Consider the following 56,505-nt stretch of genomic DNA (forward strand, 5'->3'; position numbering starts at 1 on the left):
GAGGCGTGCACCAGGTCGGCGCCGGCGACACCGCCGGGGTACCCGGCGGGCCCGGAGGCCGGCAGCCCGTCGAGGACGGCGAGCGCCTGCAGCAGCGCGGGCCCCTGCGACCACGGCCCGGCCTTGGCCAGCGTCCAGCCGCGCCAGTCCAGCGTGACCGGCGCCTCGTACCGAGGCGTCCAGGCGGCCATGTCCTGCCCGGTGAGGAACCCGGCGTGCTCGCTGCCCGAGTCGTCCATCACCGGCTCCCGGCAGAACGCGTCGACCGCCTCGGCGACGAAGCCGGAGTACCAGGCCGCCAGCGCCGCGTCGATCTGCGCCTCCCGGGAGGGACCGCGGGCCTCCTCCAGCAGCCGCCGGTAGGTCGCGGCGAGGGCCGGGTTGCGGAACAGCGCGCCGCCGGCCGGGGGTGTGCCGTCGCCGGCGAGCCAGGTCGCCGCCGAGGTGGGCCAGTGGGCGCGGAAGTGGTCGGCGACCGAGGCGACCGTCGCGGCGGCCCGCGGGACCATCGGGTGGCCGTCCTCCGCGTAGCCGATGGCGAAGCGCAGGACGGCGTCCAGCGGCATCGTGCCGTGGTCGCGCAGCAGGGTGAGCCAGCCGCCCACCGCGCCGGGGACGGTCGCGGCCAGCAGACCGGTGCCGGGGACCAGCGGCAGCCCGAGGTCGGTGAACGCCTCGATGCTCGCCGCGGCCGGGGCGACCCCCTGCGCGGACAGCACGACCGGCCGGCCGGCGTCGGTCCCCTCCGCGCGGGCGAACAGCACCGGCACCTCGCCGCCGGGGCCGTTGAGGTGCGGCTCGACGACCTGGAGGGTGAACCCGGCCGCGACGGCCGCGTCGAAGGCGTTCCCCCCGGCCTCGAGGGTCGCCATCCCCGCGGCACTGGCCAGCCAGTGCGTGGAGGCCACCATGCCGAAGGTGCCGGTCAGCTCCGGTCGGGTCGTGAACACAGGGCTACCACCTGGGGGATCGGGCCGACGGGCTGCCGGCGGGGACGGGCTGCCGGTCCGACGCCCACCGGCCGGGCAGGGGACCGCCCGGGGGCCGCTGGGAGCCGTCCGGCGGGGGCTCAGGGGGCGCCGAGGCGGCGTCGACCTGCCCGGTCCACGAGTATCGCCCGGGACGATCGAGCTCGCCGGGCGACGTCGCCGACCGGGACGGTGGCCCGGTCCCACCCGCCCTCGACGAGCACCTCGATCACCGGGTGGCCGGAGGCGCCGTCCGGAGCGACCGGCGTCCGCCGGCCGGTCTGCACCTCTCCCGCGCCGTCGGTCGCCCGTGCCGCGATCCGGTGGACGCCCGGCGTGGCGTCCCAGGGCAGCACCCACTGGCGCCAGACGTCGACGTCGTGGGGCGCGGCCAGCTCGGCCTCCTGCCACGGCCCGTCATCGACGCGCACCTCGACCCGCTCGATGCCGCGGGTGGGCGCCCAGGCCGCCCCGGCGATCGGCGTCCGCCGCGGCGGGTCGGTCGCGCCCGCGGCCGGGACGTCGATCCGGGACTGCGTCCTGACCGGCCCCTCCTCGCCCCAGCCGCGCGGGATCCGGTACCCGTCGACGTCCCAGGTCGTGAGCTCGATGGCCGCGAGCCACGTGGTGGCCGAGACGTAGCCGTACAGCCCGGGCACGACCAGCCGGGCAGGGTAGCCGTGCTCGGCCGGCAGCGGCTCCCCGTTCATCCCCACCGCGACCATCGCCTCCCCGAGGTCGAGCGCGGTGATCGTGGGGAACCCGGCGGTGAGGCCGTCGACGGAGCGGCCGACGAGCCGGGTCGCACCCTCCTGCACACCGGCCCGCTCCAGCAGCGCCCGCAGCGACACCGCCCTGCCAGCGGGCGTTGCCCACCAGGTCGCCGCCCACCTCGTTGGAGACGCACACCAGCGTGATGTCCGCCTCGACCTGCGGCAGCTCCATGAGTTCGTCATGGGTCAGCGTGAAGGGGGCGGGTTGCCCCGCCGTCCGCCGAGGTGTCCGGCGGCCGGCGGGCTGCCCTGGCCAGCCGGAGCAGCCACCGGAGGACGGCGACGCCCACGGCGGCGCCGGCCGGCGCGACGAGGGCCGTCAGCAGCACCGCCCCACGGGGGTCGGCGGCAGCGGCCAGGACCCCGGTCACTGCGAACAGGAGGATCCCGACGGCGCCGGGGACGGCACCGCCCCGACCGCGGCCCGGAGGCGGCGGCTCGCCGGGATCCGCGATCCCACCGAGGGGCGCTGCGTGGTGCTGGAGCGCAACGGGGGCGGTCCGCGTGGTCCGCCAGGACGAGCCGCTCGACCCCTGGCTGATCTCCGACGTCCCCGGCGTCGAGCTGCCGAGCGGTGCCGTCGGGGGAGCGCGGCACAGCCCGCCGGGGCCTGGCCTCCTGCCCCGGTTCCCTCGACCCTAGGGTGTCCGCGCATGGAGCCCCGCCGGATCCGCATCGGCGTCGACACCGGCGGGACGTTCACCGACGTGGTGGCGGTGGACGAGGCGACGGGCGCGACGACGACCACCAAGACGCCGTCCACCCCGGCCGACCCGGCGGCGGGGTTCCTCGCCGGCGTCCGCAAGGTGCTCGACCTGCTCGGGCTGGACGGCACGGCGGTCACCGCGGTGAGCCACGGGACGACGGTGGCCACCAACCAGCTGCTCGAGGGCCGGCTGGACCGGATCGGGTTCATCACCACCGAGGGCTACGAGTCGGTGCTGGAGATCGCCCGGCAGTCGGTGCCCGACGGCTACGGCAACAGCTGGTTCTGGGTCAAGCCGCCGCGGATCGTCCCCGCCGACCTGGTGCGCACCGTGCGCGGCCGGCTGGACCACCGCGGGCACGAGGTCCGCCCGCTGGACGAGGACGACGCCCGCGCCGCCGCCCGCTCCCTGCGCGAGGCGGGGGTCACCACGGTCGGCGTCTGCCTGCTGCACTCCTACGCCGACGACGCCCACGAGCGCCGCGTCCTGGAGGTCCTGCGCGAGGAGCACCCGGACGCCGTGGTGAGCATCAGCTCACAGGTGCTGCGGGAGTACCGCGAGTACGAGCGGTCGGTGACCACCCTGGTCGACGCCGCGGTCAAGCCGCGGGTGGCCGCCTACGTGAGCGCGATCCGCGAGCGCCTCGACGGCGTCGCGCCGGGCGTGCCGTTCTCGGTGATGAAGAGCAACGGCGGCGTGCTGTCGGCCGAGGAGGTGGTGCACCAGCCGATCACCACCGTGCTGTCCGGCCCGGCCGCCGGCGCGCTCGGCGCGGCCCTGGTCGCCGGGGCGGCCGGGTTCGACCGGGTGCTCACCTGCGACGGCGGCGGCACCTCCACCGACGTCACCGTCGTCGTCGACGGCGAGCCGGCGCTGACCACCGAGGGCTCGGTCGGCGCCTTCCCCTCGAAGATCCCGATGATCGACGTCGTCACCGTCGGCGCCGGCGGCGGCTCGATCGCCTGGCTGTCGCCGGAGGGCACGCTCAAGGTGGGCCCGCGCTCGGCCGGCGCCGACCCCGGGCCGCTGTGCTACCCCTCGGGCGGCGAGGAGCCGACGGTCACCGACGCGCACCTCGTCCTCGGCCGCATCCCGCCGCACCTGCTGGGCGGGGAGATCCCGCTGTCGGCCGACGCCGCGCGGGCCGGGCTGGCCGCGCTGGGCGAGCGGCTGGGCCTGTCACTGGAGCGGACGGCGCTCGGCGTCCTGGAGGTCTCCGCGTGGAACCAAGCCAACGCGCTGCGCCAGGTGACCGTCGCCCGCGGCCTCGACGTCCGCGACTTCACGCTCACCACCTTCGGCGGCTCCGGGTCGCTGCTGGCCTGCCGGCTGATGGACGTCCTCGGCATCCCGCGCACGCTCGTCCCGCGCGACCCCGGCAACCTCAGCGCGTTCGGCCTGCTCACCGTCGACGTCCGCAACGACCACGTGCAGACCGCGATCAGCCGGCACGACGACCTCGACCCCGACCGGGTGCGGGCGCTCTACGCCGGGCTGGAGGCCGAGGCGCGGCGGGCGCTGGACGGCGAGGGCTTCGGCCGCGGCGAGCAGCGGCTGCAGCGCAGCGCGGACCTGCGCTACGCCGGCCAGGCCTTCGAGGTGCGGGTGCCGGTGGCCGCCGGGGAGGTCACCGGCGCCGTCGCCGACGACGTGGCGGCCGCGTTCCACGCCGCGCACCGGCAGCTCTACGGCTACGACCTCGCCGGGGACCCGCGGCAGGCCGTCGAGTGGGTGAACCTCCGGGTGAGCGGCATCGGGCCGATCCGCCGTCCGGCGCTGGTGGAGCTGCCGGCCGCCTCGGGGCCGGGAACGGACCGGGCCGTCACGGGCACCCGGCCGGTCTGCTTCGACGACGGGTGGGCCGACACCCCGACCCACGACCGGGCGCGGCTGGCCCGCGGCGACGTCGTCCGCGGGCCGGCGGTGGTGGAGGAGTTCGGCTCCACCGTGCCGGTGCACCCCGGCTTCCGGGCCTCCGTGGACCGCCTCGGCAACCTGCTGATCGAGAGGGACGCCCGATGACCGCCGTCGACCCGGTGCTGGTGGAGATCGTCGCGGGCACGCTGGCCGCCATCGAGCGGGAGGTGGAGACCTCCATCGGGCGGACGTCGCGGTCGCCGATGATCCGCGACGCGCACGACTTCCGCGCCGGCATCCACGACCGCCGGCTGCGCAAGCTCACCGGCCGCTCCTACTCGGCGCTGGTGCACCCGGTGGTCCGCGACCACCCGGTCGCGGGCATGCACCCCGGCGACGTCTACTTCCACAACGACGTCTACCTCTCCGAGGGCGGCATCGGGCACCTGCCCGACCTGTGCGTGACGGTGCCGGTGTTCGCCGACGTCGACGGCGCGCCCACGGTCGTCGCCTTCGTGCAGGCGTTCGGCCACCACGACGACATCGGCGGCTCGGTGCCCGGGTCGATGCCGTCGGCGGCGACCAGCGTGTACGAGGAGGGGCTGATGGTCCCGCCGATCAAGCTGTGGGACCGCGGCGTCCGCAACGAGGCGGCGCTGGCCATCATGACCCGCAACTCCCGGATGCCGGACTCGCTGGCCGCCGACCTCGACGCGGAGTGCTCGGCCTGCCTGGCCGGGGCGCGGCGGCTCGGCGAGCTGTTCGACCGCTACGGGGTGGCCGCCGTCGAGGCCTGCTTCGACGCGATCCTGGCTGCCTCCACCGAGGTGTTCCGGCGGGAGCTGCTGTCCCGGATCCCCGACGGCACCTACGTGTGGGAGGACTACGCCGAGCACGACGGCGTCGACCCGCCGCGGCTGCACCGCCAGCGGATCACGCTGACCATGCGCTCGGACCACGAGGTCCCGCTGGTCGTCGACTTCACCGGCACCGGCCCGCAGGCCCGGGGCCCGATCAACCACTGCGGGGACTACGCCGACGGCAACTTCCTCAAGAAGTGGCTGGCCCCGATCCTGCGCAACCTGGCCGAGACGCCGGAGCGGATGGCGCAGCTGGACGTCAACGAGGGTGTCGTCCCGCTGATCGAGATGCGCTTCCCGGAGAAGGGCACGCTGCTCACCCCGGTCTTCCCGGCGCCCACCAACGCCCGCACCTTCGTCATCCTGCGGCTGCTCGGCGTGCTGGCCGGGGTGCTGGCCAAGGCCACCGGCGGCCGCATGCCCGCCGACCAGGAGACCATCCGCTACACCGGCGTGTACGGATTGGACGACGACGGGCAGCCGTACCTCATGCGCGAGGTGCTCGGTGGCGGCTCGGGCGGGCGGTGGTACGCCGACGGGGAGGACACCATCCACGTCGTCCCGGACTCGCGGAACCTGCCGACGGAGTCCACCGAGTCCCGGTTTCCGCTGCGGGTGGAGCGGCTCGGCCTGGCCGTGGACTCCGGCGGCCCGGGGCGGTACCGCGGCGGCTGCGGCTACGAGAAGCACATCCGGGTGCTGCGCGACGCGCGCTTCATGTCGATCGCCGACCGGTCGATCCTGTCCTGCTGGGGGGTCAACGGCGGCCGGGCCGGGCGGCCGTTCCGGGTCACCGTGGACCCCGGCGGCCCCGGCGAGCACGACGTCGACGCCCTGGCCGACGCCGAGCCGCTGCCCGCGGGGACGGTGGTCCGCATCCGGACGACCGGCGGCGGGGGCTGGGGCGACCCGCTGGACCGGCCGGTCGACGACGTGCTGCGCGACGTCGCCTGGCGCAAGGTGTCGGTGCGCGGCGCCCGGGAGGACTACGGCGTCGTGCTCCGGGACGACGGCACGGCCGACGAGGCCGCCACCGGGGCCCTCCGCGCCGGCCGGCGGGCCGCCCGCACCGGCGACGAGCCGTTCTTCGACCGCGGCCCGGGGTACGCGACCCTGTCCGGCGGGGCGACGGCCAACGAGTTCGACCGCTACGAGGGCTCGTCGGCCCCGCTCTCCAGCCCGTCCTCGTAGACCTCCTCCGGGACGTTCCCCCGGTCGTCGTCGTCCCCGCCCGGGACGACGGCGGGGGGCACGTCCCGGGACATGGCGTCGCTGGGGACGTCGCCGTCGGTCGGGCCCGGGCTCTGCGTCATGGGTCTCCTCCAGGGGTCTGCTGCGGGGGTCGGGACGGTCAGGTGCCGAGCTCGGTGCTGCCGGCCTGCGGCTTGGCGCCGTCACCGGTCTGCCCGTCCTCGTCGGTGCCGGCCTCGTCGTCGGCGGCGGCGACGTCCTCGGGGGCCAGCGGCGTCTCCTGCAGCACGTTCTCGCCGGCCTGGTCGCGGTCGGTGCCCGGTACCTCGGTCATGGTGACCTCCTCAGCGTCGCGGACCCGGTCCCTACCCGTGCCGGTACCGCCTACCCGGCCGGCGGCGCGGGTTCGCTGCCGGCGGAACGGAGGGACGCGGCCGGCCACCGGGCGGTGGCCTCGTCGGCGGGGAGCCGGCTGGCTGGTGCTCCAGGCCGTCCTCGTCGCCGCCTCCGCCGCCCTGCAGGCTGTCGGCCTGCGCCGTCCCTGACCGGGTGCCGGTCAGGGTGACCGTCGCCACCGGAGCCGCCACCGTCGCCGCCGGGCCGGCGACGGCACCGTCAGCGGCTCCGGCGGCTGCGGCGGCGGGCGGGTGGCCTGCCAGAGCCGCACGAGGGCGTCCTCGTCGGCCAGGCCCGGGACGGCGTCCGGCCCGTCCTGGGGACGGCGCCAGTGCTGCTCGACGCGGGCGTTGAACTCCGCGACGGTGGCCCGCACCGCCGCCTCGCTGGGCAGCGCCGGCACCCGCAGCGCGAGGTCCTCCCGCTCCCGGCGCAGGGCCATGCCCGGCGGCAGCAGGTCGCGCGGGTCGGCCTCCTGGCGGCGCGCCCACTCCAGCGCCCACTCGTAGCTGGTCTGCTCCCGGACCCGCTGCGGCAGCGGCCGGCCGCTGCCCTCCAACCCGTCGAAGGCGCCGCGCGCCTGCGCCTGGGTGATCTGGTGGTCGATCCAGGTCTCGAAGGCCATGCCGGGGGGCTTGCGCTCGGTCATCACCCTCCTGGATACCCCAGCCGGCCGGCCAGCCACCCGGCCGCGCGGTCGGCCGCCGGCCCCGGGGCGAGGAAGCGGACCAGCAGCAGCCCGTCCACGACCGCCAGGACGCCGGCGGCGGCGTCCGCCCGCTCGGCGTCCGGCACGTCCAGCCGCGACCCGAGCCAGGACAGCCAGCCGCCGGCCACCGCCGCCGCGACCGCCCGGTGCGGCTCGTGGCCGCGGGCCGCCAGGCCACCCACCTCGACGTAGAGCCGCAGCGGGGCCTCGGCGGCGGGGTCCCGCAGGGCCGTCGCGAGCTCGCGGACCAGTGCCGCCGGGGACACCGGGTGCGCGGGCAGGCCCGCGGCGAAACGGGCCTGCAGCTGCTCCCCGACCACGCCGAGGACGGCGGCCAGCAGCTGCTCCCGGGAGCCGAAGTAGGACAGCAGCATGCGGTCGCTGGTGCCGAGCGCCGCGGCCAGCGGGCGCAGCGAGAGGGTCGCGACCCCGTGCCGCAGCACGTGCTCCACCGCCCCCGACAGGAACGCCGCGCGCTGCTCGGGGCGACCCCTCCCCTCCGCCATGTAGCGGACGCCACAGTCCGATGTGTGTAGCGACTGCTACAGGCGAGGAGGCGGAGATGACCACTGCAGTGGAGGTCCCCACCCGGGTGGGTCCGGTGCCGGTGCGGGCCGTCGGCGAGGGGCCGGCCGTGCTGGCCGTCCGCGGCCGCCCCGGGTCGGGTGGCCGGCCTGGTGCTGGCCGGGTGCGACGCGTTCGAGCACTCCCTCCCGCCGCTGCTGCGGCTCCTGCCGGCGCTGGCGGCGCTCCCCGGCACCACCTCCCTGCTGGTCCGGGCACTCGGCGTCCCCGCGCTGTTCGGCACCCCCGGCCGGCTCAACCTGTTCACCGCCCGCGGCTTCGACCGGGCGCTGGTCGAGGACTGGCTGCGCCCGGCCCGCACCGACGCCGCCGTCCGTGCCGACCTGACCGCGTTCCTGCGCACCGTCCGCCCCGGGCCGCTGGTGGCCGCCGCCGGGGCGCTGCCGGCGCTGGCCGGCCGGGCCGCGGTGGTGTGGGGACGGCGCGACCGCGTCTTCCCGCCGCGGGACGCCGAGCGGCTGGCCCGGCTCCTGGGCACGTCGGTCACCTGGCTCGACGACGCCCTCACCTCCGTGCCGCAGGACCGGCCGGACGCGGTCGCCGACGCCGTCCGGGCGGTCCTGGCGACGGCCCCGAAGGGGTGACGGGAGGGCGCTGAGCCGCCCGCGCGGGGACCGGAGGCCCCAGGCTGGCCGCCGTGCCGCTGTCCGTGCCCGGGTTGCCCGACGTGCCACCCGAGCTGGCCGGGCCGGTCGCCGTCGAGCTGGCCCGGCCGGTGCGCGACCTGCCGCGGGCCGACGCGCTGCCCGGCGGCGTCCTGTACGAGCCCAAGTGGGACGGCTACCGCCTGGTCGTCGTGCGCAGCGGCGGCGGCACGCGGGTGTGGTCCCGGCAGGGCCGCGACCTGTCCGCCCGCTTCCCGGACGTCGTCGCCGCGGCCGTCGCGCAGGTGCCGGCCGGCACGGTGCTCGACGGCGAGGTCGTGGTGTGGAACGGCACCCGGCTGGACTTCGGCCTGCTGCAGCAGCGGATGGTCGCCGCCGCCGGCCGGGTCGGCGCGCTGGCGGCCGCCGCGCCGGCTTCCTACGTCGCCTTCGACCTGCTGGCGCTGGGCGGTGCGGACCTGCGCGCCCGCCGGCTGCGCGAGCGGCGGGCCGCGCTCGAGGAGCTGGCCGCCCGGTGGGCTCCGCCGATGCAGCTCTCCCCGGTCACCGCCGACCCGGCCGAGGCCCGGCAGTGGTCGGCCGACTTCCGCGCGGCCGGGGTGGAGGGGCTGGTCGCCAAGGGCGCGGGCACCCGCTACGCCCCCGGCCGCCGCGAGTGGCTCAAGGTGAAGTCCTGGGAGAGCACCGAGGTGCTCGCCGGCGGCGTCATCGGGTCGCTGGAGCGGCCGGGGCAGCTGGTCGCCGGCCGGTACCGCGACGGGGAGCTGGTCGTCGTCGGCCGGACCAGCCCGCTGTCGCCCGCGCAGTCCGCCGAGCTGGCCGCCGTCCTGACCCCGGCCGGGCCGGACCACCCGTGGCCGGAGCGGATCGGCACCGGCGCGTTCGGCGGGGGCCGGCTGTCGGTGGCGCTCACCCGGGTGCGCCCGGACGTCGTCGTGGAGGTCAGCGCGGACGCCGCGCTGCAGGCCGGCGTCTTCCGCCACCCGCTGCGCTTCGTCCGCGTCCGCGGCGACCTGACCCCGTTCGACGTCCCCGCGGTCTGACCCGCGCGATCATGGGGTCCGGGAAGCGACGCGCCGCGCACCGGCGGGGTGTCGCGTCCCGAGCTCCATGCTCACGGCACCCGGCCGAGGTTGATGAGCAGGCGGCGCAGCAGGCCGGCCAGGGCCTCCTGGTCGTCGTCGGACAGGCCGGCCAGCAGCCGCCGCTCGGTCTCCAGGTGGTCGGGCAGGGTGTCGTCGAGGGCCGCCAGGCCGGCCGCGGTCAGCGTGACGACGACGGCGCGCCCGTCCTCCTCGCTGCGCCCGCGGGTGATCAGCCCGCGCTGCTCCAGCCGGTCCAGCCGCTGGGTGATCGCGCCGGAGGTGACCAGCGCGGTGCGCATGAGCGCGGTGGGGGTCAGCTGGTAGGGCTCGCCGGCCCGGCGCAGCGCGGCCAGCACGTCGAAGGAGGGGACGTCCAGGCCGTGCCGGGCGAAGGTGGCGCGCTGGGCGAGGAGGACCTCCCGCTGCAGCTGGGAGATGCGCCCGACGACGCCCATCGGCCGGCAGTCCAGGTCGGGCCGCTCCCGGGCCCACTGGGTCAGGATCCGGTCGACGGCGTCCCCCACGCCGGTACCTCAACAGTGAGGGATCGGCGGCGTCAAGCCGGGTGCAGGCGGGTGCCGAGCCGGACGGTGAGGCCGGCGGGGCCGGGCAGCAGGTCGACGGAGTCCCACAGCTTGCGGGCCAGCCACAGCCCCATCCCGCCGCGGCCCAGGTCGCTGCCGTGGGCCGGGGAGAAGCCGGCCATCGGGTCGGAGAAGGAGTGCCCGGAGTCGGTGATGGCGCAGGTCAACCGGTCGCCGTCGGTCCAGATCCGCACCGACACCGGCCGGACGCCGTGCCGGAAGGCGTTGGCGGCGACCTCGGCGGCGGCCAGGTGCAGGTCCTGCCGCTGGTCGGGGTCGGGCACCAGGTCGGCGAGGGCCCGGCCGACCCGGTGGCGCAGGGTGCCCAGCCTCGGGACGTCGTCGACGGCGAGCACCGGCGGGGTGTCCTCGAGCGGATCGCGCACCCAGGGCAGGTGGCGCAGGTAGTCGGCCGGGTCGCGGTAGGCGGCGCTGGGGGTCCAGGCGCCGTCGTCCACCAGTTCCGGGTGCGTGACCGCGGCGCTGTCGACCACGGCGGCCGGCAGCCGGCCGCGGTCGTAGACGCACAGGGACCGCACCGGGCTGCCGGCCATGAGCCGGTTGGCCACCGACTCGAAGCGCAGCCCCTCCCGCCACTCCGCGGGGCCGGACCCGAAGTCGACCAGCGAGAGGACGTGCAGCCGGGCGCCGCGGGGCACGTCGCGGACGAGCCGCTGGGCGTGCGCCAGCGCGTCCGGGGCGCGGGCGCCCAGCAGGGTGAGCCGGGGCTCGAGACGGACCTGCCCGGCGCGCTCGCCCAGCTCGCCGGCCAGCAGCGCCACGACGTCCGGCGGGCAGGCCAGCGCGACGGTGTCGCCGGCCCGCAGCCCGGCGTCGAGGAACGGCAGCGCCACGGCGAGCAGCCCCGGTCCCCCGTCGACCACGGCGGCGGCGTGCTGCGGCCGGGACGGCGTCGCGTGGGCATCCACCGCTCGAACACCCCGTCCGGCCCTCGGGCCGGGGACTCCGGCCGACTGGTGCGCCATCCTGGTACACGGCCCCCGGCCCCGCGCCCGCGGGGCGGGGGGCCGACCCCTCAGGGGGACGGCACGGGTCCCGTGGCCACCTCGTGGCGGACGCCGGCCAGCGCGAGCACCCGGGCGGGGGGCGTGCCCGGCCGAGCCTGCACGCGCAGCTCGACACCGGCCGCCCGCGTCCGGGCCAGCGCCTCCAGGACCAGCCCGACGCCGGCGCTGGCCAGGTAGCCGGTCGCCCGGAGGTCCAGGGTGACCACCGTGCCCGGGGCGAGCTGCTCCAGCCGGGCGAGCAGCTGCTGGCGCACGGTCCCGGCGGTGGCCAGGTCGACCTCGCCGAGCAGCGCCAGGCGGAGGCCGGCCGGTCCCTCGTGCAGGGTCAGCGCCGCGCCGCCGTCGGGGGCCGGGCCCGCCGGGGCGGGCCGCGTGCGGGTCCGCGGTCCCGGGACGCCGACGGGGATCCGGAAGCGGACGGTGGTGCCGGCCGTCCCCGGGGCGTGCAGCACCTCGACATCGGTGGCCAGCGCGTCGATCATCTCCAGGCCGCGCCCGCGGTGGCCGCGGTCGGCCGGCGGGGGCCGCCAGGCACCGGTGTCGCAGACCTCGACCCGCACGCCGCCGTCGGGGTCCCGGGTCACCGAGCAGCGGCACTCCCCGTCGTCGGGGGAGGCCGCGTAGGCGTGCTCGACGGCGTTGGCCAGCGCCTCGCCCAGCGCGAGCTGCAGGTCCTCGGCGGTGCCCTCCGCGAGGCCGGCCGCCGCGGCCCACGCCGTCACCGCCCGCCGGACCCCGGACAGCCGCCGCGGGTCGGCCGGCAGCCGCGCGACCAGGGGCGCCGGCAGCAGCCGGGCGGCGATCAACGCGACGTCGTCGATCTGGTCGGCGTCGGCGAGGACCTCGGTGAGCAGCTGCCCGGTCAGCACGGCCGGGTCGTCGGCGGCGAGCCGCCCGGCGGCGGCCCGGACCCGCTCGAGCCCGGCGTCGAGGACCTCGCCGCGCCGCTCGACCAGGCCGTCGGTGTAGAGCAGCAGGGTGTCCCCGGGTCCGACGTCGGCCGTGCCCTCGGTGTAGGGCGGCCGCCCGGGCACGCCCAGGACGGCGCCGGACCCGGCACCGTCGAGCAGCCGCGCGCCGTCGGGCGTGACCAGCAGCGGCGGCGGGTGCCCGGCGCGGGCCCAGCGGACCGTGCCGGCGGCGCCGTCGACGACCAGGCAGGCGGCGGTGGAGGCCAGCGCCCCGGGCAGCCGGACGGCGAAGCGGTCGAGCAGCTCGAGGGCCTCCGCGGGCGAGCAGCCCTGCAGCAGGGCGGCCGACAGTGCGCTGCGCAGCTGCCCCATGACCGCGGCGGCCGCCGGGCCCTGCCCGACGACGTCGCCCACCGCGATGGCCACCCGGGAGCCGGCCAGCTCCACGACGTCGTACCAGTCCCCGCCGGCCTGGCTGCCCTCGGCGCCGGGCAGGTAGTGCGCGGCCAGCGCCAGCCGCTCCAGGGCGGGCAGCTGCGCCGGCAGCAGGCTCAGCTGCAGCGTCTCGGCGATGCCCTGCTCGGCGCGGTAGAGCCGGGCGCGGTCGAGGGCCTGCGCGCACTGCTCGGCGACGGCGAGCAGCATCGCCCGCTCGGTGGACAGGAAGCGCTGCACCGTCGGCCAGGTCACCGACAGGGCGCCGACCGCCCGGCCGGCCACGGTGAGCGGCAGCGCGGCGATCGACGCCATGCCGGAGGCCCGCGCCGCGGCGTCCAGCTCCGGGGTCAGGCCACGCCCCTCCGGGGGCAGCGCCGCGGCGATGTCGGCCAGCCACACCGGACGCCGCTCCGTGACCGCCCGGGTGGTCGGCGTGGGCGCGGTGAGCGGCAGCGTCTGCCACACCTGCCGGCCGTCGGGGCCCACACCGTCGACGGCCAGCGCGGTCAGCGCCCGGTGCGAGGGGTCCAGCTCGTGCACGGCCACCCGGCTGTCCGGACCGCTCACCGCCCGCAGGTGCTCCACGGCGGCCTGCGCCACCTCCACCGGGGTGGTCGCCGCTGACAGCTCGGCGGTCACCCACTGCAGCAGGGCCAGCCGCCGGGCCGCGGCACGCTCGTCGGCGAGCAGCACCGCGTTGTCCACGGCCAGCGCCGCGCGGGCGGCGACCTCCTCGAGCAGGTCGCGGTCGTCCCCGGTGAACCGCGGCGCGTCCGCGCGGCGGCCCAGGGCCAGGACGGCCAGCACCCGGCCGCGCGCGGTGAGCGGCAGGGCCAGCGCGGAGCGGACGGCCAGGGGCTCAGCCCGCCACGCGTACCCCTCCGGGAGCTCGGCGTGCACGACGACGCGCCCGGTCGCGAGCACCTGCGCCCCCAACCCGGCATCGGGCTCGAGCTCGGCCGTCACCTGCTCGCCGGTGGGGTCCGGGCCCGCGATGCCGGCCCAGTGCAGCCGGCCGTCCGGCCCGACCAGCCGCACGGTGCAGAAGTCCGTCAGCCGCCGGTCGACCAGCAGCCGGGCCAGGGCGCCGGTCTGGCCCTCGACGGTGGTCTCCCGGTCCAGCGCGGTGCCGACCTCGGCGAGCAGCGTCTGGCGGGCCGTCTCGCGGGTCCGGGCGTTGATGTCGGTGCAGCTGCCCACGTGGCCGGCGAAGCCCTCGCCGGTGCCGATCGGCTGCCTCCCGATGGGTACCGCCCGCTCCAGCATCCAGTGGTAGGCGCCGTCGGCGCGCCGCAGCCGGACGTCGACCTCCCAGCCCTCACGGCGCGCGGTGGCCGCGGTCACGACCTCGGTGTAGCGCTCCCGGTCCTCGGGGTGCACGCCGCGCAGCCAGCCGTCGCCGACCTCCTCGCGCGCCGGGCGGCCGGTGAAGTCCGTCCAGCCGCGGTTGACGAACACCCGGCGGCCGCCAGGGTCGGCCACCCAGATCAGGGCGGGGGCCAGGTCGGCCATCGCGGTGAACTGCTCCTCCGCGGCCCGGCGGGCCCGGCCCAGCTGCAGGTGCGCGCCGACCCGGGCGAGCAGTTCCTGGGCGGAGAACGGCTTGACCAGGTAGTCGTCGGCCCCGGCGGCCAGGCCCTCGACGGCGGCCTCCTCCCCGGCCCGCGCGGACAGCAGCACCACCGGCACCCGTGCGGTGCGCGGCTCGGCGCGCAGCGCGGCCAGCAGCCCCATGCCGTCCAGCCCGGGCATCATCACGTCGCTGACCACGAGGTCCGGCGGGTCGGCCAGCGCCGCGTCGAGCGCCTGCCGCCCGTCGGCCACGGCGCGGACGTCGTAGTGCGGGTCCAGCAGCCGCCGCAGGTAGCCGCGCATGTCGGCGTTGTCGTCCGCGACCAGCACCCGCCCGGTCGGCGCTCCCGGGCCCGCCGCCGGCGGCGTGGCGTCCGCGACGTCGTCGTCGGGCAGCCAGCGCAGCGCCTCGGTGACGAACGGGACGGCGGCCCGGGACACCGCCGGTGCGTCGGCGGGCTCGGCCAGCCGGTCGGCGGGCAGGTGCGCGGTGCCCATCGGCAGGGTGACGGTGAACGTCGTCCCGGTGCCGGGCGTGCTGTCGACGCCGACGGTGCCGCCGTGCAGGCCGACCAGCTCGCGCACCATGGCCAGGCCGATGCCACTGCCCTCCCCGGAGCGGCCGCGGGCGCCGCGCACCCGGGTGAAGCGCTCGAACAGCCGGGGCAGCTCCTCGGCGGGGATGCCGGTGCCGGTGTCGCTGACGGTGAGCCGCGCGCCGCCGGCGTCCGGCTGCAGCCGCACCGTGATGCCGCCGGTGAAGGTGAACTTCAGCGCGTTGGACAGCAGGTTGAGGACGACCTTCTCCCACATGTCCCGGTCCACGTGCACCGGGGAGTCCAGCGGCCGGCAGTCGACGGCGAAGTCCAGCCCGGCCCGGACGACGGCGGAGCGGAAGACGCTGGCCAGCTCGGCGGTGGTGGCCGCGAGGTCGACCGGCTCGAAGCGGGCGTCGATCCGGCCGGCCTGGATGCGGGAGAAGTCCAGCAGGGTGTTCACCAGCTTGCCCAGCCGCTGGGCGTTGCGCTCGACCACCTCCAGCTCCTGGGCCAGCCCGGGGTCGGCCGCGGCCGCCGGGGAGGCGCGCAGCTCCGCGACCGGCCCGGCGATGAGCGTCAGCGGGGTGCGGAACTCGTGGCTGACGTTGCTGAAGAAGTCGGTCTTGGCCCGGTCCAGCTCGGCCAGCGCCTCGGCCCGCCGCCGCTCGGCCTCGTAGCTGCCGGCGTTGGCCAGCGCCGCGGACACCTGGCTGGCCACCAGGCCGAGGAAGCCGCGGTAGTCGTCGTCCCAGCGACGGTGCGGGTTCAGGCCCACCACGAGGAAGCCGGCCACCGGGCCGCGGTCCTGCCCCGGGGAGGCGATCGGCAGGGCGACCGCCTGCACCGGCGGCACCTCCCAGGCGCCGGTCGGCAGGCCCGCGCGGTGGCGGCCCAGGTCCTCGACGACGACGTCCTCGCCGGCCAGCAGCCGCCGCAGCGGCGCGTCGTGCGTCCCGCCCGGGGCCAGCACCGGCGGCACGACGGACCCGGCGCCGAGGCCGGTGGCGCAGCCCAGCCGGGCGGTCCCGTCCTCGTCGACCAGGTAGACCGCGCCGAACGGGAGGTCGGCGGGGTTGGCGGCGAGCTGCTCCTCGACGGCGGCGAGCACGCCCTGCTCGGTGCGCGCGCCCCCGACGGCGGCGGCGAGGTCGCGCAGCGTGGCCATCCGCCGCTCGCCGACGACCTGCTGGGTGGTCTCGGTGACCACGCAGAACAGCCCGCCGGTGCGGCCGTCGTCGTCGGGCAGGGGGCTGTAGGAGAAGGTGTGGTAGGTCTCCTCGGGGTAGCCGCTGCGCTCGAGGAACAGCAGGAGGTCCTGGTCCCAGGTGGCGACGCCGTCCTGCAGCACCGCCTGCGTGCGCGGGGCGATGTCCCGCCAGATCTCCGCCCACACCTCCGAGGCGGGCCGGCCCAGCGCCCACGGGTGCTTGGCCTGCAGCGTGTCGTGCCGGTAGGCGTCGTTGTAGAAGAAGCGCAGGTCCGGGCCCCAGCCGGCCCACATCGCGAAGCGCGAGGTCAGCAGGATGCGGACGGTGTGCCGCAACCCCGAGGGCCACCGCTCCGGCGGGCCGAGGGGCGTCCGCGCCCAGTCGACCGCGGCCATCGCGCGGCCGACCTCGCCACCACCGGCGAACAACGACCCCTCGAGGACCTCCTCGCTCACCACACGCTCACCAGGGGATGGTAGGTCGGCCGTCACCCGTCCCGGGGGCACCGCCGCGAGCCGCGCGCCCGGCGAGCCGGTCCAGCTCGGCGCGTCCGATCCCGGTCGCCGCCCGCACCTCCCCGTCGTCCAGGGCGCCGCAGTCCAGGCCCCGCAGCACGACCGAGGCCAGCGCCCGCGCGGTGGCCGGCTCGTCGAGGACGCCGCCGTCCACCCGCTCGCGGTAGGCGGTCAGCCGGGCCGCCGCGGCGGGCAGCGCGGCCCGGTAGAAGGCGTAGGTGGCGGCGTACCGGGTGACCAGCTGGGCCGGGTGCAGGTCCCAGCCCTGGTACAGGCCCCGCTCCAGCGCCCGGCGGACCAGCCCTGCGTGCAGCCGCCAGGCGGCGTGCACCGATCCGCGGTCGCCGACCGGCAGCACGTTGGTCGAGCCGTCGACCGCCACCGCGCCGGTACCGGCGACGGCCACCTGCATGAGCTGCTTGGCCAGGTCCAGCGCCGGGTGGTCGGGGGACTGGTGGGCCGCGGCGATGCCCAGCGCGGCGCTGTAGTCGTAGGTGCCGTGGTGCAGACCGGTCAGCCGGGGCCCGGCCGCGTGCACCAGGGCGGCGACGGCCACGCGGCCGTCGGGGCCGACGACCGCCTGCGGCGTCTCGACCTGCAGCTCCAGGTCCAGCGGAACCCCGTGGGCGGCCTCCAGCGCGTCCAGCACCGGCAGGAAGGCGCGCACCTGCTCGGCGTCGGTCACCTTGGGCAGCGTCACGACCGCCTTCCGCGCGCGAGCGGCGGTCCCGCCGAGGCCGGCGAGGAAGAGGTCGAGGGAGCGGACGCCGCGCCGGCGGGACGGGCCCTCCAGCGACTTGGCCCGGATGCCGACCGACGGCGGGGCCGTGCCGGCAGCGGTGTCCGCGGCGACGGCGGCCGCGGCGCGGGCCACGTCGTCGTCCTCGGCGCCGGGCGGGCCCCGGTAGCCGTCCTCGGCGTCCACCCGGAGGTCCTCGACCGGCTCCGCGGCGAGCTTGGCGCGCACCCGGGGCAGCACCTCCTCCACGAGCGCGGGCGGGTGGCCGAGGTCGGGCAGGCCGTGCGCGTCCAGGGCGGCCAGCGCGGCGGCGCCCCAGGCGGCGGCCAGGCCGGGGACGACGGCGTCGGCGGGCACGTAGCAGGTGTGCACCGGCTGGCGCGCCGCCCGCTCGCCCGGGAAGGCCGCGGCGCGGGCGGCGTCGACCGGCCCGAGCCGCCGGTCGAGCTCGGCGTAGACGTCCTCGGGCAGCGGCATCCGTCGACCCTGCCACGCCCCGGCTGCCATCCTCGACCGCATGTCCGCCCTCGACGACCTCAACGACGGGCCGGCCGACCGCGCCGTGCAGGCGCTGCGCTCGTGCAACGCCGCCCCCCGGTTCGCCGCCGCGGTGGTCGCCGGCCGGCCCTACCCGGACGTCGACGCGCTGGTCGCCCGCGCCGACGAGGTCGCCCGCGGGCTGCCGTGGGCGGAGGTGGAGCTGGCGCTGGCCGGGCACCCCCGGATCGGCGAGCGCGCGGAGGGCTCCTCGCCGGAGGCGGAGGCCTCCCGCCGGGAGCAGCACGCGGTGGGCGGGGCCGACGACGCCACGCGGGCGGCCCTGGCCGAGGGCAACCGGGCCTACGAGGAGCACTTCGACCGGGTGTTCCTGGTGCGGGCGTCGGGCCGCTCGCCGGTGGAGATCCTCGCCGAGCTGCGCCGGCGGCTGGGCAACGACGAGGAGACGGAGCGCGCCGAGGTGACCGCGCAGCTGGCGGAGATCACGGCGCTGCGGGTGCGGGGGCTCGTGTCATGAGCGTGTCCACGCACGTGCTGGACTCCGTCCTCGGGCGGCCGGCCGCCGGGGTCGCCGTCCGGCTGTTCGCCGGTGACGAGCTGGTCGGCGAGGGGGTCACCGACGCCGACGGCCGCTGCCGGCCGGCCGAGGGCCCGACCGCGCCCGGCCCGCACCGGCTGGTGTTCGCCACCGGGCCGTGGTTCGCGGGGCAGGGCCGGGACGCGTTCTGGCCGGAGGTGGTGCTCACCTTCGACGTCCGGGACCCCGCCGGGCACCACCACGTGCCACTGCTGCTGGCCCCGTTCGGGTACTCCACGTACCGGGGCAGCTAGGCGCGCCGTGTTCCACGTGCAACACGACCACGACCACGGTGCGGCAGGCTGCGGGGCATGGTGATCCGGCTCGGGGCCAACCAGTACGGCAAGGCGGAGGTCCGCGTGGTCGCCGTCGACCGCAGCGGCCCGCAGCACTCGCTGGTCGACCTCACCGTCAGCAGCAGCCTGCGCGGGGACTTCGCCGCCGCGCACACCGACGGCGACAACGCGCACGTGCTGGCCACCGACACGCAGAAGAACACCGTGCTCGCCTTCGCCCGGGACGGGGTCGGCCCGCCGGAGGCGTTCGGGCTGCGGCTGGCCCGCCACCTCGCCGGCGCGTACGGCTGGATCAGCGGCGCGCGGGTCGCCGTCGACTCGCACGGGTGGGACCGGATCACCGTCGGCGGGCAACCGCACGGGCACGCCTTCCGCCGCGACGGCGGCGAGGTCCGGACGGCGGTGGTGACGGTGGACGGCGATGGATCCGGCGCTGACGCGCACGTGCTCGCCGGGCTGCGCGACCTCGTCGTCCTCAAGACCACCGGGTCGGAGTTCTGGGGCTTCCCGCGCGACCGCTACACCACGCTGGCCGAGACCCGGGAGCGCATCCTGGCCACCGCGGTGACCGCCCGTTGGCGCTACACCGTCACCGACCTGGACTGGGACGCCGCGTTCGGCACCGTCCGGACCGCGCTGCTGGAGACCTTCGCCGCCACCCACTCCCTCGCGCTGCAGCAGACGCTGTACGCGATGGGCGAGGCCGCGCTGGAGCGCTGCCCGGAGGTGGCCGAGGTGCGGCTGTCGATGCCGAACCGGCACCACTTCCTGGCGGACCTCTCCGCCTTCGGGCTGGACAACCCCGACGTCGTCTACGTCGCCGCGGACCGGCCCTACGGGCTCATCGAGGGCACGGTGCTGCGCGACGACGTCCCGCCGGCCGAGGTCGCCTGGCTGGGGACGCCGGGCTTCTGCTGACCGGCTCAGCGACCCCAGCTGTCGTCCTGCGGGGCGGCGTCGACCCGGATGCCGCCGAGCAGCAGGCCGGCGTGGATGCGCAGGTCCGCGCCGCGCTCGTCGTCGGTGTGCACGATGCCGTCGCCCTCCGCGACGTCCATCCCGCCCGGGCCGCGGCAGCTCCACCACACCCGCCAGCCGGCCGGGACGGTCACCGCCAGGCCGCCCACCAGGCTCCGCACGGTCAGGTCGACGCCGCCGGGGACGTGCGGCACTCCGGTCAGGTCCAGCCGGGCGCCGGCGAGCACGAGGTCCAGCCGCACCCGGGACAGGTGCGGGTTGACCGGCCGCAGGTCCCGGCCGCCGACGACGACCACCCGCCGGATGCCGGCCGTGCTCTCGTCACCCTCGTCCCGGCGCCAGGCCACCAGCCGGCCGCCGACGGCGAGCACGGCCGGCAGCGCCGACCAGCGGAGCAGCCCGGGCAGGACCCGGCGGGCGGCGGTCGGCGGGGTGCTCCGGGTCCTCATGCGGCCAGCGTGCCTGCCGGTGGGCGCGCTGCCCAGGCCTGCGCCCCCCACCGGAGGACGCCGCTCATCCCCCGGTCACCAGCCGGTAGAAGCGGAAGGTGTCGTGCTCCACGGGCAGCACCTCGATCCCCGCGAACCCGGCCTCGCGTGCGTAGCGCTCCAGGGTGGCCGGGCGCATCACGGTGCCGGTGCCGGCCGACGGGCGGGTCGAGAGCCCGTCGGGCAGGCAGCAGGTGACGCTGTAGCCGTACATCAGCCGCTCGACCGCGTCGCCGGGCGGGGCGAACCGCTCGGCGACCTTCTCGTCCACGACGAGCACGGTGCCGCCGGGGCGGACCATCCGGCGCATGGCGGCGAGCACCGCCACCGGGTCGGCGAGGTCGTGGACGCACTCGAAGGCGGCGACCAGGTCGTGGCTGCCGTCCTCCCCCGCGGCCGCAGCGTCCGCGGCGGTGAACCGCACCCGAGCGGCGACGCCGGCCTCCTCGGCGTTGCGCCGGGCCTGCTCGATGGAGGGCTCGTCGACGTCGTACCCGTCGACCCGGGCCTGTGGGTAGGCGCGGGCGATGCCGATCGAGGACCAGCCCATGCCGCAGCCGACGTCGGCGACCCGGCCGCCGGCCCGCAGCGCGGCGTCGATCGCCGGGACGGAGGCGAGGTCCTGACCCGCCAGCGGGCCGAGGAAGTAGGCGCGGTTGCAGTCCGCCTGGGCGTCGCGGGCCTCCCCCATCTCGGCCCAGGAGAGCCCGCCGCCGGTGCGGTAGACCTCGAGCAGCCGCGGGACGTTGCGGGCGAAGACCAGCGCGGCGTGCACGAACGGCGGCATGTAGGCGAGGTCGTCCCGGTCCACGAGGACCGCCCGGTGCGCCTCCGGCAGTGCGTAGCGCCGCTCGTCGGGGCCGGCCGCTGCGTCGTCCACGCCGAGGAAGCCGGCCACCGCCTGCTGCTCCAGCCACTCCCGCGCGTAGCGCGGTCCGGTGTCCGTGCGCGCTGCCAGCTCGGGGGCGGTCGCCGGGGCCTCGGCCAGCGCGCGGTACCAGCCCAGCTCGCTGCCCAGGTGCACCGCGGCCAGCTCCAGCCCGGCGGTGACCGCCTCCAGGAGGCGCTCGGCCAGGGCGGTGGTGGCGTCGGCGGGTGAGGTCTCGGTCGTCGTCATGTCCCCCGACCGTGGCCCGGTCGGGGCCGGCCGGCCAGGGCCGTCGGGCCCTCGGCCCGCACGGCCGCCGGTCAGGCCCCGGGGCGGGTGGAGACGGTGACGGTGTACCGGCGGTCGGACGCCGCGACCCGCGTGGGGCCGACCAGCCGGCGCAGCGCGGCCCGGTGCGGCAGCCGGTTGTTGTAGACGCACCACAGCTCCCCGCCCGGCCGCAGCACCCGGCCCGCCGCGGCGAACAGCCGGTCGGCCGCTCCGGTCACCACGGCCGTGCCGAGGTGGAACGGCGGGTTGCAGACCACCAGGTCGATGCTCGCGTCGGGGACGGTCGACGCCGCGTCGTCCCGCACCACGCGCACCCGGCCGGCCACCCCGTTGGCCGCCGCCGTCGCCTCCGTGGAGGCCACCGCCGCCGCGGACTGGTCGGCGGCCAGCACGGCGAGCCCCGGGCGGGCGAGGGCGAGCGCGGCGGCGAGCACGCCGGTGCCGCAGCCGAGGTCCAGCGCCGTCCCGGCACCGGGGGCCGCACCGGGCAGCGCGGCCAGCAGCGCGCGGGTCCCGCCGTCGACCCTGCTGCCGGCGAACGCCGCGCCGTGCGCGCAGACCGTGAGCCCCAGCTCGGGGTGCTCCTGCCGGCGGGGGAACGACGGGACCACCCCGGCCCGGGGCCCGCGGGCGACCAGCACCCGCGACTTCTGCCGGGCCAGCGTGGCGTGCACCTCGCCGAACCCGGCGGCGAGGACGTCGTTCATCGCGTGCGTCATGTGCTTGACCCGGCCGCCCACGAGCAGCGTGCCGCCGGGCGCGACGGAGGGCGCCACCACCTCGGTGAGCTCGCGCAGCGCGTCGAGCGACCGCGGCGCCTTGGCCAGCACCAGCCGGGCGCCGTCGGCCAGCCCGGGCCCCAGCGGCCGGGAGGAGTACGTGCCGGCCAGCCCGGTGCGCCCGGCGTTGCGGGCGAGGGCGAGCTCGCCGACCAGCAGGTCCTGGTGCACCCGCACGTCGCGGGCCCCCGCCGCGACCGCGCCGAGGGTCAGCGCGCCGTGGGAGTCGTCGACGACGGCCACCTCGCCGGGACCGGCGGCGGCGAGCAGCGGGGCGGCCTCGTCGAGCAGCAGCCGGTCGGTCGCGTCGACGGCGACCAGGTCCGGCGCCTCGACGTCCGGCTCCCGCCGCAGCGCCGCGAGGACGTCCGCGACGGTGACGTGCTCGGCCGGCCCCCCGCGGGAGGCCACCGCGAGGCCGTGGGAGGTGGGCGGGAGGTCCCGGCTCACACGCCGGACAGGCCCACCGGGCAGGAGACGCCGGTCGAGTGGACCGGGCAGTAGCCGTCCGGCACCTTGTACAGGTACTGCTGGTGGTAGCCCTCGGCGTAGAAGAGGTCGCCCAGCGGCGCGATCTCGGTGGTGATCTCGCCGTAGCCGGCCGCGGTCAGCCGCTGCTGGAACGCCTCGCGGCTGGCGCGGGCGGCCCGCTCCTGCTCGAGGCCCTGCACGTAGACCGCGGAGCGGTACTGGGTGCCGACGTCGTTGCCCTGGCGCATGCCCTGCGTCGGGTCGTGGTCCTCCCAGAAGACCTTGAGCAGCTGCTCGTAGGAGGTGACCGCCGGGTCGAAGACCACGAGCACGACCTCGGTGTGCCCGGTCTGCGCGGAGCAGACCTCCTCGTAGGTCGGGTTCGGGGTGTACCCGCCGGCGTAGCCGACCGCGGTGGAGTAGACGCCCGGCTGCTCCCAGAAGACCCGCTCCACACCCCAGAAGCACCCGGCGCCGAAGACGGCGGTCTGCAGGCCCTCGGGGAACGGCGGCCGGGTGCGGTTGCCGTTGACCGCGTGCAGCTCCGGCACGCCCGGGAGCGGGTCGGGGCGGCCGGGCAGGGCGTCCTCGCGCGACACCGGCTGGGTCTTGGTGCGGGAGAAGAACATGCCCCGAGGTTAGGCCCGCCGCGCAACCGGCCGGGGGCCGGACCGGCCGCGGGGGTGAGGACCAGGCGGGCGACCAGGCGGCGGACGAGCGGGGCGACGACCAGCACCGTCGGGAAGGCGACCACCCACGAGGACAGGAACGCCGCCGCCCACGCGTCCGCGGTGGACCCGTCGGTGCCGAGGCCGCGCAGCGTGCTGATCCCGGACACGATCACCGTCATCAGCCCGGACAGCAGCAGCCCGGACAGCAGCGGTGCCCATCGCGCCGGCAGCCGCCGGGCGGTCACAGGCTCGTCCAGCCGCCGTCGACGACCAGCTCGGCCCCGAGCAGGTAGCGCGAGTCGTCGCCGGGTCCGCGAAGCGGCCCAGGGGGACGGTGCCGGCGGTCCGCCCGGTCATCGCGGCGAGCTGCTCGTCCGGCAGTCCGAACTTGCCGCGGAGGGGCGTGTCCACCGGGCCGGGCGCGACCGCGTTGACCCGGACCCCGGCGTCCTTGAGCTCGGCGGCCAGGCTGCGGGCCAGGGAGCGGACGGCGGCCTTGGTGGCGGAGTAGACGCTCATCCCCGCCCCGCCGAGCACGTCCAGGCAGCTGGTGTCCAGCACCACCGAGGCACCGGGGCGCAGCAGGGGGGCGAGCCGCTGGACGGTGGAGGAGGTGCCGCGCACGTTGATCGCGACCTCGTCGTCGAACCGCTCCGGGGTGACCTCGCCCATGGGCGCGGCGTAGGTGACCCCGGCGTTGGCGAACAGCACGTCCAGGCCGCCGAGCTGGGTGCGCACCCGCTCGGCCAGCCGGTCGAGGTCCTCGACCCGCCGCACGTCCACCGGCTCGGTGGCGACCCCGGCGCCCGCGCGGCTCGCGCCGTCCCCGGGCAGTGGGTCGCCGTCCAGGGCGGCAGCCGCCGCGGACAGCCGGTCGGGGTCCACGCCGGTGATGAGCACCCGCGCGCCGTCGGCGCGCAGCCGGCGGGCGATGGCCCACCCGATCCCGCTGCTGCCCCCGGTGACCACCGCGGTCCTGCCGGCCAGTCCTGGCATGGCTCCTCCTGCTCCTGCGACATTCTTGGACCGATCGTTCCAAGTAGCCGGGACCCCAGCACGGTGTTGGAACGATCGGTCAAGCCGGCGGGTAGACTCCGGCGGCACGTGGCCGAGGGCGGGAGGTGCGGTGACCGGGCGCAAGCAGTTCGCGGTCGACGACGCCCTGGACGCGGCGGTGCGCGTCTTCTGGGAGCGCGGGTACGACGGGGCCACGGTGGCGCACCTGCTCGAGGGCACCGGGCTCGGCCGCGGCAGCCTGTACGCCACGTTCGGTGACAAGGAGGAGCTGTTCCTCGCCTGCCTGGACCGCTACGCCACCACCGTCGCCGCGCGGCTGCTGGCCGCCCTGCGCAGCCACCCGGGTGACCCGCGGGCCGCGGTCGGGGCCATGTACACGGCGATCCTGGCGCGGATGCAGGACCCGGGGTGCCCGAGCGGTTGCCTCGTGACGTTGAGCGCCGGCGAGTGCGCGACCCTCCCACAGCGGGCCCGGGAGGTCGTGCAGCAGCTGATCGCCGGCCAGGTCCGCGAGGTGCGCGGCGTGCTGGCGGAGGGCGCCTCCTGCGGCGTCGTCCCGCACGGCGGCGACCCCGACGCCCTGGCCGAGTACCTGGTCGGCACCGCCCAGACCCTCGCCCTGCTGCACCGCGCCGGCACCGACGTGCCGACGCTGCGGGGCATCGCCGACACCGCCCTGCACGTCCTGCACCCGGAGGTCCCGTGACGACGACGACGCGCGAGTGGCACCTGGCGGCCCGGCCGCAGGGCGAGCCCACCCCTGCGGACTTCCGGCTGGTCGAGGTGCCCGTCCCCGAGCCGGCCGACGGGCAGGTCGTCGTCCGGAACGTGGTCGTGTCCGTCGACCCGTACATGCGCGGGCGGATGCGGTCGACGCCGTCCTACGCGCCGCCGTGGCAGGTCGGCGAGGTGATGAAGGGCGGCGCCGTCGGCCGGGTGGTCGCCTCGCGCGCCCCTGAGCTGCCCGAGGGCTCGCTGGTGCTCACCGACGCCGCCTGGCGGGAGACCGCCGTCGTGGCCGCCGCGGCGGCCACCCGGCTCCCCGCGGCCGGCGACGTCGCGCCGTCCTGGTACCTGGGCGTGCTCGGCATGCCGGGGCTGACCGCCTACGCCGGGCTGTTCCGGGTCGGCGCGTTCCGCGCGGGGGACGACGTGTTCGTCTCCGGGGCCGCCGGCGCGGTGGGCAGCCTGGTCGGACAGTTCGCCCGGCTGCGCGGCGCGGGCCGGGTGGTGGGCAGCGCCGGGTCGGCGGAGAAGGTGGCCTGGCTGCGGGAGCTCGGCTTCACCGCTGCCTTCAGCCACCGGGACGGCGTGGCGCGGGGCCTGGCCGCGGCGGCGCCCGAGGGCATCGACCTGTTCTTCGACAACGTCGGTGGCGAGCACCTGGAGGCCGCGGTCGGGGCGCTGCGGGTGCACGGGCGGGCGGCGCTGTGCGGGTCGATCTCCGGCTACAACGCCGTCGAGCCGCCGCCGGGGCCGCGCAACCTGGGCCTCATGGTCGGCAAGCGGCTCACGCTGCGCGGCTTCCTGGTCAGCGACCACGCCGACCTCCGCCCGGAGTTCACCGAGACGGTGACCGGCTGGCTGCGCGCCGGCGACCTCGTCGTCCGGGAGACCGTGTACGAGGGCATCGAGCAGGCCGTGCCCGCCTTCCTGGACCTGCTGCGCGGCGGCAACGTCGGGAAGATGGTCGTCCGCCTGGCCCCGGACCCCGACTGACGCCGCCCCGCGGCGCCGGGGAGGATGGCCGACCATGTGGCTCCTCCTCACCAGCCGGCTGCGCACCTGGCTGCTGCTCACCGTCGTCGTCCCCCTGGCCACCGGCCTGCTGCGCCGCGCGGGGCAGGCGCTGGAGCGGCGCACCGGCGCCACGCCGGTGACCCGCGCGCTGTACAAGGCCGGTGACCTCGGCGACCGCGCCCGCACGACGCTCCGTGGCGGGCGCCGGCGCCGGTGACGGCCGCAGGGCCCCGGCCGGCGCTGGAGTACCGCCCGGCCCCGGGCGGGACCCGGGCGCTGGCCGTCTTCTGCCACGGCGGCACGGTGGCCAGCGTGGAGCCGCCCAAGGACCGGGCGCTGTCACTGCTGCGGATGCGCGCCATCGAGCAGTTCGTGCACGCCGCGGCCGCCGACCGGGGGGTGGGCACCGGCCTGCTGCGCTACCGGGTGGCCGGGTGGAACGGCGCCGCGGCCGACGCGCACGCCGACGTGCGGTGGGTGCTGGAGGAGCTGCGGGCCCGCCACGGGGCAGACGTCCCGGTGGTGCTGGTCGGGCACTCGATGGGCGGGCGCGCGGTGCTGCGCGCCGCCGACGACGCCTCGGTGCGCGCGGTCTGCGCGCTGGCGCCGTGGACGCCGCCGGGCGAGCCGGTCGGGCACCTGCGCGGGCAGACCGTCGCGGTGCTGCACGGCCGCGGCGACCGCTGGGTGCCGGCGGCCCTGTCCGCGGACTACGCCGACCGGGCGCAGCAGGCCGGCGCGCGCATCGCCCGGTTCACCATCGCCGGCGGGCACGGCATGGTGCGGCGGGCGCCGGTGTGGCACGCCTTCGTCCGGGACGTCGTCCTGGCCGGCGCCGGGCTGGCGCCGTGGCGGGCCGACCTGCGCCGCGCCCTGGCCGAGAGCGCGCTCGCCGTCCCGCTGTAGGACCCCTGCACCGTCGTGACGATGGCCGACCGGGGGCGGAGCGGGACTCAGGCGGGGACGGAGACCCCCACGCCGCCGCGGGTCTGCGCGCCGTAGCGGGCGGTCTCGCGGTCGAGGTCCAGCGGCGCGGTGAGCGGCGCCCCCTCGGTGAGCTCCGGGGTGACCAGCGCGGCCGGGACGAGCCAGGAGACCTCGAACTCCAGGCCGTCGGGGTCCCGCGCGTAGAGCGCCTTGGTCGTGACGTGGTCCGAGGCGCCGGTCAGCGCGCCGGCCCGCTGCAGGGCGTCGCGGACGCGGGCCAGCTCGGCGAGCGTGTCGACCTCCCAGGCCAGGTGGTACAGGCCGACGGTGCGCCGGCCGGCCTCCGAGGCCCCGGCACCGTCGCCGACCCGGAACAGCCCGAGGTCGTGGTCGTTGGTCGAGCCCTCGGCCTGCAGGAAGACCGCGGCGCCCGGGATCTCGTTGGTCACCCGGAAGCCGAGCACGTCGCGGTAGAAGGCCAGGCTGCGCGCGAGGTCACGGACGTACAGGACGGCGTGGTTGAGGCGCTGGACGGGCACGGCGGGCTCCTCGTGGGTGGACGGCTGCCCCAGTGTGCTCCCGACTGCTTGAGAGTTCAAGTAGTCGGGAGCTCACCGTGCCCGCCCGGCGCGGTGTCCCGCCGTCGTGCGGGACCGGCGCCGGGGCCTGCGGGCGCCCCGGCCACCGGAAGCGGTCGCCGAGCCAGGAGGCCACCGCGGGCACGATCACGGTGCGCACCAGCACCGCGCCCACCAGCACCAGGACCAGCGGGATCACCACCAGCCGGTCCCGGGCCCCGGCGGAGCTGGCCGACGGGGAGCTCGCCGTGGTGGAGCGCTTCCTGCGCGCCGTCCTGGCCGGCCCCGGCCGCCGACCCGCGGCCTCCCGCGCGCGGGAGGCGGTCTGGCCCGGCCGGGCCACGGTTCGGCCCCGACGTGTCAGGCGGGCCGGGCAGGACGTCGTCGTCCAGCCCACCCACCCCGCACGCACGCACGACGGAGGGAACCCGATGCCCGACTACCAGCTCCCCGACCTGCCCTACGACTACGGGGCGCTGCAGCCGCACATCTCCGGCGAGATCATGGAGCTGCACCACTCCAAGCACCACCAGACCTACGTCACCGGCGCCAACACCGCGCTGGAGAAGCTCGCCGAGGCGCGCGCGACCGACGGGCTGGCGACGGCGAACCTGCACGAGAAGAACCTGGCGTTCAACCTGGCCGGGCACGTCAACCACTCGGTGTTCTGGCCGAACATGAGCCCCGACGGCGGCGACCGCCCCGACGGCGAGCTGGCCGCGGCCATCGACGACCAGTTCGGCTCCTTCGACGCCTTCCGGGCGCACTTCACCGCCGTCGCCGGCGGCGTCCAGGGCTCGGGCTGGTCGATCCTGGCCTGGGACTCCGTCGGCCAGAAGCTGCTGATCTGCCAGCTCTACGACCACCAGGGCAACCTCGCCGTCGGCCTGGTCCCGCTGCTGATGCTCGACATGTGGGAGCACGCGTTCTACCTGCAGTACCGCAACGTGAAGACCGACTACATCGACGCGTGGTGGAACGTCGTCCACTGGGCCGACGTCACGCAGCGGTTCACCACGGCGCGCACCGCCACCGCGGGGCTCATCGTCCCGGCCGCCTGAGCACGCCCCCCGGGGCCGCGGGCGACCGCGGCCCCGGGGCGTCAGGGAAGCCTCACCTCGGCCCGCGCGGGCCACGCCCTGGCCCGACCGTGACACCCCCGGCGGGCAGGACCACAGCGACCACCCCGCACCGCCCGTCCCCTGCGAGGCCCCCGTGTACCTGTCCAAGACCGAGGCCGCCGTCCTGCCGACCACCCTGGTCGCCGGCCCCCGCCGCCCCCCGCAGCCGGCCGGGCGGCGGCGGATCTGGCCGCTGCTCGGCCCGGCCTTCGTCGCCGCGGTCGCCTACGTGGACCCGGGCAACTTCGCCACCAACTTCTCCGGCGGCGCCTCCTTCGGCTACACCCTGCTGTGGGTGATCGTCGCGGCCAACCTCATGGCGATGCTCATCCAGAGCCTGACCGCCAAGCTCGGCCTGGCCACCGGCCGGGACCTGGCGACCAACTGCCGCGAGCAGCTGCCCCGCCCGGTCACCCGGGGCCTGTGGCTGCAGGCCGAGGCGGTCGCCATCGCCACCGACCTGGCCGAGATCGTCGGCGGAGCGGTCGCGCTGAACCTGCTCTTCGGCGTCCCGCTGCCGGTCGGGGGGCTGATCACCGCCGTCGTCGCCTTCGTGCTGCTGGCCGCGCAGTCCCGCGGGCACCGCCCCTTCGAGCGGGTCATCACCGGCCTGCTGCTGGTCATCGGCGCCGGCTTCGCCTACACGCTGGTCGGCTCCGGTGTCGACATGGGCGGGATGGCCTCCGGGATGGTGCCCTCCTTCGCCGGCCCGGACAGCCTGGTGCTGGCCGCCGGCATCCTCGGCGCCACGGTCATGCCGCACGTCATCTACGTGCACTCCGCGCTCACCCCGGGCCGCTACGGCGACGTGGTCACCGCCGGGCGCACCCGCGAGGGACGGCGCGGGCTGCTGCGCGCCCAGCGGCTGGACGTGCTCGTGGCCATGGGCGTGGCCGGGCTGGTCAACGCCGCGATGCTGGTCATCGCCGCCCAGCTGTTCACCGGCTCGGCCGAGCAGGCCGGCTCCCTCGAGGGCGTGCACGCCGGGCTGGGCGACCAGCTGGGCGCCGGCGCGGCGCTCGCCTTCGCCCTGGCCCTGCTGGCGTCGGGCTTCGCGTCGTCCTCGGTCGGCACGCACGCCGGCCAGGTGGTCATGGCCGGGTTCCTCAAGCGGCACATCCCGGTGCTGGTCCGCCGGCTGGTCACCCTCGCCCCGGCACTGCTGGTGCTGGTGCTCGGGGGCGACCCGACGACCGCGCTGGTCTGGTCGCAGGTGGTGCTCAGCTTCGGCATCCCGTTCGCCCTGGTGCCGCTGCTGTGGCTGACCAGCCGGCGCGACCTGATGGGCGGCTGGGTGAACCGGCGGGTCACCACCGTCGCCGGGTGCGTCGTGGCGGCGCTGATCATCGCGCTCAACGGCCACCTGCTGCTCGGCTTCGTCCTCTGAGCCCGCTCGCACCCCGGCCGAGCGTGTGCGCCGCCGCCCTGCTCCACCCTCCGGGAGGGGGCCTGGGCGCACACCGTCGCGGGCCGGGGAGCGGCCGTCAGGCCCCGCGCCAGGCGGCGTCGAAGAAGCCGACCTCCAGCTGCATGGCGCGCCGGTACGCCGTCCGGACGGCGGGGACGTCGGCGGCGTGCGCGTCCAGCAGCCGCTCCAGGGTGCCGGCCAGCGCGTCGAACGCCGGGTCGGCGTAGGTGGTGACCCACTCGGCGTAGTCCCCGGCGCGCCCGGGCGACAGCGAGCGGCCCAGGTGCGCGTACAGGCGCATGCACGGCGTCATCGCCGCGCAGGCCGCCCCGACCCCGCCGAGGGACGCCGTGGCCAGCAGGAAGTCGGTGTAGGCGGTGGTCGCCGGCAGCGGCTCGACGCCGGCCAGGTCGATGCCCCAGCGGGCGGCGTAGCCGGCGTGCAGCGCCAGCTCCTCGCGGACCCCGGCGAGCAGGTCGGCGAAGGCGTCCAGGGTGGCCCGGTCGGGGCTGTGCGCCACCCCGAGGGCGTAGCCGCGGGCGAAGGACTCCAGGAAGAACGCGTCCTGGGCGACGTAGCCGGCGAAGCGGTCCCGGGGCAGCGTGCCGTCGCCGATGCCGGCCACGAAGGGGTGCGCCAGCGCCGCGGCGGCCAGGTCGGCGTTCGCCGCCCACAGGTCGGCGGACAGCGTCATGCGTCCAGCGCCGTGCTCACAGCGCCGAGTCCAGCGCCATGCTCACAGCGCCGAGTCCAGCGCCATGCTCACAGCGCCGAGTCCAGCGCCATGTCCCAGAAGGCCACCTCGGCCGCGACCACCTCGGCGAAGGTCGCACCGGCGTCCGGGGCGGGCGTGCCGTCGGCCGCCGCCTCGAGCCCGGCGACGTAGCCGGCGAACCCCGGCGCCGTCCAGTGCGCGACGAACTCCCGGTACCCCGCCGCCCCGGGCCGGGCGTGCGACCAGGCGTCGAGGTAGGTGCGCTCGATGGTCCACAGCGCGGTCAGCGCCGTCCCGGCGTCGGCGGCGTCCAGCCGGTCCAGCAGCTCCGCGTAGCCGGCCGTGGCCGGCCGCGGCGGCGCCCCGAGGTCCAGCCCGCGGGCGGCGGCCTGCTGCTCCAACCAGGCCAGCTCGTCGACCAGCGCGACCAGTCCCGCGGCGAGCACCGCCTGCGCCGGCCGGGGCGCGCGGGCCAGCAGCCGCGCCTGGAGGCGCAGCAGGTCGGTGACGAAACGGGCGTCCTGCACCAGCCAGGTGTCGAAGGCGGCGACCGGGACCGTCCCGTCGCGGACGGCGTCGAGGAACGGGTGCCGCGTGGCCCGCCGCCAGGCGTCGGGACGGCGGGAGGGGAGGTCGGCGACCGGCACGGCGGGGACTGTACGGAGTGGGTCTAGGGTGGGCCCCGCATGTGCGGGAGCTCGGGCACGACCGGGCTGAGAGGGCGACTCGACGCGTCGCCGACCGCTGGAACCTGACCGGGTAATGCCGGCGTAGGGAGCGACCATGAGCACGTCGAACGCCGTCCCCTCGACGGGCTCCGCGCCCGGTGAGGCCCCCCTCACCCTCGCCGAGCCCCCGGCTCCCGTCCTGGGCCTGCGGGACACCTTCGGGCTGTGGGCCAACCTCGGCGTCAGCCTGCTGCTGCCGGTGGCCGCCGTCTTCGTCGTCCTCCCCGGCCGGCCGCTGTCCACGACGCTCGGCGCCATCGTCGTCGGGGCCGTCATCGGCGCCACGCTGCTCGGGCTGGCCGCCGCCGCGGGCGCGCGCGAGCGGGTGCCGACGATGGTGCTGCTGCGCGGGCTGCTCGGCCGGCGCGCCTCCGCGCTGCCCACCGCGGTCAACCTCGTGCAGTGCGTCGGCTGGGCCACCTTCGAGATCGTGATCATCGCCGAGGCGGCGTCCCGCGCGCTGGACGCCCCGCGCTGGCCGTTCGTGCTGGCCGCCGGCGTGCTGGCCACCGCGATGGCGCTGCGCCCGCTGGGCGTGGCCCGCGTGCTGGCCCGCTACGCGGTCTGGGCCGCGCTGGCCGCCGTCGTCTACCTCTTCGTCAACGTGCTCGCCGAGCCGCTGCCGCCGCTCACCGACGGCGCGGCGACGTCGTTCTGGACGGCGGCCGACATCGTCATCGCGCTGCCGGTCTCCTGGTTCCCGCTGGTCGCCGACTACACCCGGCACGCCCGCAGCGCCCGGGCCGCGGGCGTCGGTGCGGGGTTGGGCTACGGGCTGGCCACGATCGTGATGTTCACCCTCGGCGTCGTCGCGCTGGCCGCCTACGGCAGCGCCGGGTTCGACGTCATCGACGCGCTGCTCGCCGTCCCGCTGGGGGCCCTGGCCGTGCTGGTGCTGGTGACCGTGGAGCTCGACGAGGCCTTCGCCAACGTCTACTCGACCGCGGTGTCGGCGCAGAACCTCGTCGCCCGGGCCGACCGGCGGCTGCTGGCGGTGGGCGTCGGCGCCGTCGCCACGCTGCTGGCCCTGACCTTCGACATCGCCGCCTACGAGCCGTTCCTCTTCCTCATCGGCGCGGTGTTCGTGCCGCTGGCCGGCGTGCTGCTCGTCGCCTACGCCACCACCCCGCGCGGCGCCTGGGACACCTCCGACACCGCCCCCGCCCGGCCGCTGTTCCTGCTGCCGTGGGCGGCCGGCTTCCTCGCCTACCAGCTCACCCTGCCGACGTACTTCGCCGGCCCGGGCGCCGGGTGGACCGCGTGGTGGTCCGCCCGCCAGGCCGACCTGGGCATCGACCCGGCCAACGGGTGGTCGGCGTCACTGGTCGGCCTGGCCGTCGCGGTCGGCCTCACCGCGCTGGTCTGCCTGCCCGGGGTGCTGCGCCGGCGGAGGACGGCGGCATGACCGACGTCGCGGTCGCCGGCGGGGGGCTCATCGGGCTGGCCACGGCCTGGCGGGCCGCCCGGCGCGGGCTGTCGGTCACCGTCGTCGACGACGCCCCCGGCACCGGCGCGTCGGCCGCCGCGGCCGGGATGCTCGCCCCGGTCACCGAGGCCGGCTACCGCGAGGAGGCCCTGCTGCGGCTCGGCCTGGCCTCCGTCGAGCGCTGGCCGGCCTTCGCCGCGGAGCTGCGGGAGGCCACCGGGCAGGACGTCGGCCTGCGCACCGCCGGCACCCTCGCCGTCGGCTTCGACGAGGACGACGTGCGGGAGCTGGCCGCGCTGCACGCCTACCAGCAGGAGCTCGGCCTGGCCGCCGAGCGGCTCACGCCGCGAGAGGCCCGCCGCCGGGAGCCCGCCCTGACCCCGCGAGTGCGCGGCGGCCTGCTCGTGGCCGGCGACCACTCCGTCGACGGCCGGGCGCTGCACGCCGCCCTGCTGCGCGCCGCCGGGGACGCCGGCGTGCGGCTGGTGCGCGAGCGGGTCACCGCGCTGCGGGTGGACGGCGGCCGGGCGGCGGGTCTGGAGACGGCCGGCGGCGGCACCGTGCCGGCGGGCAGCGTCGTCCTCGCGCTCGGCGCGCACAGCGGCGCCCTGCCCGGCGTGCCGGCCCTGCCGGTGCGCCCGGTGAAGGGGCAGGTCCTGCGGCTGGCCGGGGCCGCCGGCCTGCTCGGCGGCACCGTCCGCGCGCTGGTCCGCGGCCGGCACGTCTACCTGGTGCCCTACGGCGGCGACCGGCTGGTCGTGGGCGCCACGGTCGAGGACCGCGGCTTCGACCCGACCGTCACCGCGGGCGGGGTGCACGACCTGCTGCACGACGCGATCGACGTCGTCCCCGGGATCGGCGAGTGCGAGCTGGTCGAGACGCTGGCCCGCTGGCGGCCGTGCACCCCCGACAACGCCCCGCTGCTCGGCCCCGGCCCCCTGCCCGGCCTGGTGCTGGCCACCGGGCACCACCGCAACGGCGTGCTGCTCACGCCGGTCACCGCCGAGGTGACCACCGAGCTGCTGGCCACCGGCGTCCTGCCCGAGCTGGCCGCCCCCTTCACCGCCGACCGCTTCGGGAGGTAACCGTCATGGAGGTCGAGACCGTGCAGGTCACCGTCAACGGCGCAGCCACCGAGCTGGCCGACGGCGCCACCGTCGCCGACCTGGTCGCCGCCCGCAGCGGCGGGCACGACCGGGTCGCCGTCGCGCTCAACGGGGACGTCGTCCCCCGCGGCAGCTGGCCGCGGACGCCGCTGTCCCCCGGCGACGCCCTCGAGGTGCTCGCCCCGACCGCAGGAGGCTGATGATGACGACCCAGGACCTGGCCCCGGCCCTCGCCCGCGAGGAGGCCGCCGACCCGTTCGTCATCGCCGGGGAGACGTTCACCTCCCGGCTGCTGCTCGGCACCGGCGGCGTGCCCAGCCTGGAGACGCTGGAGGCCGCGGTGCGCGCCTCGGGCAGCCAGCTGGTGACCGTGGCACTGCGCCGGGTGGAGGCGTCCTCCAGCGCCTCGATGCTCGCGGTGCTCGACCGCTGCGGCGTGCGGCTGCTGCCCAACACCGCCGGCTGCCGCACGGCCCGCGAGGCGGTGCTCACCGCGCGGCTGGCCCGCGAGGCGTTCGGCACCGACTGGGTCAAGCTCGAGGTGATCGGCGACGAGCGCACCCTGCTGCCGGACGCCGTGGAGCTGCTGGACGCCGCCGAGCAGCTGGTCGCCGACGGCGCCACCGTGCTCGCCTACACCACCGACGACCCGGTGCTCGGCCGCCGGCTGGCCGACGTCGGGTGCGCCGCGGTCATGCCGCTGGGCTCGCCGATCGGCAGCGGGCTGGGCATCCGCAACCCGCACAACATCGCGCTGCTGCGCGAGGCCGTCGACGTCCCGGTGGTGCTGGACGCCGGCATCGGCACCGCCTCGGACGCCGCCCTGGCCATGGAGCTCGGCTGCGACGCCGTGCTGCTGGCCTCCGCGGTCACCCGCGCCCGCGACCCCGAGCGGATGGCGCTGGCCATGCGGCAGGCCGTGGAGGGCGGCCGGCAGGCGTTGCTGGCCGGGCGCATCCCGCGCCGCTGGCACGCCGAGGCCTCGACCTCCTCCGAGGGCCTGCCCGAGCTGTGATCCTGCCGCGGCTGCTGGTCGTCACCGACCGCACGCAGGCCGCCGGCCCGCTGCCCGACGTCGTGGCGCGGGCGGTGGCCGCCGGCGCCCGGGCGGTCCTGCTGCGCGACCGCGACCTGCCCGCCGGCGAGCGCGCCGACCTCGCCGACCGGCTGCGTGCGGTGCTCGACCCGGTGGGCGGGCTGCTGGTGGTGGCCGGGGCCACCGCGGGGGCCACCCACCTGGCCGCCGCCGAGCCGTTCCCCGACCCGCGCCCGGACCTGGTCGGCCGCTCCTGCCACTCCGCCGCCGAGCTGGCCCGCGCCCGCGCCGAGGGCTGCGACTGGGCGTTCCTGTCCCCCGGCTTCCCGACCGCGTCCAAGCCCGGGTACGGCCCGGCGCTCGGCGTGGAGGGGTTCGCCGCCCTGGCCCCGCACGGCCCGCCGGCGTTCGCCCTCGGGGGCGTGCTGCCGGAGCACGGGCCGGCGCTGCTGGCCGCCGGGGCGGCCGGGGTGGCGGTGATGGGACCGGTGATGCGCGACCCCGCCCTCGTCCGCGCCTACCTGGCCGCGTCGGCCTGACCTGCGGCCGGGCGGGAGTCGGCGACGACGTCGACCACCACGACCCCGGCCGGGGACGGCGGCGGGATGGCGGCCAGCACGGCGGCGACCTGCGGCAGCAGCGAGAGGCGACGAGGACCAGCGCGCCGATGGTCGCCACGTGCCGGCTCATCTGCCGGGTGAGCGCGACCAGGCCGACGTTCCGGCTGGACATCGTCGTCGGGAGCGCGCCGAAGACGCCGCCGAGCACCGCGCTGCCGCCCTCGGCGAGGACGCCGCCGCCAAGCTCCCGCGCCGTCGCCGGGCGCCCGGCGCCGCCCTCGGTGACCGCGTGCACCGTGCCCACCGCGTCGACGGTGTTGACCACCCCGACGACGGCCATCGACAGCACCGCGACCGGCGGGGAGGACACGCCGAAGTCGAACGGTGCGGGGACGGCGACCAGCGGCCGGTCGCCGACACCGGACGGGTCGAGCAGGCCCAGCGGGACGGCCACCAGGTGGCCCACGACCACCGCGACGAGCACCGAGGCGGTGCACAGCAGCCCGCGGCAGAACTGGTTGAGCACCAGCACCAGCACCAGCCCCGCGACGGCGAGGTCGACCGGCGCGCCGAGGTCCGCCGAGGACGGCGTCCAGCCCGTGGTCGGCGGCCAGCGGGACGGCCACCGCGATGGACGCGAAGCCGGAGCCCATCACCAGCGGCAGCCGGCTGCCCACCGGGCCGATGCCGACGGTCTGCAGCAGCGTGGCCAGCCCGGCGCAGGGCAACGCGGCCTGCACCAGCAGCACCGCCTGGCCGGTGGTCGCGCCGATCACCCCGGCCAGCAGGTGCGAGGACCCTCCTGCCCCCACCGCTCACAGGCTCGCGGCGGGCCCCGGCAGGAGGGCCGGCGGCACGGCGGCCGGGCGTCGGGGTCGGTGCGGTCGGACGTCCGGGCGGTGGTCATCGCGTGCTCCTGAGCCGGGGACCGGTACCCGGACGAGCATCACGACCGCGTGTTCCGCCGCGGTGTCGCCCCGGTTGCATCCCGGAGCGGGGGCGGTGTCCGGCCGATCACCGCCTGTGACCCCTGTCTTACGATGTTTGGGATCCGGCACGCAGACCCATACGCAGGTGTCCGGTTCGCCCGCGAACCGTCGGTCGGTCACGCCCGCCGGGCGAGGGCCACGGCCCGCCGTGCGCGGGCGAGCAGGTGAGAGGACCACGGCGTGACAGGCGAGGCGGCCAGGCAGCTGTGGCCGTCCGCACGACCGCCGGCGGCGCCCGAGCACCTCGTGTGGCACCTGAGCACCGTGTCCGAGCTGCCCCAGGTCCGCGCCGAGGTGCGGGCGCACCTCGCCGGACCGCGGCTGGCCGACCTGCGCGACCGGCTGGTGCTCGCCCTCGACGAGATGGCCTCCAACGCGCTGCGGCACGGGGGCGGCGACGTGAGCGCCTCGGTGCGCCCGGTGGCCGGCCGCTGGCTGGTCGAGGTCTGCGACGGCGCGCCCGGCACCCCACCGACGCCGGCGGTCGGCCGCGACCCCAGCGAGGGCGGGCTGGGGCTCTACCTGATCGCGGAGCTCGCCGTCGACCACGGCTGGTACGTGAGCGCGGGGGCCAAGCACGTCTGGGCGGTCCTCGCCCCCTGACCTGCGCGCCGCCCCGTCGACCCACGCGACCCGGGTCCGGGACGACGGCCACCCGCCGGGCCTGCCGGGGGCGGTGCGGACCGCGGGGCCAGCCGGGACGCGGGACGGCCGACGGCGGGCGCCCCCCGGATCCGGGAGGGGCGCCCGCCGTCGGCAGGTGGTGGAACGGTGCCGTGCGGTGCCGTCCTGGGGCGCGTCCTGCGCGCACTGCCCCCGGCCGGGTGGCCCGGGCCGGTCTCCTGCGGTCGACTCCCGAGCCGGTGGTGCCCCGGTCAGGTCGATGCCGGTCAGAGACCCGGGGACGGGCACTGGCACGGACCTGTCGCCCTCGGGCGGTGCCCGTCGCCGGTCAGCCGTGCCGCGGAGCGGTCGCCGCCTCCCTGGAGGGTCCGCGCGCTGCGTCGGGCGCAGTCGGCGGGGGGTCGGGGCGGCTACCGGTGGAGCGGGACGTCTGGGGCGGCGGGACTGCCACCGTCGGAGGGACGCACCAGGGGCGGTGCGGGTCGGTCGGGAGGAGCGGAGACCCCCGTGGCCTGGCGCACGGCCACCGTGGCGGGGTGGCCGGCTGCCGGAGCCGGGAGGCGGTGCGGGGACGGCGTCCGCGGCGGTGCCGGGACACGCGGGGTGGGTCCGGGTCAGGGTGGCTGCCCCCGGGCCGGCGGGGACAGCGGGTCGCCGCGCGACCGGGCCGGTGCGGCCGCCCGGGCTCCCCGGGGCCGGGCGCCGCCCTGCGCGGTCCTCGGTGCGGGGGCAGGCCGCGCTGCCGGCGACTGCCGGGCGAGCGGGGCGACCACCGGGACGCGGGGGTGGCGGGCCGGCCGGGGGGCCCGGGCCGGACGGGGCGCCGCGGCGGGGGAAGGCGCCGCGGGCTGGATCGTGGGGGTGTCCGGGAGCTCGGTGAGCACGACCGGGCCGTCGGGGCGCGGCGCCGGGGCGGCCGGGGCCGGCCGGCCCCAGGCCAGGTGGGCGCCGGCGGGTCCGGCGCCCCAGAGCGCCAGCCGGCGGACCAGGCCGCGCACCCGGGCCCGCAACCGCGGGCGCGGCGCCGGGGCGGGGTCCGGTGCGGTCCACGCCGGGGCGGGTGCCGGCTCCGGGGTGTCCGGGCGCGGGCGGGGCGCCGGCACCGGGACCGGTCGGACGGCGGACGGCCGGCGCACCGGGCGGCGCCCTCCGGCTCGGGCCGGGCGGGCCGTGTCCCGGACGGGCAGCGGCTCGGCCCGGTCCAGGAGGTCGAGCAGGCCGCGGAGGGACAGGTCGTCGGTGCGCTGGGCCAGTGCCCGGTCGTTCGCCATGACGTCCTCCTGTCGTTCGCCGCGGTGCTGCGGACAGGGAGAACGGTAGGGACGGCGGCGTCCCGCGACGGCCCGCTGCGACACCTCCCCGGGGGCGTGTGACCGAACCGTTGCGGCGGCCTCCCGGGGGCGCCGGTGACCCCCCGCAGCCGGCGGGGGCTTGTCGACAAGCCGCGCGTCCCGAGCGGGGAACGCGCTGGTCACCGGGTCGGTCACCCTGCGCCGCGGACCGACGCGCCCGGCGTGTCGGGGTCGGCCTCCCGGCGGCGGTGCGGAGCGGACCGGCGTCCGCCCGCGCGCCCCAGCGCGCAGGACCCCCGATGAGCACGCCGGAGGCGCCCCCCGCCGACCAGACCGGGACCAGGCTGCGCCGCGCCGTCACCGGGGAGCTGCTGCTCCCGTTCGTCCTGGGCGACGTCCTCGGCGCCGGCGTCCACGCGCTGGCCGGCTCGGTGGCCGCCGAGGTGGGCGGGGCGATCCGGGTGCCGCTGCCGGCCGCGCTGCTGCTGGCGCTGCTCACGGCGGCCTCGTACGCGGAGCCGGCCACCAAGTACGCGCGGGCCGGCGGGTCGGCGGTCTACGCCGAGCGCGCGTTCCGGCCGCCGGTCATGGCCTTCCTCGTCGGCTTCTGCATGCTGGCCGCCGGGGTGACGAGCGCGGCGGGCCTGGCGCCGGCCTTCGCGGGCGACTACCTGGGCGCCCTCCTGGACGTGCCCGCCACGCCGGCCGCGCTGGTGTTCCTGCTGCTGGTGGCCCTGCTCAACGCCCGCGGCATCGAGGAGTCGCTGGGCGCGAACGTGGTGATGACGGTCGTCGAGGTGTCCGGGCCGGTGCTCGTCGTCGTCCTCGGTGCGCTGGTGCTCGGCCGCGGGGACGGCGACCTGGGCCGCACCGTGGAGTTCCCGGCCGGGTGGCCCCGGCCACGGCCGTGCTGGCCGCCGCGCTGCTGGCCTACTACTCCTTCGTCGGGTTCGACAGGTCGGCGAACACGGCCGAGGAGGTCCGGGACGTGCGCCGGTCTACCCGCGGGCGCCTGTTCGGCGCGCTGCTGGCCGCCGGCGCGGTGTACGTCCTGGTCGGCCGGGCGGCGTCGGTCGCGCTGCCCCCCGACCGGCTCGCCGCCTCCTCCGGCCCGCTGCTGGAGGTGGTGCGCGCCGCGGACGCCGGCGTCCCGGACCGGCTGTTCAGCGCGGTCGCGCTCGTCGCGGTCGCCAACGGCGCGCTGCTCACCATGATCATGGCCAGCCGGATGGCGTACGGGATGGCCGAGCAGCGGCTGCTGCCCGCCGTCCTGGGGCGGGTGCTGCCCGGCCGGCGGACGCCATGGGTGGCCATCGCCGTCACCACGGCGGTCGCGATGGGGCCGAGCCTGGCCGGGGATCTCACCACCCTGGCCAACACGGTCGTGCTCCTGTTCGCGTGTCTCAGCACGAACACCGCGGTGCTGGTGCTGCGGCGCGACCCGGTGGCCGCCGGGCACTTCCGCGCCCCCACCGCCCTGCCCGTGCTGGGCATCGCCTCGTGCCCGCTGCTGCTCGCGCAGCACGAGGCCCGGGTGTGGGGGTTCGCCGGTCCGCTGCTGCTCGCCGGCGCGGTGCTGTACGCGCTCACCCGGCTGGCCGACCGGGGGTCCGGGGTCGGCTGACCGCGGAGGGCGCGCCCGGCGGGTGGCGCGGCCGTGCCGTCGGGTGGACGGGCGTGGGGGAGGCGCAGGAGCCCGGGCGGCCCGCCGTCGCGGTGCCACCAGGCGCGCACGCGGTCCGGCCAGCAGCCCGGCGGGGACGGCGGCGGGCCGGGCGGGCGGCGCGACGGGTGCACCGGCAGCGGGCGCATCGGCCGGCGGGCCGGTGGGCGCGCGGGGGCCGCCGTCCGGACGGCAGGGACCGCGGCGGGTGCCGGGGTGCGCGCGGACCGGGCCGGCGCGGGCGCCGGCGGGTCGACGACCGCCGCGACGGGCGGCGTGGTGGGCTCCGGGACGGGTGGCGGCGGCGCGGGGACCACGGACACCGCCCGGTGCACGGGCCGCACGCGGTGACGCGGGTCGGCCGGCCAGGACCCGGGGGCGGCGGTCCGGTGGACCGCCCGGTCCCACGCGCGCGCCTCCGCGGTGCGCTGCGCCGCGGTCCGCCGCGGCGCCGGGCGGGTCGCCAGGGCCGCACGAGCGTCCGCCGCGCGCTGCGCGGCGGTGCGTCGTGCCACGGGCACGGGGGCGGGCATGGGGTCTCCTCGGCAGGACCGCCGGCTGGACTGCGATCCGCGGGGAACCGTAGGTCCGGGCCGCCCGGCGCCCACGCCACGGACGGGGGCGCGTGACCGAACAGTTGTCCGGGCCCCGGCGCGGCGGGGTGACCGCGCCGCGCACCCCCTCGAGGGTCGACAAGACGCCGCCGGACCGGCCGGAACGGACCGTTGCCGTGACCGGTCACCCCGGCGGGTGCCGCCGTCCCCGGCGTGTCCGGGGCGGCGACTCTGCTGGGATGGCGGCGTGGCCGACCCCATCCCCCTCGTGATCGACACCGACCCGGGCATCGACGACGCGCTGGCCGTCCTGCTCGCGGTGGCCAGCCCGGAGGTCGACCTCCGGCTGGTGACCACGGTGCACGGCAACGTGGACCTCGCGCAGACCACCGACAACGCGTTGCGGGTGCTGCACCTGGCCGGGCGGTCCGACGTCCCGGTGGCCGCCGGTGCCCGCGACTCGCTGGTGTACCCGCAGCCCCGCCGGGCCGGCCACGTGCACGGCGAGACCGGGCTGGGCGGGGTGCGGCTGCCGCCCTCGCCGACCGCGCTGGACCCCCGGCCGGCGGTGGTCGCGCTCGCCGACGTGCTGACCGCCGCCAGCGAGCCGGTGACGGTGGCCGCCATCGGCCCCTGGACCAACATCGCCCTGCTGCTGGCCGCCTTCCCCGAGGCCGCCGAGCGGATCGGCCGGCTGGTGCTCATGGGCGGCTCGGCGGGACGGGGCGGCAACGTCACCGCCGCCGCGGAGTTCAACGTGTGGGCCGACCCGGAGGCCGCGCAGCGCGTGCTGGGCTCCGCCGTCCCCACCGTGCTGGTCGGCCTGGACGTCACGCTGCCGACCGTCCTCGACGCCGACGGCATCGCCCGGTTCGCCGCGGCCGGGCCGGTCGGGGCGACCGCCGCCGCGGTCCTGCAGCAGTACCTCGACCACTCCCGCAGCAGCTACGGCACCACCGGCGTCGTGCTGCACGACGCGCTGGCGCTCACCGAGGCGATCGTCCCCGGCACGCTGGGCACGGTGCGCCGGGACGTCGTCGTCGACACCACCCTGGGCGCCGGCCGCGGCCAGACGCTGGTCGACCGGCGCGCGCCCTCGCGGGCCCCCACCGCCGTCGACGTGGCCGAGACCGTGGACGGCGCCGCGGCGGCGGACTTCCTGGTCGACCGGGTGGCGTCGCTGGCCCGGGCCCTCGGCTAGCGCGAGGAGCGGCCGGAGCTGGTGGCCGCCACGATGCCGACGGCGATGTCGCGCAGCTTGCGGTTGTAGCGCTGGGAGGCCTCCCGCAGGATGTCGAAGGCCTTCTCGGCGTCCACGCCGCGCTGGGCCATGAGCACGCCCTTCGCCTGCTCGATGACCGCCCGCGTCTCCATCGCCAGCCCCATGTTGCGCGCGTGCTCGGTCACCCGGTCCTGGGCGTCGGCGTTGACGACGGCGACCGCGACCGCCTCGGCGACCGCCCGCGCCGCCACCCGGGACTCCTCAGACGCGAACGCCTCCGGGTGCGTCGAGTAGACGTTCAGCGCGCCCACCGTGCTGCCCTGGTAGGGCAGCGGCGTGGACAGCGAGCTGCGCACCCCCACCTCGACCACCCGCCGCACGTAGTCCGGCCAGCGCTGCTCGGTGGTCATGTCGTCGATGCGCAGGACGACGCCGGCCCGCGCGGCGTCCAGGCAGGGGCCGTAGCCGCGCTCGTACTGCAGCTCGTCGGCGGTGAGCGCCAACTCCCCGGTGTGGGCGGCGGTGAAGCCCCGGTCGTCGCGGACCAGCGTGATCGACGTGGACTCCGCGCCGGGGATGCTGCGCGCCGCGATGTCGGTGACCTCGCCGAGCACCTCGGCCAGTCCGCGGTCGGCGAGCACCACCCGGCTCAGGTCACGCCACAGCGCCTCCACCCCCGCCAGTGTGCCCGCCCGGGCACGGCCGCGGACGGCACGGCACCCGGCGGTGCGGGAACCCCGGGCGTCGGCCAGGATGGTGCGGCGGCCGGGCGGGGACCCGGCCGGCTCCCCAACACCGGTGGAGGAGGTCGTCGTGGGCCAGCAGCCGTGGCCGCGCGAGCCCGTGCCCTCCCTCGCCGGGGACGTGTGGCACTGGCAGCTCGAGGCGATGCACGTCGTCTCCCGGGTGCGGGCCGACCTGCGGGCGAGGATCGCCCACCCCTCGGTCTCCTCGACGTCCACCGACGACGCGCGCGACGGGCTGCTGCTGGTCTTCGAGGAGCTCGCGTCCAATGCGCTGCGGCACGGCGGGGGCGCGGTGCGCGCGCTCGTCGTCGCCGGGACCGACGGCTGGCTGCTGGACCTCAGCGACGAGGCCCCCGACCACCCCCCGATCCCGGCCGTCGACCGCGACCCGGCCCTGGGCGGCATGGGCCTGCACCTGGTGGCCCAGCTGTCCACCGCCTACGGGTGGGAGGGCCGGCCCGGGCGCAAGCACGTCTGGGCGATGCTGCCCAACGGCCTGGCCCCCCTGGAGCCGGCCCAGGACCGCGTCCCCGAGCCCCGCGCCGGCGACCACCCCCGCCGGGAGTAGGACCGACCGACGGGCCGCGGCGACGAGTGCCGGGACGGGCTCAGCGGGTCGAACGGCCTCGGTGCAGGGGCCCGCGCCGAGCTCGCGCGGAGTGGGGGGCACCGAGGTCCTCCTGGGCAGCTGGACGCGGTGCCGTCCGGGAGGACGACGGTGCCATCGCCCGGGTGACGGCGGCGCAGAAGCGGTCGTGGTCCTCCCGCACCTCGGCCATCGGGGCGAGCACCTCCTCCTGCGCGACGGCGTCGACCGCCGCGTACAGCCGCTGCTCGACCCGCCGGGCCCGCCGCCGCGCGCGCAGCCCGACCAGGGGCCGGACCACCAGCGCCAGCAGCACCCCGGCCAGCAGCCCGCCCACCAGCAGCAGGGTGGGCAGCGGGATGCCCTCCACCCGGGGCAGCGGGACGACGTCGTCGAGCTGGAAGAACCCGAGCGCGACCAGCGCCAGCAGCCACAGCGCCCCGGCCAGCGCGACCAGGGTGAGCAGCCACTGCAAGGCCCCCACGCCGCGCTGCCACAGCGGGGTGCGCGGCGAGCCGAGGTCGGTGCTGCCCACGGCCCGGTCCAGCCGGTCGGCCAGCTGCTCCTCCGACACCTCGACGGTGCGCCGCAGCTCGTCGCGCCAGGCCTGCGGCAGCCCGTCCCCGGCCGCCTCCCGCGCCGCGCGCACCGCCCGGGTCACCCCTGCCCGCTGCACCGCACCGGCCGTCGGCAGCGACGTCCGGCCCACCGTCTCGCCCTCGCCGCGACCCAGGTGCAGCCGCTCGAGCGGGTCCGGGCGCAGCCGGCGCACCCACCGGACGACCGGCCACCCGGTGGTCGCCGTCCCGCTGCGGCGCACCGACCGCTCCACCGCGGAGACGACCGCGGGCACGCCGGCGGCGTCGGCCAGGGCGCCGGTCAGCTGGTCGTGCTCCGCGCGGCCCACGCCCCCGCCGGCCCCGGGGCGGGCCGGGAGACCAGCAGCGCAGTGCCCGGACAGCGCCCCGGCCGTCCCCCGCACGTCGGCGGTCAGCCGGTCGGTCGCCGCCCGCCGGGCGGACACCCGCCGGGCCAGCTCGGCGCGCAGCTCGCCGACTCCGGCGCCGGTGCGCGCCGAGACGGCCACCAGGGGCGTGTCGGCCAGGCCCTCCCGGTCCAGCAGGGTGCGCAGGTCGGTCAGGCAGGCCCGGGCGGCCGCGGCGTCGAGCCGGTCGACCTGGTTGAGGACGACGAGCAGCACGCCGGCGTGCCCGGCCAGCGGCAGCAGGTAGCGCTCGTGCACGGCGGCGTCGGCGTACTTCTCCGGGTCGAGCACCCAGACCAGCACGTCGACCAGCTGCACCAGCCGGTCGACCTCCAGCCGGTGCTCCTGCTTGACGCTGTCGTGGTCGGGGAGGTCCAGCAGCACCAGCCCGTCCAGCGCCCGCTCGGGGGCGTGCCGGTGCCGGCGGGGCACCTGCAGCCAGTCCAGCAGCCGGTCCTGGGGCTCACCCCAGACGGTGGCGTGCGCGACGCCGGTGGTCGGCCGGCGGACGCCGGGGGTGCTCACCTCCGCGCCGGACAGCGCGTTGAACAGCGTGGACTTGCCGCTGCCGGTGGCCCCGGCCAGCGCGACGACGGTGGCGTCGCCGAGCGCCTCGCGGGCGCCGGCCTTGGCCAGCAGGGCGCGGGCCTCGCCCAGCTCGGGCAGCTCCAGGCGGTCGCCGGCGACGTCGACGGCCTCGCGCAGCGCCGCCAGCCGGTCGGTCAGCGGCGGCGTGCGACCCCTCATGCCCGGTCCCGGGCCGCGGCGAGCGCGGCCGCGGCGGCCCGCAGGCGGGCCGGCGCCTCCGGGTCCGGCCCGGTGCCGTCGACGAGGGCGTCGAAGCGGCCCTGCTCGTAGCGCAGCAGCGCGTCGGCGCGGGCCTGCAGGTCCTCCCGCGCGCGGGCGGCCAGCGAGCGGACGGCGGCGTCGCCGAGCAGCGCCTCCAGCAGCCGCTGGCCGACGGCGGTCGTCGAGCCGGCGACCACGACCTCCCCGCCGGTGAGCCCGCCGGTCTGGGCGAACACGGCGACCATGACGACCGCGCCGGTGCCGTTCACGCCCCAGGAGAGCACCCGGGCCCGGTTGCGCTTGCCGGCCCCCTCCTCGCGGACCAGGTCCAGCACGTAGCCCTGCCAGTCGCGCACCTGCGCGGCGGCGGCCTCGGGGAAGTCCGGCGACACCCGGTCCAGCTCGTCGTCGGCGGCCGACATCAGCGCGGGGCCGCCGGGCAGCGCCCGCCACGCGGTCACGGTGCGCTCGGCGGCGCGGTCGGCCTCGGCGCGCAGCAGCGTCTCGACGCTGCTCTCCAGCGCGCCCTGCAGGTCGTCGGCGGGCGAGGTCCGGCCGGTGAGCGCGGCGCCGACCCGGTCCCGCAGCCGGCCGATCGAGCTCTGCAGCGAGCGCATCCACTCGCCGGTGCCGACGAACTCCTGCCACCGGGCGAGCACCTCGCCACGCAGCAGGCTGCCGCTGCGCACGCCCTCGCCGATCCCGTCGTAGGCGGCGGTGTAGGCCGCGGCGGCGGCCTGCCGCAGCGCGGCCGCGGCCTGCTCCTGCTCCTCGACGGCGGCGGCGACGCCGGCCACCCGGTCCTGCAGGCTGGCCAGCGCGCCGGTGAGCGTCTGCCGGACCACCGCGGCGCGCTGCCCCTGATCGGCGGCGAGCGCGTGCAGCCACTGCCGCAGCGGCGCGACCTGGTCCGGGGGGAGGAAGCCGTCGACCAGCGGCCGCTCCTCGACGACGAACAGCCGCACCCCGGACAGGCCGGCGCGCGCCAGCATCCCGGCGAGGTCGGGGGCGATCTCGGCGGCCGCGCCCGCCGGCACGCGGTCCAGCACGACGGCCAGCGCGGTGCCCCGCTCCTGCGCCGTCCGCAGCACGTCCCAGGGGACGGCGTCGGCGTAGCGGGCCGCGGTGGTCACGAAGACCCACAGGTCCGCGGCGGCCAGCAGCTGGGCGGCCAGCTCCCGGTTGGACTCCACGACCGAGTCGACGTCGGGTGCGTCCAGCAGCGCCAGGCCCGGCGGGACGTCGTCCCGCGGCACCAGCTGCAGCGTGCCGGGCCCGCCCTGCGGCTGCCCGTCGGTACCGCCGGTGACCCGCGCCAGGCCGGGCAGCACCCGGTCGCCGGAGAAGGCGGCCAGGTCGGCGCGGGCGCAGACCAGCACGGGGGCGCGGGTGGTCGGCCGCAGCACGCCCGGCGCCGTGACGCGGGCGCCCACGATGCTGTTGACCAGCGTGGACTTGCCGGCGCCGGTCGAGCCGCCGACGACGGTGAGCAGCGGGGCGTCGAGGTCGCGCAGCCGGGGCAGCAGGTAGTCGTCGACCTGCTCGACCACCCCGCGGGCGGCGCGGCGGGCGGCCTCGCTGCCCGGTGTGGCCAGGCCGAGCGGCGCGGCCGCGACGGCGTCCCTCAGAGCCGTCAGGGCCTCGGGCAGGCGGGCGGGGGCGGTCACGCCCCGGGACTATCCCGCCGGGGCAGTTCCTAGTCGGCCTGGCGGAGGCGCTCGAGCCGCAGTGCCTCGAAGACCCGCCGCCGCAGCCGGTCCTGCTCCTGCTCGGTCAGCCCCGGGAACTTCATGGAGATCAGCCAGCGCGGTCCCCGGGGTTCCACGCGGACCACCTCACCGGCCGCGGTGAAGGCGCCGCCCCCCAGCTCCAGGGTCACGTCCATGGGGGTGCCCGATGGCGGCTGCAGACCCCAGCCATCGAACCAGGCCCGTGCGCCGGCCTCGCTGAGGTCCACGGTCTGCCCGGTGATGAGCACTGCTCCGCACCGCGCCACGACCGGGAGCTCGACGCGGGCACGCACCGACTGACGCCGCTGGCTGGCCTCGGCCGGCCCGATGATCTGCAGGCTCCAGCGCAGCTCCGGGTCGGACCGGATCTCGGTCACCTCCGCGGGGAGCGACCGCCCGCCCGTCGGGCCACCCCACAGGACGTCCACGCGGTGCCCCGGCTTGACCTTGAGCTGCTCGGCGTACTCGGCGAGCACGAGCCGGACCCGCAGGTCGGTCCCGTCCGAGACCTCCACGTGACCGGGCAGCGCGACACCACGGGCCAGCGGGACGATCTCGGCTGAACCGCCCGGCTCGGGCCAGTCCACCCCGGCAACGCTCATCTTCGTCTCTCCGATCGGGTCCAGCACCCCGGGTGGACCGCGGCCAGAGGCATTCCGGCCGCACGACCCTGGGAGGCACGACGGTCCTGGGATCGGCCGGGGAGCCGTCGGGCTTTAGCGGAACCGCGGCCCGCGTCCCCCTCGGGGGCTGTGCGGATCAGAGGGCGCGGGCCCGGTCCTCGCGCAACGCCCGGAACACACGGCGGCGCAGCCGGTCCTGCTCCTTCTCCGGCAGGGCGGTGAAGCGCAGGGACAGCGTCCACCGACCGCCCCGCACCTGGTACCAGGCCAGCTCGGCCGGGGTGACGAGCGCGCCGTCCTCGAGCTGCAGCGCGACGGCGACCGTGGCCCCCGGCGGCGGAGGCGGGCCGTAGGCATCGACGGCGGCGCGGACGCCGGTCTCACTGAGGTCGAGGACGTCCCCCTCGAGGTCGGCACCGTTGATGGTCACGGTGAGCGACAGCAGGAGGCGGCCGCGGACGGCCTCCCGGCGCTGCACCGGCTCGGCTGGTGCGGTGACGTCCAGGTGCCAGCGCGGCACGGCGCCGCGCTCGACCGTGGCCACCTCGGCCGTCACCATCCGGACGTCGGGCGCGTCGCGCCAGACGAGCCGCACCTCCTCGCCGATGCGGACGACCTGCTGCCCGGGGAAGTCCCCGACCGACGGTCGGAGGACCACCGTGGCCGCGTCGGCGGCCTCGACCCTGGCGCTCACGGAGACCCGGTGCTCGGCCAGCACCACCTCCACCTCACCGTCCCGGTGCGGGTGGTCGAACCCGGGCGTACTCATGGTGCCCCTCCGTTCACAAGCGACCACGGGCAGTGACAGAACCCGTGCGGCGGAACGGTAACCCGCCATCGGTCCCCTCCACCACGGATGACCGCTGCGTCGGCGTGCCGTCCGGGTACGACGCCGGGCACCTCGTCGAGGGACGCGAACTCGTGGTGGTCCGTGTCCCGTGGCCACGGGTTCGTCGCACTCCCGGGGAGCGGTCCCGCGGCCGCGGAGGAGCACGGTCAGCGGCGGGTCAGCGCGCCGGGCAGCCGCGGCCGGAAGCTGCGGCGCACCCGCTGCCACCGGTTGGGCGTCCGCTCGGCGTCGAGCAACTCGGTGTCGGCCAGCACCTGCTCCACCGGGCCGAGGTCGGGCGGGTCGAAGGGCACCAGCGAGCGCCCGACCGGCCGGCACAGGGCCTCCACGGCCTGCACCAGCGACCCGCCGGAGGCCTCGACCGCCTCCGCGACCGCGGACGGCGGCACGCCGAGGTGCTCACCCAGCAGCCGGTCGCGCAGGCCGGTGATCGCGGCGCTCTTCTCGGCCGCGCGCGGGTCGCCGGGGCGCACCTCGATGGAGACGTCGCACTCGGTGTCGAGCCCCATCGACCGGTTGTTCAGGTTGGAGGACCCGATCCGCAGGAACCGGTCGTCGACCACGGTGACCTTGGCGTGCACGTAGATCGGCCGCCGTCGCTCGGTCACCGGCACGTAGAGCCGGAAGCGGCCGTGGACGTCGGCCTCCCGCACCAGGGCGAGCAGCTTGGCGCGGGCGGTGCCCATCGCCTTCTCCTGCAGCCACCCCTCGGCGGTCTCGGGGTTGACGACGACGACCTCGGGGCCGTCGGGCTCGCGCAGCCGCTCGGCGATGGCCTCGGCGATCCGGCGGTTGGCGAAGTACTGGCTCTCGATGTAGACGCTGCGCCGGGCGCCCGCGATGACGGCCAGCCACAGCAACTCGATCTCGTGCACCAGGCTGGTGCCGCCGTGCTCCGGCCGGGTGCGGGAGATGGCGACGTCCACGTCGGTGAGCAGCGGCTCGACGTCCGGCGGCCAGCAGGCCTCGACGTCCTCGACCGGCTCCAGCGAGCGTCCCGTGCCGCTCTCCCACCGCTCCCGCGCCAGGTCGCCGATCGCCCGGGCGGCCGGGCCGGAGACCAGGCTGGTCACGTCGTGCCACGGGCCGGTGAGCTGGTGCGACGAGGGACGGCGGCGCAGCGGGTGGCGGTCGAGGTGCTCGGAGGTGTCCCAGCGGTCGGCGGTGACGTCGATGCCGCCGGCGAAGGCCAGGCAGTCGTCGACCACCACGATCTTCTGGTGGTGCGCCCCGCCCACCGGGTGGTGCGTGTCGACCGTCATCCTCAGCCGGTCGGGGGTGCGCCGGTCGAGCAGCACCACCGGCACCAGGCCGCGGCCGAGCGCGCCGATCACGCCGTAGTCCCAGACCAGGACGCCGATCTCCAGCTGCGGGTTGGTGCGGACGGCCTCCTCCAGCACCCGCCCCAGCTTGTCCGGCCGTCGTCGTCCGCTGCGGTGCCGTCCGGCGCCGCGGGGGTCCATCCGGATCCGCGGGTCGAAGTCCCAGCCGATGAACAGCACCCGGTGCCGCGCCCGCAGCACCGCGCCGCGCAGCGCGGCGAAGTAGTCGGCGGCGTCCACGAAGACCGCGTGCCGCTCGGCCCGTTCGATCCGCCAGCAGGTCTCCCCGGGGACCAGCAGGTCCTCGGTGGCGACCGGCCCGGTGCCCTCCCCCGACATCCGGGTCAGCCGTTGCGGCGGACGTAGGAGGTGACGAAGTCGCGCAGGCTGCGGGTCGGCCGCAGCCACGCGCCGTCCGCCGGGAGGGCGTCCAGCCGGACCCGGTCCAGCGGGACCGCGAAGGCGCCGGGCACGTCCTCGATGTCGATGAACTCCAGCAGCTCGGAGCTGATCGCGTAGCCGGCGACCTCGCTGAAGGCGACCACCGTGACCTGGGTGCCGAGACGGGCCAGCGCCTCCAGCGGCTCGGCGAAGTTGCGTCCGTCGCCGGAGAACACGACCAGCCGGCGCAGCCGGTGGCTGTGCCGGCGGACGTCGATGTGGTCGAGCATCGCCTGGTCGATGTCGTCGTCGGGCTGCTGCTTGGGCCGGGCGAAGACGGCGTAGCCGAAGCTGCGCAGCGCCTCCACCCACCGCTGCAGGCTGCCCACCACGGGCGGGATGTTGGCGAAGACGCAGGCCTCGACCTCCGGCGCGTCCGGCGCTGCGCCGCCACCCGGCCCGACCCCGCCGGCGCCCTGGACGAACCAGGCGGCGATCGCGTCGAACCGGGGCCGGGTCTCCGCGGTGGGCCGGGCACCGATGACCGTCGACAGGGTCATGTCGATGTTGGGCGCGTCCCAGATGAGCAGGTCCAACGCCGGGCGCCCCCGCCCGTCCGGGTCGTCGTGCCGCGCCGTCTCGGCGGCCAGGTCCAGGTCGGTCACGGGGGCAGTCTGCCTGGCCGGTGCCTCGGCGGGGGACGGCGCGGCGGTCCAGCGTGGTGGACCGGCCGGGGAGGTCGCCCGCCGCGGCGTCCTGCGGCGCAGCCGGAGGGCTCGCACAGGGCGCTCAGTGGGCGCGGCCGCGCAGCGCCAGGGCGCACGAGTCGCCGCCGGCGGCGCGCACCCGGGAGGCCCACCGGGGGACGTCGGCCGCCGGCATCGGCCGGGCCAGCAGGTAGCCCTGGGCCAGCTCGCAGCCGGCCTCGCGGACCATCTGCAGGTGCGCCGGGGTCTCCACGCCCTCGGCGACCGAGCGGATGCCGATGGTGCGGGCCAGCGACACGATCGCGGTCAGCACCGACCCGCTGCCGCCCGCGGCCAGCCGGGCGGCGGCGGTGAGCAGCGACCGGTCGATCTTCAGCGTGCCGATGGGCAGCGCGAGCAGCTGGGCCAGCGAGGACCAGCCGGTGCCGAAGTCGTCGATGGCGACCACGACGCCGGAGTTCTGCAGCAGCGACAGCTGGTCCTCGGCGCGCGTGGGGTCCTCGGCGACGCTGGTCTCGGTCAGCTCCAGGACGAGGTTCTCCGGGGCGAGCCCGGAGTCGTGCAGGGCCACCCGCACGTCGTGCACCAGGGTCTCGGCGGAGAAGTGGCGGGCGCTGATGTTGACCGACATGCGCAGCGGCAGGCCCCCGGCGGCCCACTCGGCCGCCTGCCGGGTGGTCTCGCCGAGCAGCCAGCGGGTGATGGGGATGAGCTGGCCGGTCTCCTCGGCCACGGAGAGGAAGGCGGCCGGGGACAGCAGCCCGCGCTCGGGGTGCTGCCAGCGCAGCAGCGCCTCCACGCCCTCCGGCTCGCCGGTGTCCACCCGGACCAGCGGCTGGTAGTGGACGACGAGCTCGTCGACGGCGCCGTCGCGCAGCCGGTTGGCCACCTCCAGCCGCCAGCGCGCGGCCTCGCGCAGCCCCGGTGAGAAGACGTGCACCTGGTCGCGGCCGGCGCCCTTCGCGGCGGCGGCCGCGGTGTCGGCGTCGCTGAGCAGCTGGTGGACCCCGTCGCCGCCGGGCTGGGCCGCGGCGACCCCGATGCTGGCGGTCAGCGGGACGGGGATGCCCTCGGCGCAGAAGGGGCGCGTCAGCGCCGTCCGCAGCCGGAAGGCGAGCGCCGCGGCCTCGGCGGCGTCGCAGCCCCGGGCCAGGACGAGGAACTGGTCGCCGCCGAGCCGGCCGACGACGTCGCACGGGCGGACCTGCTCGCGCAGCCGCGCGCCGACCTGGCGCAGCAGCTCGTCACCCACCTCGTGGCCCAGCGAGTCGTTGACCGCCTTGAAGCCGTCGAGGCCCAGCAGCAACAGCGCGCCCCGGCCCGGGTCGCGGCCCAGGGCCTCCCCGACCAGCTCGAGCAGGCGGGCGCGGTTGGGCAGCTCGGTGAGGTCGTCGTGGGCGGCGCGCCAGGCCAGGGCCTGCTGGTCGCGCACCCGTTCGGTGATGTCGGTGTGCGTGACGACGACCTGGCCGGAGGGCTCCACCCGGGCCGCCTGCAGGCGGAAGTACGCGCGCTGGGAGCCCATCGCGTGCGCGTAGTCGTGGACGAAGGGGGGGTCGGCCGCACGGGGCCCGCCGGTGACCAGGCCGCCGATGCCCGCGCCGATGATCCGCCGGTCCTCGGCGGTCAGGTGTTGGGACAGGACCTCGAGGTAGCTGTCGCCGATCACGCCCGGCCGCAGCCCGGCGTCCCGGATGACCTCCCCCGTCTCGGTCCAGCGCCGGTTCGCCGACACGATGCGCCCGTCGCCGTCGAGGAGCACGGTCGCCTGCGGCAGCGCCTCGAGGACGGCGGTCAGCTGGGCGACCCGGTCGGCGCGCCGCTGGTCGCTGCGGTGGTGGTCGTCGACGTCGCGGATGAAGGCGGTGAGCCCGTCGGGGTCGGCGAAGGCGCGGATCTCGAACCAGCGGCCCTGCGGGGCGTGGAAGTAGGTGAAGACCCGGTCCCGGCCGTCGGCGAACACGGCCCGGTACTCGGCCTCGATGACGGTGCCGGCGACCTCCGGGAAGCAGTCGAGCGCGCGCTGCCCGACCATGTCCTCCACGCGGCGGGCGAGCAGTGCGGCGGCGGCGGCGTTGACGTAGGTGAACCGCCACTCGCGGTCCAGCCGGTAGACGCCGTCCGACACGGCGGACAGCGGGTCGACCGTGTCGACGTGCACGCGTGACTGCACCCTGCCCGCTCTCTGCTTCCCCCTGAGGCACACGCAAGTCCCACCCCGCAGGACTCCGCCGTCCGGCCGCCCTGCGACGGCGCCCGGCGTCCGATGCGCAACCGAGGGTAACCACACACGTGTGGTTTGGGAGCAGGAACGGCACAGTTCCGTCACCCTGTGCTCCGGAGCACCGGGCGGACGGCGTCCCGGCCTGCACCGTTGCGGTCAGCGCGCCGGGACGGGCGTCTCCTCCCCCACGTGGGCGATGTGCCCGAGCTGCCGCCAGATGAGGGCGAGGATGACCGCGGAGCCGACGAAGCCGAACCAGAACGGACCGGTGATCCCCCAGACGCGGGCGATCAGCCCGCCGACCAGCTGGCCGACGAGGATGCCGCTGAAGCCGCCCATGGCGGCGAGGCTCCCGACGCGGCCCTGCAGGCCGATCGGGACGGCGCGCATCCGCACCGTCCGCGACGTCGTCCCCCACACGAAGGCGTGCGCCCCGAAGACGGCCATGACCACCATGGCGACCCAGGCGGTGGTGGTGAGGGCGAGGACCAGGTGGGTGAGGGTCTCGATCACCAGCCCGACGCGCATGAGGGTGGCCAGGCCGGCGCGCCGCTCGAGCCAGTCGTAGGCCGCCGTCCCGGCGAAGCCGCCCAGGGCGCCCATGGAGGTGAGCACGCCGTAGCCGACCGGGCTGAGGCCCAGCCGCTGGTCGGCGTACAGGACCAGCACCGCCCAGGCGGCGCCGAAGGTGACGTTGAAGCTGACGCTGGTGAGCGTCAGCGTGCGGACGGCCGCGTTGCCCCAGACCCAGCGGAGCCCCTGGGCGATGTCCCGGCGGACGTGGGCGCGCTCGGCCGGCCGCTCGTGCGCCGGCAGCCGCATGCGGGAGACGAGCAGCGCGCCCAGCACGAGCAGCACGGCCTGGGTGACGAACGGCCACGCCGTCCCGGCGACGAAGAGCACGGCGCCCAGGGCGGGACCGGCCAGCTCGTTCATGGTCAGCGTGCCGGCCATCAGCCGGGCGTTGCCGACACCGAGGTCCGCGCGGCCGACCACCATCGGCAGCAGCGTGCCGGAGGTGACGTCGGCGAAGACCTCGGCGGTGCCGAGCACGAACAGCGCCGCGAGGATGGCGGCGATGCCGACGTCCCCGGTGGCCAGCGCGACCGCGAGGACGGCGAGCACGCCGGCGCGGGCGAGGTCGATCGCGGCGACGAGGCGGCGGCGGTCCACCCGGTCGGCGAGGACGCCGGCGTGCAGCCCGAACAGCAGCCACGGCAGCCGCTGGACGAGTGCGCCGAGGGCGACGAGGAGCGGGTCCTGGGTCTGGCTGGCGACCAGCAGGGGACCGGCGGCCAGGGCGATGCCGTCGCCGAGGTTGGTGACCCAGGAGGCCCCGACCAGCCAGCGGAACGGGGTGCCCATCCGGGCGGGCAGCACCGCCTCGCTCAGCCCCCGCACGGGTACGGACTGTAGGCGGCCCCTGAACACCCGTCCCCCGCATTCCGGTGGCCGTGCGGGGTCGAACGGGTCGTCCGCCGGTCAGGCGGCGCTGGTCAGGGGTGGTCCGGTGTTGCCCGGGCCGGTGCGGATCCGGGTGCCGTCGGGGCGCCAGGTGCGCCATCGGCCGTCGGTGCCGCGTTCGACGCGGAAGCCGTGGTGGACCTTGGTGTGGTGCCGCTCGCAGAGCAGCGCGGAGTTCTCCACGGAGGTGTCCCCGCCGTTGGCCCACTCGAGCACGTGGTGCACGTCGCACCACCAGGCCGGAGCGCCGCACCCGGCGAAGACGCAGTGCCGGTCGCGGCGTTCCACGGCCCGGCGCAGGTGCGGCGGCACGACCCGCTGGGTGCGCCCCACGTCCAGCGGCAGCCCGGCCGGGCCCATCACGATCCTGGTGACGGCCCCGTCGCAGGCCAGCCAGCGGGCCCGGGCGGCCGACACGACCGCGCCGGAGGCCAGCTCGGCCGCACCTGCGCCGGTGGCCGGGTCGGCCAGGTCCTCGACGTCGACGGTGACCACGACGTGCGGCTTCACCGTCCGGAGCACCGGCAGCCCGCCGCCGGCCAGGGCGTTGTCGGCCAGCTGCGCCAGCGCGTCGGCCTGCTGCTGGGTGCGGGTGCGCCCGTCGGCGGCGGCGCGGCCGGCCTGCACGACCGCCTCGACCGCGGTGGCGACCTCCTCCCCGCCGACGGCGTCCAGGTCGCCGCGGAAGCTGACCGACCCGTCGGCGTGCCGGGTGATCGACAGCCGCCGCCCCTCGGTCGGATCGGGTTCGGGGCCGTCGGCGTCGAGGCGGTCGGCGTAGTGCCGCACCGCACGGGCGGTGTCCGCCTGGGGATGGCGGCGGGCGACGCCGGTGAGCAGCCCGTCGACCACGCGCAGGTCCACGCCCTGCCCGGCGGCCAGCGCCAGCTTGGCCGGGTCGGCCACGGTGCCGAGCACCGCGGCCTGCTCGCCGGTCACCTCCCCGGCGGCGAACGCGGCGGCCATCGCCGGCAGGTGCCCCAGCGCCCGGCCGGCACGGACCACCCGGGCGGCCTCGGCACCGGACAGGTGCCCGTGCCCGCGCAGCCAGGAGGCCATGGTCGTGAGCCCGTCGTGCCCGGCGGCGCCGGACACCTCGCACTCGGCCACCGTGCGGGCGATCTCCGCGGCGAGCCGGTTCAGCGCCAGCAGCAGCGGCCGCAGCCGCTCCAGCAGCGCCGGGCCGACCAGCGGCGCGAGGTCCTCCGCGGCCAGGGCGTCCAGCGCGTCCGACAGGCCGTCCACCACACCTCCCACCGGCTCGATCAGGTGTTCGAAGTCTACCGCCGTCGCAGCGGCTGATCAACACGAACCCGCAGCTCAGACGCCCGTCCACAGATGTCAGCGGGGTCTTGCCGCGGCCGACGGAGGGTGCTCGCCGGTCGTCCTGCCACTCCCGCAGCAACCGCCGCAACGTGGCTGCCGCCAGCGCATCCCCGCCGGCGGCACCCAGCCGGTGGCGGAACTCGGCGCCGTCGCAGTCACCGCGCTCCTCGAGGAGCAGGCCAGGGTGTGGTGGCTGTGGTCGTCAGTGGCCGCGATGCCGCTGCGGTAGGCGGCCTCCGCGGCGTCCGGCGCGCACACCTCCCGCGCCTCCGCGGTGCGCCCGGTGGTCGCAGCGGATCGGCCAGGGCCGCCCGCGCGGGCGGGTGGTGGTCCGCCCCGGCGCGCAGGGCGTCCTCCAGCGCGGGGTCGCGGGTGCGGTCCCCCGCCAGCAGGCGACGACGGCTCCGCCACCGGGTGGCCGGCTCGGGCGGCGACGAGCTCGGCGTCGGGGCGGTCCCCCAGCTCGTCGAGCAGGACGGCCAGCTGCAGCGTGCCCTCGCCGTCCCCCGGCGTCATCGGCCGCACGGAAGGCGCGCGGGGCCCCGCCAGGTCACCGAGCTCCTCCAGCGCGGTGCCGATCGGCGCACGGGCTCCACCGTCACCTGCCGCGAGTGCCGCCGCGAGCGCAGCGAGCGCCTCGGCCGGCCGAGGTCCAGCAGCACCAGGCCCCGGTCCAGCCGGGCGACGAGGTCCACCGGGTGCTCAGCGCAGCGGGTGGACCAGCCGGCCGATCGCCAGCCGGGCCAGGGGCGCGTAGCCGAGCACCACCGGGGCCGGGCCGGTCACCCGCAGCCCGGTGGTGCTGCCGCCGTCCGGGGCGCCGGTGACCCAGTGCAGCAGGTGCAGCCGCACCGGCCCGGCCGACACCGTCCACGACCA

At 77.5% G+C, this 56,505-nt stretch carries 51 protein-coding genes, 4 pseudogenes and 1 riboswitch (2 of these 56 only partly in view); of the genes and pseudogenes, 23 read left to right on the plus strand and 32 right to left on the minus strand.

Annotated features, from left to right (window positions below; all coding sequences use genetic code 11):
- Both CHB98_RS11700 and CHB98_RS11705 read right to left on the minus strand, forming a co-directional pair.
- Positions 1–950 carry the 5' portion of a gamma-glutamyltransferase family protein gene (locus CHB98_RS11700; protein ID WP_089305788.1) on the minus strand. The gene continues 862 nt to the left of window position 1, outside the view, so the window shows 950 of its 1,812 coding nt (coding positions 1–950); the start codon lies at positions 948–950; its stop codon lies beyond the left edge, outside the window.
- Between the two features lie 119 nt (positions 951–1,069).
- A complete protein-coding gene (locus CHB98_RS11705) occupies positions 1,070–1,924 on the minus strand; it encodes a molybdopterin-dependent oxidoreductase (protein WP_218822341.1) in 855 nt (284 codons plus the stop codon).
- 470 nt (positions 1,925–2,394) lie between these two features.
- Between CHB98_RS11705 and CHB98_RS11715 the strand changes: the two genes are divergently transcribed.
- Positions 2,395–4,470: a hydantoinase/oxoprolinase family protein gene (locus tag CHB98_RS11715; RefSeq protein WP_089305790.1), complete on the plus strand. Its 2,076-nt coding sequence runs from the start codon at positions 2,395–2,397 to the stop codon at positions 4,468–4,470.
- Positions 4,467–6,356 (plus strand): hydantoinase B/oxoprolinase family protein, encoded by a 1,890-nt coding sequence (locus CHB98_RS11720; RefSeq protein WP_089305791.1) that lies wholly within the window; start codon positions 4,467–4,469, stop codon positions 6,354–6,356. The genes CHB98_RS11715 and CHB98_RS11720 overlap by 4 nt, the downstream gene beginning before the upstream one ends.
- On the opposite strand, the gene CHB98_RS21635 is transcribed toward CHB98_RS11720, so the two are convergent.
- The 4 genes from CHB98_RS21635 to CHB98_RS21645 all read right to left on the minus strand — a co-directional run bounded on the left by CHB98_RS21635 (position 6,314) and on the right by CHB98_RS21645 (position 7,967).
- Entirely contained in the window at positions 6,314–6,478 is a 165-nt protein-coding gene (locus CHB98_RS21635; protein WP_179224437.1) for a hypothetical protein, read from the minus strand. The genes CHB98_RS11720 and CHB98_RS21635 overlap by 43 nt on opposite strands.
- A 38-nt stretch (positions 6,479–6,516) precedes the next feature.
- A complete protein-coding gene (locus tag CHB98_RS21640; protein WP_179224439.1) occupies positions 6,517–6,690 on the minus strand; it encodes a hypothetical protein in 174 nt (57 codons plus the stop codon).
- A gap of 222 nt (positions 6,691–6,912) precedes the next feature.
- Entirely contained in the window at positions 6,913–7,401 is a 489-nt protein-coding gene (locus CHB98_RS11725) for a DnaJ family domain-containing protein (RefSeq protein ID WP_089305792.1), read from the minus strand.
- A complete protein-coding gene (locus tag CHB98_RS21645) occupies positions 7,401–7,967 on the minus strand; it encodes a TetR/AcrR family transcriptional regulator (RefSeq protein WP_089305793.1) in 567 nt (188 codons plus the stop codon). Before CHB98_RS21645 ends, CHB98_RS11725 begins: the two co-directional genes overlap by 1 nt.
- Positions 7,968–8,126: 159 nt before the next feature.
- On the opposite strand from CHB98_RS21645, the gene CHB98_RS11735 reads away from it, so the two are divergent.
- Positions 8,127–8,630, plus strand: coding sequence for an alpha/beta fold hydrolase (locus CHB98_RS11735; RefSeq protein ID WP_089305794.1), 504 nt, complete (start codon positions 8,127–8,129; stop codon positions 8,628–8,630).
- Positions 8,631–8,683: 53 nt separating this feature from the next.
- Positions 8,684–9,694 carry an ATP-dependent DNA ligase gene (locus CHB98_RS11740; protein ID WP_089305795.1) on the plus strand — a complete coding sequence of 337 codons (1,011 nt, stop codon included), beginning with the start codon at positions 8,684–8,686 and terminating at the stop codon, positions 9,692–9,694.
- A gap of 71 nt (positions 9,695–9,765) precedes the next feature.
- On the opposite strand, the gene CHB98_RS11745 is transcribed toward CHB98_RS11740, so the two are convergent.
- The 4 genes from CHB98_RS11745 to CHB98_RS11760 form a co-directional block, all read right to left on the minus strand.
- Positions 9,766–10,260: a MarR family winged helix-turn-helix transcriptional regulator gene (locus CHB98_RS11745; RefSeq protein WP_089305796.1), complete on the minus strand. Its 495-nt coding sequence runs from the start codon at positions 10,258–10,260 to the stop codon at positions 9,766–9,768.
- Between the two features lie 32 nt (positions 10,261–10,292).
- A complete protein-coding gene (locus CHB98_RS11750; protein WP_179224441.1) occupies positions 10,293–11,249 on the minus strand; it encodes a sensor histidine kinase in 957 nt (318 codons plus the stop codon).
- A gap of 107 nt (positions 11,250–11,356) precedes the next feature.
- Positions 11,357–16,471: a SpoIIE family protein phosphatase gene (locus CHB98_RS11755; RefSeq protein ID WP_143425074.1), complete on the minus strand. Its 5,115-nt coding sequence runs from the start codon at positions 16,469–16,471 to the stop codon at positions 11,357–11,359.
- A 7-nt stretch (positions 16,472–16,478) separates the two neighbouring features.
- Entirely contained in the window at positions 16,479–17,747 is a 1,269-nt protein-coding gene (locus tag CHB98_RS11760) for a DUF6986 family protein (protein WP_089305799.1), read from the minus strand.
- 40 nt (positions 17,748–17,787) lie between these two features.
- Between CHB98_RS11760 and uraD the strand changes: the two genes are divergently transcribed.
- The 3 genes from uraD to pucL are packed head-to-tail and all read left to right on the plus strand — an operon-like array spanning position 17,788 to position 19,559.
- Entirely contained in the window at positions 17,788–18,285 is a 498-nt protein-coding gene (gene uraD, locus CHB98_RS11765; protein ID WP_089305800.1) for a 2-oxo-4-hydroxy-4-carboxy-5-ureidoimidazoline decarboxylase, read from the plus strand.
- Positions 18,282–18,599: a hydroxyisourate hydrolase gene (uraH, locus tag CHB98_RS11770; RefSeq protein ID WP_089305801.1), complete on the plus strand. Its 318-nt coding sequence runs from the start codon at positions 18,282–18,284 to the stop codon at positions 18,597–18,599. Before uraD ends, uraH begins: the two co-directional genes overlap by 4 nt.
- Positions 18,600–18,656: 57 nt before the next feature.
- Positions 18,657–19,559: a factor-independent urate hydroxylase gene (gene pucL, locus CHB98_RS11775; RefSeq protein ID WP_089305802.1), complete on the plus strand. Its 903-nt coding sequence runs from the start codon at positions 18,657–18,659 to the stop codon at positions 19,557–19,559.
- Between the two features lie 5 nt (positions 19,560–19,564).
- On the opposite strand, the gene CHB98_RS11780 is transcribed toward pucL, so the two are convergent.
- From CHB98_RS11780 to CHB98_RS11805, 6 genes and pseudogenes are all read right to left on the minus strand, one after another.
- Positions 19,565–20,068, minus strand: a complete 504-nt coding sequence (locus CHB98_RS11780) for a hypothetical protein (RefSeq protein WP_089305803.1) — start codon at positions 20,066–20,068, stop codon at positions 19,565–19,567.
- 64 nt (positions 20,069–20,132) lie between these two features.
- On the minus strand, positions 20,133–21,224 hold the full coding sequence (locus CHB98_RS11785) for a class I SAM-dependent methyltransferase (protein WP_089305804.1): 1,092 nt from the start codon (positions 21,222–21,224) through the stop codon (positions 20,133–20,135).
- Positions 21,225–21,295: 71 nt separating this feature from the next.
- Positions 21,296–22,456, minus strand: coding sequence for a class I SAM-dependent methyltransferase (locus CHB98_RS11790; RefSeq protein ID WP_089306006.1), 1,161 nt, complete (start codon positions 22,454–22,456; stop codon positions 21,296–21,298).
- A gap of 35 nt (positions 22,457–22,491) precedes the next feature.
- Positions 22,492–23,145: a peptide-methionine (S)-S-oxide reductase MsrA gene (gene msrA / locus CHB98_RS11795; protein ID WP_089305805.1), complete on the minus strand. Its 654-nt coding sequence runs from the start codon at positions 23,143–23,145 to the stop codon at positions 22,492–22,494.
- 119 nt (positions 23,146–23,264) lie between these two features.
- A pseudogene (locus tag CHB98_RS23040) lies at positions 23,265–23,366 on the minus strand (hypothetical protein); the annotation flags it as partial.
- A gap of 130 nt (positions 23,367–23,496) precedes the next feature.
- Positions 23,497–24,183 (minus strand): annotated as a pseudogene (locus CHB98_RS11805) (SDR family NAD(P)-dependent oxidoreductase); the annotation flags it as partial.
- A 130-nt stretch (positions 24,184–24,313) separates the two neighbouring features.
- Between CHB98_RS11805 and CHB98_RS21145 the strand changes: the two are divergent.
- Genes CHB98_RS21145 through CHB98_RS11825 form a run of 4 tightly spaced genes read left to right on the plus strand, consistent with a single transcriptional unit; the run spans position 24,314 to position 26,850 of the window.
- Positions 24,314–24,910 carry a TetR/AcrR family transcriptional regulator gene (locus tag CHB98_RS21145; protein ID WP_179224443.1) on the plus strand — a complete coding sequence of 199 codons (597 nt, stop codon included), beginning with the start codon at positions 24,314–24,316 and terminating at the stop codon, positions 24,908–24,910.
- Complete coding sequence (locus CHB98_RS11815; protein WP_089305806.1) at positions 24,907–25,923, plus strand: NADP-dependent oxidoreductase; 1,017 nt, start codon at positions 24,907–24,909, stop codon at positions 25,921–25,923. The genes CHB98_RS21145 and CHB98_RS11815 overlap by 4 nt, the downstream gene beginning before the upstream one ends.
- Before the next feature lie 34 nt (positions 25,924–25,957).
- The gene (locus CHB98_RS11820) at positions 25,958–26,161 is read left to right on the plus strand and encodes a hypothetical protein (RefSeq protein WP_089305807.1); all 204 of its coding nucleotides are present in this window, start codon (positions 25,958–25,960) and stop codon (positions 26,159–26,161) included.
- Positions 26,158–26,850 carry an alpha/beta hydrolase family protein gene (locus tag CHB98_RS11825; protein WP_089305808.1) on the plus strand — a complete coding sequence of 231 codons (693 nt, stop codon included), beginning with the start codon at positions 26,158–26,160 and terminating at the stop codon, positions 26,848–26,850. The genes CHB98_RS11820 and CHB98_RS11825 overlap by 4 nt, the downstream gene beginning before the upstream one ends.
- 47 nt (positions 26,851–26,897) lie before the next feature.
- On the opposite strand, the gene CHB98_RS11830 is transcribed toward CHB98_RS11825, so the two are convergent.
- Positions 26,898–27,410 (minus strand): VOC family protein, encoded by a 513-nt coding sequence (locus CHB98_RS11830; protein WP_089305809.1) that lies wholly within the window; start codon positions 27,408–27,410, stop codon positions 26,898–26,900.
- Positions 27,411–27,601: 191 nt separating this feature from the next.
- Between CHB98_RS11830 and CHB98_RS11835 the strand changes: the two genes are divergently transcribed.
- Both CHB98_RS11835 and CHB98_RS11840 read left to right on the plus strand, forming a co-directional pair.
- A complete protein-coding gene (locus CHB98_RS11835) occupies positions 27,602–28,510 on the plus strand; it encodes a superoxide dismutase (RefSeq protein WP_245821101.1) in 909 nt (302 codons plus the stop codon).
- 154 nt (positions 28,511–28,664) lie between these two features.
- Complete coding sequence (locus CHB98_RS11840) at positions 28,665–29,957, plus strand: Nramp family divalent metal transporter (RefSeq protein WP_089305810.1); 1,293 nt, start codon at positions 28,665–28,667, stop codon at positions 29,955–29,957.
- 97 nt (positions 29,958–30,054) lie between these two features.
- On the opposite strand, the gene CHB98_RS11845 is transcribed toward CHB98_RS11840, so the two are convergent.
- The gene (locus CHB98_RS11845; RefSeq protein ID WP_089305811.1) at positions 30,055–30,672 is read right to left on the minus strand and encodes a TenA family protein; all 618 of its coding nucleotides are present in this window, start codon (positions 30,670–30,672) and stop codon (positions 30,055–30,057) included.
- Positions 30,673–30,740: 68 nt separating this feature from the next.
- Positions 30,741–31,340, minus strand: a complete 600-nt coding sequence (locus tag CHB98_RS11850; protein ID WP_089305812.1) for a TenA family protein — start codon at positions 31,338–31,340, stop codon at positions 30,741–30,743.
- A gap of 33 nt (positions 31,341–31,373) precedes the next feature.
- Positions 31,374–31,487: riboswitch (TPP riboswitch) on the plus strand.
- Between CHB98_RS11850 and CHB98_RS11855 the strand changes: the two genes are divergently transcribed.
- The 5 genes from CHB98_RS11855 (at position 31,477) to CHB98_RS11875 (ending at position 35,528) form a co-directional block, all read left to right on the plus strand.
- Positions 31,477–32,826, plus strand: coding sequence for a purine-cytosine permease family protein (locus CHB98_RS11855; protein WP_089305813.1), 1,350 nt, complete (start codon positions 31,477–31,479; stop codon positions 32,824–32,826). (Overlaps the previous riboswitch by 11 nt.)
- Positions 32,823–33,932 (plus strand): glycine oxidase ThiO, encoded by a 1,110-nt coding sequence (thiO, locus tag CHB98_RS11860; protein ID WP_089305814.1) that lies wholly within the window; start codon positions 32,823–32,825, stop codon positions 33,930–33,932. Before CHB98_RS11855 ends, thiO begins: the two co-directional genes overlap by 4 nt.
- A 5-nt stretch (positions 33,933–33,937) precedes the next feature.
- Entirely contained in the window at positions 33,938–34,153 is a 216-nt protein-coding gene (gene thiS, locus CHB98_RS11865; protein WP_245821102.1) for a sulfur carrier protein ThiS, read from the plus strand.
- Between the two features lie 2 nt (positions 34,154–34,155).
- The gene (locus CHB98_RS11870) at positions 34,156–34,968 is read left to right on the plus strand and encodes a thiazole synthase (protein WP_089305815.1); all 813 of its coding nucleotides are present in this window, start codon (positions 34,156–34,158) and stop codon (positions 34,966–34,968) included.
- Complete coding sequence (locus tag CHB98_RS11875; protein ID WP_089305816.1) at positions 34,965–35,528, plus strand: thiamine phosphate synthase; 564 nt, start codon at positions 34,965–34,967, stop codon at positions 35,526–35,528. Before CHB98_RS11870 ends, CHB98_RS11875 begins: the two co-directional genes overlap by 4 nt.
- A 118-nt stretch (positions 35,529–35,646) precedes the next feature.
- Here CHB98_RS11875 and CHB98_RS23045 read toward each other — a convergent pair.
- Positions 35,647–36,099: pseudogene (locus tag CHB98_RS23045) on the minus strand (solute carrier family 23 protein); the annotation flags it as partial.
- A 619-nt stretch (positions 36,100–36,718) separates the two neighbouring features.
- Here CHB98_RS23045 and CHB98_RS11885 point away from each other — a divergent pair.
- Entirely contained in the window at positions 36,719–37,141 is a 423-nt protein-coding gene (locus CHB98_RS11885) for an ATP-binding protein (protein ID WP_089305817.1), read from the plus strand.
- A 635-nt stretch (positions 37,142–37,776) separates the two neighbouring features.
- Here the strand turns inward: CHB98_RS11885 and CHB98_RS22740 are convergent.
- The gene (locus tag CHB98_RS22740) at positions 37,777–38,433 is read right to left on the minus strand and encodes a hypothetical protein (protein ID WP_089305818.1); all 657 of its coding nucleotides are present in this window, start codon (positions 38,431–38,433) and stop codon (positions 37,777–37,779) included.
- A 320-nt stretch (positions 38,434–38,753) separates the two neighbouring features.
- Here CHB98_RS22740 and CHB98_RS22745 point away from each other — a divergent pair.
- The 3 genes and pseudogenes from CHB98_RS22745 to CHB98_RS11900 all read left to right on the plus strand — a co-directional run.
- Positions 38,754–39,257: pseudogene (locus tag CHB98_RS22745) on the plus strand (amino acid permease); the annotation flags it as partial.
- An 86-nt stretch (positions 39,258–39,343) separates the two neighbouring features.
- The gene (locus tag CHB98_RS22750) at positions 39,344–40,078 is read left to right on the plus strand and encodes an APC family permease (RefSeq protein WP_281251860.1); all 735 of its coding nucleotides are present in this window, start codon (positions 39,344–39,346) and stop codon (positions 40,076–40,078) included.
- Positions 40,079–40,918: 840 nt separating this feature from the next.
- A complete protein-coding gene (locus tag CHB98_RS11900; RefSeq protein ID WP_089305819.1) occupies positions 40,919–41,872 on the plus strand; it encodes a nucleoside hydrolase in 954 nt (317 codons plus the stop codon).
- Here CHB98_RS11900 and CHB98_RS11905 read toward each other — a convergent pair.
- Positions 41,869–42,567, minus strand: a complete 699-nt coding sequence (locus tag CHB98_RS11905; protein WP_089305820.1) for a GAF and ANTAR domain-containing protein — start codon at positions 42,565–42,567, stop codon at positions 41,869–41,871. The genes CHB98_RS11900 and CHB98_RS11905 overlap by 4 nt on opposite strands.
- Positions 42,568–42,706: 139 nt before the next feature.
- Here CHB98_RS11905 and CHB98_RS11910 point away from each other — a divergent pair, with 139 nt between their 5' ends.
- On the plus strand, positions 42,707–43,207 hold the full coding sequence (locus CHB98_RS11910) for an ATP-binding protein (RefSeq protein WP_245821103.1): 501 nt from the start codon (positions 42,707–42,709) through the stop codon (positions 43,205–43,207).
- Positions 43,208–43,247: 40 nt separating this feature from the next.
- Here the strand turns inward: CHB98_RS11910 and CHB98_RS11915 are convergent, their stop codons facing one another.
- From CHB98_RS11915 to CHB98_RS11960, 10 genes are all read right to left on the minus strand, one after another.
- Entirely contained in the window at positions 43,248–44,957 is a 1,710-nt protein-coding gene (locus CHB98_RS11915; RefSeq protein ID WP_089305821.1) for a YfjP family GTPase, read from the minus strand.
- On the minus strand, positions 44,954–46,666 hold the full coding sequence (locus CHB98_RS11920) for a GTPase domain-containing protein (RefSeq protein ID WP_089305822.1): 1,713 nt from the start codon (positions 46,664–46,666) through the stop codon (positions 44,954–44,956). Before CHB98_RS11920 ends, CHB98_RS11915 begins: the two co-directional genes overlap by 4 nt.
- A gap of 29 nt (positions 46,667–46,695) precedes the next feature.
- Positions 46,696–47,316 carry a flagellar brake protein gene (locus CHB98_RS11925; RefSeq protein ID WP_179224445.1) on the minus strand — a complete coding sequence of 207 codons (621 nt, stop codon included), beginning with the start codon at positions 47,314–47,316 and terminating at the stop codon, positions 46,696–46,698.
- Positions 47,317–47,488: 172 nt separating this feature from the next.
- Entirely contained in the window at positions 47,489–48,121 is a 633-nt protein-coding gene (locus CHB98_RS11930) for a PilZ domain-containing protein (protein WP_143425077.1), read from the minus strand.
- A 227-nt stretch (positions 48,122–48,348) separates the two neighbouring features.
- Entirely contained in the window at positions 48,349–49,863 is a 1,515-nt protein-coding gene (locus tag CHB98_RS11935; protein WP_089305825.1) for a phospholipase D-like domain-containing protein, read from the minus strand.
- A 5-nt stretch (positions 49,864–49,868) separates the two neighbouring features.
- Positions 49,869–50,570 carry an NYN domain-containing protein gene (locus tag CHB98_RS11940; protein WP_245821104.1) on the minus strand — a complete coding sequence of 234 codons (702 nt, stop codon included), beginning with the start codon at positions 50,568–50,570 and terminating at the stop codon, positions 49,869–49,871.
- 124 nt (positions 50,571–50,694) lie between these two features.
- Complete coding sequence (locus tag CHB98_RS11945; protein WP_281251861.1) at positions 50,695–52,773, minus strand: EAL domain-containing protein; 2,079 nt, start codon at positions 52,771–52,773, stop codon at positions 50,695–50,697.
- Between the two features lie 219 nt (positions 52,774–52,992).
- Positions 52,993–54,237: an MFS transporter gene (locus CHB98_RS11950; protein WP_179224447.1), complete on the minus strand. Its 1,245-nt coding sequence runs from the start codon at positions 54,235–54,237 to the stop codon at positions 52,993–52,995.
- Positions 54,238–54,318: 81 nt separating this feature from the next.
- Positions 54,319–55,545: an HNH endonuclease gene (locus tag CHB98_RS11955; RefSeq protein ID WP_089305827.1), complete on the minus strand. Its 1,227-nt coding sequence runs from the start codon at positions 55,543–55,545 to the stop codon at positions 54,319–54,321.
- Between the two features lie 783 nt (positions 55,546–56,328).
- Positions 56,329–56,505, minus strand: the 3' end of a protein-coding gene (locus CHB98_RS11960; protein ID WP_089305828.1) for an SRPBCC family protein. Its footprint extends 219 nt past the window's final position; the window shows 177 of its 396 coding nt (coding positions 220–396); the start codon falls outside the window, past its right edge — the gene reads right to left on this strand; it ends in the stop codon at positions 56,329–56,331.

It is taken from the genome of Geodermatophilus pulveris (assembly GCF_900188375.1).
Taxonomy (GTDB): domain Bacteria; phylum Actinomycetota; class Actinomycetes; order Mycobacteriales; family Geodermatophilaceae; genus Geodermatophilus; species Geodermatophilus pulveris.

Coding starts and splice junctions, on each gene's coding strand:
- CHB98_RS11705 (WP_218822341.1), bottom strand. CDS start 1,924: ATGACGAACTCATGGAGCTGCCGCAGGTCGAGGCGGACATCACGCTGG.
- CHB98_RS11715 (WP_089305790.1), top strand. CDS start 2,395: ATGGAGCCCCGCCGGATCCGCATCGGCGTCGACACCGGCGGGACGTTC.
- CHB98_RS11720 (WP_089305791.1), top strand. CDS start 4,467: ATGACCGCCGTCGACCCGGTGCTGGTGGAGATCGTCGCGGGCACGCTG.
- CHB98_RS21635 (WP_179224437.1), bottom strand. CDS start 6,478: ATGACGCAGAGCCCGGGCCCGACCGACGGCGACGTCCCCAGCGACGCC.
- CHB98_RS21640 (WP_179224439.1), bottom strand. CDS start 6,690: ATGACCGAGGTACCGGGCACCGACCGCGACCAGGCCGGCGAGAACGTG.
- CHB98_RS11725 (WP_089305792.1), bottom strand. CDS start 7,401: ATGACCGAGCGCAAGCCCCCCGGCATGGCCTTCGAGACCTGGATCGAC.
- CHB98_RS21645 (WP_089305793.1), bottom strand. CDS start 7,967: ATGGCGGAGGGGAGGGGTCGCCCCGAGCAGCGCGCGGCGTTCCTGTCG.
- CHB98_RS11760 (WP_089305799.1), bottom strand. CDS start 17,747: ATGCCGCTGCCCGAGGACGTCTACGCCGAGCTCGACCGGCGGCTCGGG.
- uraD (WP_089305800.1), top strand. CDS start 17,788: ATGTCCGCCCTCGACGACCTCAACGACGGGCCGGCCGACCGCGCCGTG.
- uraH (WP_089305801.1), top strand. CDS start 18,282: ATGAGCGTGTCCACGCACGTGCTGGACTCCGTCCTCGGGCGGCCGGCC.
- pucL (WP_089305802.1), top strand. CDS start 18,657: ATGGTGATCCGGCTCGGGGCCAACCAGTACGGCAAGGCGGAGGTCCGC.
- CHB98_RS11780 (WP_089305803.1), bottom strand. CDS start 20,068: ATGAGGACCCGGAGCACCCCGCCGACCGCCGCCCGCCGGGTCCTGCCC.
- CHB98_RS11785 (WP_089305804.1), bottom strand. CDS start 21,224: ATGACGACGACCGAGACCTCACCCGCCGACGCCACCACCGCCCTGGCC.
- msrA (WP_089305805.1), bottom strand. CDS start 23,145: ATGTTCTTCTCCCGCACCAAGACCCAGCCGGTGTCGCGCGAGGACGCC.
- CHB98_RS11820 (WP_089305807.1), top strand. CDS start 25,958: ATGTGGCTCCTCCTCACCAGCCGGCTGCGCACCTGGCTGCTGCTCACC.
- CHB98_RS11845 (WP_089305811.1), bottom strand. CDS start 30,672: ATGACGCTGTCCGCCGACCTGTGGGCGGCGAACGCCGACCTGGCCGCC.
- CHB98_RS11855 (WP_089305813.1), top strand. CDS start 31,477: ATGAGCACGTCGAACGCCGTCCCCTCGACGGGCTCCGCGCCCGGTGAG.
- thiO (WP_089305814.1), top strand. CDS start 32,823: ATGACCGACGTCGCGGTCGCCGGCGGGGGGCTCATCGGGCTGGCCACG.
- thiS (WP_245821102.1), top strand. CDS start 33,938: ATGGAGGTCGAGACCGTGCAGGTCACCGTCAACGGCGCAGCCACCGAG.
- CHB98_RS11870 (WP_089305815.1), top strand. CDS start 34,156: ATGACGACCCAGGACCTGGCCCCGGCCCTCGCCCGCGAGGAGGCCGCC.
- CHB98_RS22740 (WP_089305818.1), bottom strand. CDS start 38,433: ATGGCGAACGACCGGGCACTGGCCCAGCGCACCGACGACCTGTCCCTC.
- CHB98_RS11915 (WP_089305821.1), bottom strand. CDS start 44,957: ATGAGGGGTCGCACGCCGCCGCTGACCGACCGGCTGGCGGCGCTGCGC.
- CHB98_RS11930 (WP_143425077.1), bottom strand. CDS start 48,121: ATGAGTACGCCCGGGTTCGACCACCCGCACCGGGACGGTGAGGTGGAG.
- CHB98_RS11935 (WP_089305825.1), bottom strand. CDS start 49,863: ATGTCGGGGGAGGGCACCGGGCCGGTCGCCACCGAGGACCTGCTGGTC.